Annotated in this window: 50 protein-coding genes and 1 tRNA gene (1 of these 51 running past the window's edge); 40 read left to right on the forward strand and 11 right to left on the reverse strand. The window is 72.6% G+C overall.

What is annotated here, in order from left to right; all coding sequences use genetic code 11:
• The coding region (locus G6R13_RS08525; RefSeq protein WP_205521349.1) for a transposase at window positions 1-328 on the reverse strand (328 nt) is incomplete at its 3' end.
• Window positions 329-437: 109 nt separating this feature from the next.
• Between G6R13_RS08525 and G6R13_RS08530 the strand changes: the two genes are divergently transcribed.
• Both G6R13_RS08530 and G6R13_RS08535 read left to right on the forward strand, forming a co-directional pair.
• On the forward strand, window positions 438-2,057 hold the full coding sequence (locus G6R13_RS08530; protein ID WP_135019428.1) for a hypothetical protein: 1,620 nt from the start codon (window positions 438-440) through the stop codon (window positions 2,055-2,057).
• Window positions 2,057-3,058 carry a glycosyltransferase gene (locus tag G6R13_RS08535; RefSeq protein ID WP_159832863.1) on the forward strand — a complete coding sequence of 334 codons (1,002 nt, stop codon included), beginning with the start codon at window positions 2,057-2,059 and terminating at the stop codon, window positions 3,056-3,058. Before G6R13_RS08530 ends, G6R13_RS08535 begins: the two co-directional genes overlap by 1 nt.
• 483 nt (window positions 3,059-3,541) lie before the next feature.
• Here the strand turns inward: G6R13_RS08535 and G6R13_RS08540 are convergent, their stop codons facing one another.
• A complete protein-coding gene (locus G6R13_RS08540) occupies window positions 3,542-4,381 on the reverse strand; it encodes an ATP-grasp fold amidoligase family protein (RefSeq protein WP_163721431.1) in 840 nt (279 codons plus the stop codon).
• Window positions 4,382-4,493: 112 nt separating this feature from the next.
• On the opposite strand from G6R13_RS08540, the gene G6R13_RS08545 reads away from it, so the two are divergent.
• The 5 genes from G6R13_RS08545 to ugpC all read left to right on the forward strand — a co-directional run bounded on the left by G6R13_RS08545 (window position 4,494) and on the right by ugpC (window position 11,752).
• A complete protein-coding gene (locus G6R13_RS08545) occupies window positions 4,494-7,181 on the forward strand; it encodes an ATP-dependent helicase C-terminal domain-containing protein (RefSeq protein WP_159832865.1) in 2,688 nt (895 codons plus the stop codon).
• Between the two features lie 86 nt (window positions 7,182-7,267).
• Window positions 7,268-8,572, forward strand: coding sequence for an extracellular solute-binding protein (locus tag G6R13_RS08550; RefSeq protein WP_060974376.1), 1,305 nt, complete (start codon window positions 7,268-7,270; stop codon window positions 8,570-8,572).
• Window positions 8,569-9,540: a sugar ABC transporter permease gene (locus tag G6R13_RS08555; protein ID WP_041102962.1), complete on the forward strand. Its 972-nt coding sequence runs from the start codon at window positions 8,569-8,571 to the stop codon at window positions 9,538-9,540. Before G6R13_RS08550 ends, G6R13_RS08555 begins: the two co-directional genes overlap by 4 nt.
• Window positions 9,537-10,424: a carbohydrate ABC transporter permease gene (locus G6R13_RS08560; RefSeq protein WP_041102960.1), complete on the forward strand. Its 888-nt coding sequence runs from the start codon at window positions 9,537-9,539 to the stop codon at window positions 10,422-10,424. Before G6R13_RS08555 ends, G6R13_RS08560 begins: the two co-directional genes overlap by 4 nt.
• A 35-nt stretch (window positions 10,425-10,459) precedes the next feature.
• Window positions 10,460-11,752 (forward strand): sn-glycerol-3-phosphate ABC transporter ATP-binding protein UgpC, encoded by a 1,293-nt coding sequence (gene ugpC, locus G6R13_RS08565; protein WP_041102958.1) that lies wholly within the window; start codon window positions 10,460-10,462, stop codon window positions 11,750-11,752.
• A 28-nt stretch (window positions 11,753-11,780) separates the two neighbouring features.
• Here ugpC and G6R13_RS08570 read toward each other — a convergent pair whose 3' ends face one another.
• Genes G6R13_RS08570 through purU form a run of 3 tightly spaced genes read right to left on the reverse strand, consistent with a single transcriptional unit; the run spans window position 11,781 to window position 14,292 of the window.
• Window positions 11,781-12,785, reverse strand: a complete 1,005-nt coding sequence (locus tag G6R13_RS08570; RefSeq protein WP_060974377.1) for a D-isomer specific 2-hydroxyacid dehydrogenase family protein — start codon at window positions 12,783-12,785, stop codon at window positions 11,781-11,783.
• 24 nt (window positions 12,786-12,809) lie between these two features.
• Window positions 12,810-13,331: a gamma carbonic anhydrase family protein gene (locus tag G6R13_RS08575; RefSeq protein ID WP_036314590.1), complete on the reverse strand. Its 522-nt coding sequence runs from the start codon at window positions 13,329-13,331 to the stop codon at window positions 12,810-12,812.
• Between the two features lie 55 nt (window positions 13,332-13,386).
• Complete coding sequence (gene purU, locus G6R13_RS08580) at window positions 13,387-14,292, reverse strand: formyltetrahydrofolate deformylase (protein WP_036314586.1); 906 nt, start codon at window positions 14,290-14,292, stop codon at window positions 13,387-13,389.
• 179 nt (window positions 14,293-14,471) lie between these two features.
• Between purU and G6R13_RS08585 the strand changes: the two genes are divergently transcribed.
• A complete protein-coding gene (locus G6R13_RS08585; RefSeq protein WP_163721433.1) occupies window positions 14,472-16,022 on the forward strand; it encodes a hypothetical protein in 1,551 nt (516 codons plus the stop codon).
• 105 nt (window positions 16,023-16,127) lie between these two features.
• Here G6R13_RS08585 and G6R13_RS08590 read toward each other — a convergent pair whose 3' ends face one another.
• Window positions 16,128-17,642, reverse strand: a complete 1,515-nt coding sequence (locus tag G6R13_RS08590; protein ID WP_144825416.1) for a catalase — start codon at window positions 17,640-17,642, stop codon at window positions 16,128-16,130.
• Between the two features lie 227 nt (window positions 17,643-17,869).
• Between G6R13_RS08590 and glyA the strand changes: the two genes are divergently transcribed.
• The 4 genes from glyA (at window position 17,870) to G6R13_RS12485 (ending at window position 23,078) form a co-directional block, all read left to right on the forward strand.
• Window positions 17,870-19,150, forward strand: coding sequence for a serine hydroxymethyltransferase (glyA, locus tag G6R13_RS08595; protein ID WP_010079361.1), 1,281 nt, complete (start codon window positions 17,870-17,872; stop codon window positions 19,148-19,150).
• A 7-nt stretch (window positions 19,151-19,157) separates the two neighbouring features.
• Window positions 19,158-20,069 (forward strand): bifunctional methylenetetrahydrofolate dehydrogenase/methenyltetrahydrofolate cyclohydrolase, encoded by a 912-nt coding sequence (locus G6R13_RS08600; protein ID WP_036338210.1) that lies wholly within the window; start codon window positions 19,158-19,160, stop codon window positions 20,067-20,069.
• A gap of 129 nt (window positions 20,070-20,198) precedes the next feature.
• Entirely contained in the window at window positions 20,199-21,185 is a 987-nt protein-coding gene (locus G6R13_RS08605; protein ID WP_095353399.1) for an ABC transporter ATP-binding protein, read from the forward strand.
• Between the two features lie 3 nt (window positions 21,186-21,188).
• Entirely contained in the window at window positions 21,189-23,078 is a 1,890-nt protein-coding gene (locus G6R13_RS12485; protein WP_163721435.1) for an ABC transporter permease, read from the forward strand.
• A 16-nt stretch (window positions 23,079-23,094) separates the two neighbouring features.
• On the opposite strand, the gene G6R13_RS08615 is transcribed toward G6R13_RS12485, so the two are convergent.
• Complete coding sequence (locus G6R13_RS08615) at window positions 23,095-24,597, reverse strand: MFS transporter (protein ID WP_240335725.1); 1,503 nt, start codon at window positions 24,595-24,597, stop codon at window positions 23,095-23,097.
• Between the two features lie 102 nt (window positions 24,598-24,699).
• Here G6R13_RS08615 and G6R13_RS08620 point away from each other — a divergent pair, with 102 nt between their 5' ends.
• The 8 genes from G6R13_RS08620 to G6R13_RS08655 all read left to right on the forward strand — a co-directional run bounded on the left by G6R13_RS08620 (window position 24,700) and on the right by G6R13_RS08655 (window position 31,399).
• Complete coding sequence (locus tag G6R13_RS08620) at window positions 24,700-25,263, forward strand: hypothetical protein (protein ID WP_163721437.1); 564 nt, start codon at window positions 24,700-24,702, stop codon at window positions 25,261-25,263.
• A complete protein-coding gene (locus G6R13_RS08625) occupies window positions 25,263-26,189 on the forward strand; it encodes an exodeoxyribonuclease III (RefSeq protein ID WP_163721439.1) in 927 nt (308 codons plus the stop codon). The genes G6R13_RS08620 and G6R13_RS08625 overlap by 1 nt, the downstream gene beginning before the upstream one ends.
• Before the next feature lie 26 nt (window positions 26,190-26,215).
• Window positions 26,216-27,298, forward strand: coding sequence for a tryptophan--tRNA ligase (trpS, locus tag G6R13_RS08630; RefSeq protein ID WP_002856591.1), 1,083 nt, complete (start codon window positions 26,216-26,218; stop codon window positions 27,296-27,298).
• 182 nt (window positions 27,299-27,480) lie between these two features.
• The gene (locus tag G6R13_RS08635; protein WP_163721441.1) at window positions 27,481-28,242 is read left to right on the forward strand and encodes an ABC transporter ATP-binding protein; all 762 of its coding nucleotides are present in this window, start codon (window positions 27,481-27,483) and stop codon (window positions 28,240-28,242) included.
• Window positions 28,239-29,522 carry an ABC transporter permease gene (locus G6R13_RS08640; protein ID WP_163721443.1) on the forward strand — a complete coding sequence of 428 codons (1,284 nt, stop codon included), beginning with the start codon at window positions 28,239-28,241 and terminating at the stop codon, window positions 29,520-29,522. The genes G6R13_RS08635 and G6R13_RS08640 overlap by 4 nt, the downstream gene beginning before the upstream one ends.
• Before the next feature lie 58 nt (window positions 29,523-29,580).
• The gene (locus tag G6R13_RS08645) at window positions 29,581-30,177 is read left to right on the forward strand and encodes a hypothetical protein (protein WP_144919085.1); all 597 of its coding nucleotides are present in this window, start codon (window positions 29,581-29,583) and stop codon (window positions 30,175-30,177) included.
• A 78-nt stretch (window positions 30,178-30,255) separates the two neighbouring features.
• Window positions 30,256-30,870 (forward strand): hypothetical protein, encoded by a 615-nt coding sequence (locus G6R13_RS08650; RefSeq protein ID WP_180951241.1) that lies wholly within the window; start codon window positions 30,256-30,258, stop codon window positions 30,868-30,870.
• A 7-nt stretch (window positions 30,871-30,877) separates the two neighbouring features.
• The gene (locus G6R13_RS08655; protein WP_101965726.1) at window positions 30,878-31,399 is read left to right on the forward strand and encodes a hypothetical protein; all 522 of its coding nucleotides are present in this window, start codon (window positions 30,878-30,880) and stop codon (window positions 31,397-31,399) included.
• Window positions 31,400-31,582: 183 nt separating this feature from the next.
• Here G6R13_RS08655 and G6R13_RS08660 read toward each other — a convergent pair whose 3' ends face one another.
• The 4 genes from G6R13_RS08660 to sdhC all read right to left on the reverse strand — a co-directional run bounded on the left by G6R13_RS08660 (window position 31,583) and on the right by sdhC (window position 35,126).
• Entirely contained in the window at window positions 31,583-32,374 is a 792-nt protein-coding gene (locus G6R13_RS08660; RefSeq protein WP_036381948.1) for a succinate dehydrogenase iron-sulfur subunit, read from the reverse strand.
• A complete protein-coding gene (sdhA, locus tag G6R13_RS08665) occupies window positions 32,374-34,161 on the reverse strand; it encodes a succinate dehydrogenase flavoprotein subunit (RefSeq protein WP_036314558.1) in 1,788 nt (595 codons plus the stop codon). The genes G6R13_RS08660 and sdhA overlap by 1 nt, the downstream gene beginning before the upstream one ends.
• 77 nt (window positions 34,162-34,238) lie before the next feature.
• The gene (locus tag G6R13_RS08670) at window positions 34,239-34,718 is read right to left on the reverse strand and encodes a succinate dehydrogenase hydrophobic membrane anchor subunit (RefSeq protein WP_036314556.1); all 480 of its coding nucleotides are present in this window, start codon (window positions 34,716-34,718) and stop codon (window positions 34,239-34,241) included.
• A gap of 3 nt (window positions 34,719-34,721) precedes the next feature.
• A complete protein-coding gene (sdhC, locus tag G6R13_RS08675; RefSeq protein WP_078025777.1) occupies window positions 34,722-35,126 on the reverse strand; it encodes a succinate dehydrogenase, cytochrome b556 subunit in 405 nt (134 codons plus the stop codon).
• Between the two features lie 246 nt (window positions 35,127-35,372).
• Here sdhC and G6R13_RS08680 point away from each other — a divergent pair, with 246 nt between their 5' ends.
• From G6R13_RS08680 to ilvA, 20 genes are all read left to right on the forward strand, one after another.
• Window positions 35,373-36,524, forward strand: a complete 1,152-nt coding sequence (locus tag G6R13_RS08680; RefSeq protein ID WP_044659646.1) for a mannose-1-phosphate guanylyltransferase — start codon at window positions 35,373-35,375, stop codon at window positions 36,522-36,524.
• 61 nt (window positions 36,525-36,585) lie between these two features.
• Complete coding sequence (locus G6R13_RS08685; protein ID WP_061866929.1) at window positions 36,586-37,842, forward strand: amidohydrolase; 1,257 nt, start codon at window positions 36,586-36,588, stop codon at window positions 37,840-37,842.
• Between the two features lie 144 nt (window positions 37,843-37,986).
• Window positions 37,987-39,144: a BMP family ABC transporter substrate-binding protein gene (locus G6R13_RS08690; protein ID WP_159227963.1), complete on the forward strand. Its 1,158-nt coding sequence runs from the start codon at window positions 37,987-37,989 to the stop codon at window positions 39,142-39,144.
• Window positions 39,145-39,270: 126 nt separating this feature from the next.
• Entirely contained in the window at window positions 39,271-40,869 is a 1,599-nt protein-coding gene (locus G6R13_RS08695; protein ID WP_159227965.1) for an ABC transporter ATP-binding protein, read from the forward strand.
• Window positions 40,866-42,281, forward strand: a complete 1,416-nt coding sequence (locus tag G6R13_RS08700) for an ABC transporter permease (RefSeq protein ID WP_163721446.1) — start codon at window positions 40,866-40,868, stop codon at window positions 42,279-42,281. The genes G6R13_RS08695 and G6R13_RS08700 overlap by 4 nt, the downstream gene beginning before the upstream one ends.
• The gene (locus tag G6R13_RS08705; RefSeq protein WP_036317814.1) at window positions 42,278-43,585 is read left to right on the forward strand and encodes an ABC transporter permease; all 1,308 of its coding nucleotides are present in this window, start codon (window positions 42,278-42,280) and stop codon (window positions 43,583-43,585) included. Before G6R13_RS08700 ends, G6R13_RS08705 begins: the two co-directional genes overlap by 4 nt.
• 2 nt (window positions 43,586-43,587) lie before the next feature.
• Window positions 43,588-44,019: a cytidine deaminase gene (locus tag G6R13_RS08710; RefSeq protein ID WP_010079337.1), complete on the forward strand. Its 432-nt coding sequence runs from the start codon at window positions 43,588-43,590 to the stop codon at window positions 44,017-44,019.
• Between the two features lie 74 nt (window positions 44,020-44,093).
• Entirely contained in the window at window positions 44,094-45,428 is a 1,335-nt protein-coding gene (locus G6R13_RS08715) for a thymidine phosphorylase (RefSeq protein ID WP_134416300.1), read from the forward strand.
• Window positions 45,429-45,432: 4 nt separating this feature from the next.
• A complete protein-coding gene (locus G6R13_RS08720) occupies window positions 45,433-46,080 on the forward strand; it encodes a DedA family protein (protein ID WP_049145521.1) in 648 nt (215 codons plus the stop codon).
• Between the two features lie 24 nt (window positions 46,081-46,104).
• The gene (locus tag G6R13_RS08725) at window positions 46,105-47,316 is read left to right on the forward strand and encodes an adenosine deaminase (RefSeq protein WP_036336747.1); all 1,212 of its coding nucleotides are present in this window, start codon (window positions 46,105-46,107) and stop codon (window positions 47,314-47,316) included.
• 7 nt (window positions 47,317-47,323) lie between these two features.
• The gene (locus G6R13_RS08730) at window positions 47,324-48,130 is read left to right on the forward strand and encodes a MazG nucleotide pyrophosphohydrolase domain-containing protein (RefSeq protein ID WP_163721448.1); all 807 of its coding nucleotides are present in this window, start codon (window positions 47,324-47,326) and stop codon (window positions 48,128-48,130) included.
• A gap of 177 nt (window positions 48,131-48,307) precedes the next feature.
• The gene (gene eno, locus G6R13_RS08735; RefSeq protein WP_063189010.1) at window positions 48,308-49,585 is read left to right on the forward strand and encodes a phosphopyruvate hydratase; all 1,278 of its coding nucleotides are present in this window, start codon (window positions 48,308-48,310) and stop codon (window positions 49,583-49,585) included.
• A 137-nt stretch (window positions 49,586-49,722) separates the two neighbouring features.
• On the forward strand, window positions 49,723-50,535 hold the full coding sequence (locus G6R13_RS08740; protein ID WP_134416304.1) for a septum formation initiator family protein: 813 nt from the start codon (window positions 49,723-49,725) through the stop codon (window positions 50,533-50,535).
• 50 nt (window positions 50,536-50,585) lie between these two features.
• Window positions 50,586-52,184 (forward strand): DUF501 domain-containing protein, encoded by a 1,599-nt coding sequence (locus G6R13_RS12455; RefSeq protein WP_141843381.1) that lies wholly within the window; start codon window positions 50,586-50,588, stop codon window positions 52,182-52,184.
• 53 nt (window positions 52,185-52,237) lie between these two features.
• Entirely contained in the window at window positions 52,238-53,653 is a 1,416-nt protein-coding gene (locus tag G6R13_RS08750) for an FAD-dependent oxidoreductase (protein ID WP_060973857.1), read from the forward strand.
• A gap of 91 nt (window positions 53,654-53,744) precedes the next feature.
• Window positions 53,745-53,821: transfer RNA gene (locus G6R13_RS08755), tRNA-Leu, on the forward strand.
• Between the two features lie 184 nt (window positions 53,822-54,005).
• Window positions 54,006-54,881 (forward strand): Bax inhibitor-1/YccA family protein, encoded by an 876-nt coding sequence (locus G6R13_RS08760; RefSeq protein ID WP_036384970.1) that lies wholly within the window; start codon window positions 54,006-54,008, stop codon window positions 54,879-54,881.
• 121 nt (window positions 54,882-55,002) lie between these two features.
• On the forward strand, window positions 55,003-55,974 hold the full coding sequence (locus tag G6R13_RS08765) for an aldose 1-epimerase family protein (RefSeq protein ID WP_061866920.1): 972 nt from the start codon (window positions 55,003-55,005) through the stop codon (window positions 55,972-55,974).
• A complete protein-coding gene (locus G6R13_RS08770) occupies window positions 55,971-57,188 on the forward strand; it encodes an AI-2E family transporter (RefSeq protein WP_163721450.1) in 1,218 nt (405 codons plus the stop codon). Before G6R13_RS08765 ends, G6R13_RS08770 begins: the two co-directional genes overlap by 4 nt.
• On the forward strand, window positions 57,188-57,671 hold the beginning of the coding sequence (gene ilvA, locus G6R13_RS08775; protein ID WP_061866918.1) for a threonine ammonia-lyase. 848 nt of this gene lie beyond the right edge of the window; the window shows 484 of its 1,332 coding nt (coding positions 1-484); it begins with the start codon at window positions 57,188-57,190; the stop codon falls past the right edge of the window. Before G6R13_RS08770 ends, ilvA begins: the two co-directional genes overlap by 1 nt.

The raw sequence follows: 57,671 nt of genomic DNA on the forward strand, positions 1-57,671 counted from the left end.
AGTCGGCGACCACCGTGATCAGCGCGGATTCGGCCCTTTTGCGGCGCTCGAGCAGCCACTCCGGGAAGTACGTGCCCGACCTGAGTTTGGGGATCGCCACGTCCAGGGTCCCGACCCGGGTGTCCAGGTCCCGGTGCCGGTACCCGTTGCGCTGGGTAGCTCGGCCCGGGGTGGGTTTACCCCATTCGGCGCCGACCACCGCGTCGGCGTCAGCGGAGAGCAGGGAGTTGATCACGGTCTGCAGCAACGAACGCATCAAATCCGGGGGTGCTTCGGACAGGGCTTCGCCGAGCAGGCCGGCAGGGTCGACAATATGAGGAGCGGTCATCGTGATGACTCCGTTCGAGGATTCTGTGGAAGGTTGACTCGAAGGATCACACGGTGGCCGCGTCCACATCCGGAACGACGTGCCCAGTCACCGTGCGCTACACCACTCTATGGGGCACTACTACGGCGCGGCCCATCTTGTGCTGCAGGGGCACGCCTGGAAGCCCGAATTCCCCGTACGAGTGGACAGAGACGCGACGGTTCTTCACCACGTCCACCCGCTCGAGACGCCTTCCACCCCGTTCAGCCCGGATACGCGAGTGCGCGTATGGGACTTCGTCCAGCACTTTCCTCTCAGCCCTGACGCGGCCTCCGTCGAGGGGGTCATCCGCTCGGATCTGCCCACCGAGGCGAGCACGGCTCTCCTCACCGTCGGCTTCCTGGACGAGGCCGGCCATCTGCTCCCCGGGCCCTCCGCCCTGTCGCAGAACCCGACGTTCGGGCCCTTCGTCCAGCTGCGGGGGGACGCGGCGGGGACACTCGAGACGCCGTTCCACATCACGGTCCCGCCGCACGCGCGCTGGATCCGCCTCCAGGGCCGCCGCGACTGGGGGAATGCCGACGTCATGATGCATGCGCAGATCGACCTGGCGGAGGTGCGCTCCTCCACGGCTGAGATCGACGCTTTCCTGGCGGAGATCCCGGAGGATGACACCCTGCTCGTGATAGACACCACGGCGCCTCCGCTGGGGCACGAGACGCTGTCGCTGCGGCCCAACAACTTGGCCCGGGCCTTCGAACGGGCCGGGATGTGGGTCGTGTTCCTGCCCTTCTCGTCACTCCAGCAATTCCCGGCGCGAGTGTCAGAACGAGTCCTCCAGGTCGCCCGCAAGGACTTCGGCAGGTTGGTACGCGGCCTGACCACCCGACGGCGATCCATGGGCGACACCTACATCTGCAGCTCCTTCCCCTCGATCGCGGCCGTCGCCCTCGGTACCCAGCTCAAGACCCTCGGGTGGCAGGTCGTCTACGAGTGCCGTGACGACATGGAGGAGTTCAATCGCGTGGGCTACTCCAAGTGGTATTCGCCGGCCCTGGAGCGTCAGATGCTGATCGTGGCCGACAAGGTGGTCAGCGTCAGCACAGCCCTCGACGCCAAGCTCGTGTCGATGTGGCCGGCCCTCCGCGACCACACGGTCATCCCGAATGCGGTCAACCGGCACGTCATCGACCAGACGGAGAGCCTGCGGACAGAAGACAGCTTCGAACGCCGTGAACATCTGCGGGTGGCCGGGTACGTCGGGCACCTGACGCCCTCGTGGTTCGACTGGCCCCTGATCGCTGAGGCAGCCCGCCGCATGCCGGAGACCGTCTTCGAGATCATCGGGCACGGTGCGCCCCAGGGCATGTCGCTGCCCTCCAATGTCCATCTTCTGGGCCCCCGTTCCCATGAGCAGCTGGCAGACATCGTCACCGGCTGGAAGGTCGGGCTCATCCCCTTCCTCGACATCCCGCTCACTCGATCAGTTGATCCGAACAAGATCTACGAGTACTTCGCTTGGGGTCTGCGCTGTGTCACCGCGCCCATGGGGAGTGTGGAGACGTACCCGTCGACCTGGGTCCATCGGGGAGTGGACGAGTTCGTTGAGAAGCTCGACGACGCCTTGAGCACACCATGGGCGCCCGGCGAAAGGGAGGCCATGGTCTCGTTCGTCCAGACGAGCGACTGGGACGACCGGGCCGCACGCCTGTTGTCCTACTACGGGATCACGACGAAGGGACGCGACTGATGCGCAAGCTCATCTTCTACCCCAACCTGTCCAAGGGCGGCGTCTCCGCCGTGATCCGGGGTCGGGCTCAGGCTGAGCCTGACGTCCAGTTCGACACCGTGTTCCTCCACGACCGCGGGGGTTCGGACGCGTTCTCCGACCTGGCCAACGTCCAGGTGCGTCTGGTCCAAGAGAGCAGGTCCGCGCCTTATCTGACGTACTTGGCCCACCAGTTCGACTATGAGTCCGTGTCTGTCCTCAGTCACCCGGCCTCGGCCAACGTGCTGTCAGCTCTGGATCACCTCGCCGTGACGTATGAGTTCCATTCGTCCAGCATCCCCGTCATCGAGAAGGAGCTCGGAGCGTTGGAACTGGACAGGCTGGCCGCCGTCGTCGTGCCCTCCCAGATCATGGCTCGTGAGATCCAGCCGCTGCTTCCGCGTCGTCTCCGGTTCCGCCTGGCGGTGGAGCCCAACCTCGTGGATGTCGAGACCTTCGCGGCGCAGGGGGCGGCGCGGTTCCTCGCCGACTCCGGATTCGCCGATGGGCCGGCCACCATTCCGCTGCTGTGGATCGGGCGGTTCGACCAAGGGAAGGCGTACGCGCACTTTTTGAGGGTCGTGGCGGCGCTTCCTCAGGAGTACGTGGGGCATGTCGTGGTGAGTCTGGAAGACGACCCACATCGCGCGGAGCGATTCTTCGCGGAGGCGGCGGGCCTGGGCGTCCTGGAGCGTGTGCGTCTCTACCTGAACCTCACCCCGCAGGCGCTCGGGGAGTTCTACCGCTCGGTCAGGGACGCGGACGGCTGGCTGGTGTCCACGTCGCTCAAGGAGTCCTTCGGGTACGCCGTGGCAGAGGCGACGAACACCGGGCTGCGGGTGGCTGCCTCAGACCTTCCGGTCTGGGACCTCTTCGCTGGCACCGGTCTGGTGCACCGTGTCCCCAGCGGGTCTATCGCGGACCTGGTGCGAGTCATCCGGGAGGGAGCGCCGGTCTCCGTGGGCGCCACAACGGCCGGGTGAGTGCATCGAGCGCCGCACTCGGGGCGGCAGGCAGACTTTCGCGACGTGCGTGAGTCTGACATGCACATCGACCGCGGCGATGAGAGAATTCGCATTGACTGCAGGCAGCGCAACATGTCGCGTTCTCTTTGAAAGGGAATTCTACCCCCCGGGCCTTGGAATGGAGCAGGGCCATGCGTTGCCCGGAGAAGAACCCCACCCCGCCCGGTGTCGACGCAGGCGTGGTTCGCGTTCCGTGTCCGAAGGTGGCTCGAGCATGCGGAATGCGTGGGCGGCAGATACCGCATCTCGGTTCGACCATGTGCCCAGCCGTGGTCCTGCCCGCCGTCACGGCGCCAGCTGATCGCCTTTCCGCCCCGGAAATCGCGACTCCTGGCCACGGTACGAATTGCCCCGAGTCCGAATCCGAACCTATAGCCGGTCTGCTCTCCGCGTGCGGACAGACAGTCGGGGGCATGGCCGTCTTGGCTCGCCCCCGGCCGATCAATTGGGCTTAGGTGCGGGGGCGAGAAGCGAGCCAGCGAGTCGCTTCTCCGCCACGCCCCACATTGCTCCCAGCCGAACAGCTTCTTCGGGAGCCATGAGTTTCCTGTTCTTGTAGAAGAAGGTGCCCGGGTAGAACGTGATCTCACCGAGCACCGGCCCGGCGGGGGTGTCGTAGAGATCCACGCGGCAGAATGCCGAGGGCACGGCGGTGCTCACACGGCGAGCCACGGCCAGGAGCGCCTCGGCCCCCTCCGGGGGTTCCGCCTCGTCGACGATGGCCTCCAAGTGGGTCACGCCCGGATGCACACCGAATCGGTCATGGACGTCCGTCATCGGTGAGAAGTCACCGTTGAAGTACGATGCTGCAGCGGGGCCGGCGATGTGGTCTTCCACCAGCACGAAACCGCACTCGCCTTGGAACATGTAGCACCGGACATCGGCCGGCGGAGTCACTCCGCGACGGTCACTCAGCAGCTCCTCGACGAGGAACTCGCCGGCATCGGGGCTCAGATCGTACCTGCCCTCGATCTCGCGCAGCGTCTCGATGAGCCCCGGAACTGTCACAGGCTCGTCCTTCACGAGGTCCCACAGGTCGGCCCCGCGGCGTTCGAGCAGATGCACGCCGATGGACGTGGAGGCGAAGCCAGGCTTGACGATGCACCGCTCGGGGAAATCGAACCGCTCGAGATCGGACAGCGGCCCCTTGAAGAGCTGTTCGGGAGTCCTGATCCCGATCTGCGCAGCGAACTGCCGGGTCGCGGTCTTCGCGCCCAGCCATCCCGGGACGCTGACTTCCCGTCCGTCCAGGCGATTCTGCATCCTGTCGAAGTAATCCATGGCCTGCGGCTCGTTCGCGCTCTGTATCACGTCGACAGTCAAGCACAAGCGCCCGCGACCCCAGTCACGCGGCGGAGACACAGCCGGGCGTTCTTAGTGACAATGGGTCCCGATGCCCACCCCCGTCGCCGTCCCCTCCGCCCTCTCCGCCGCCCTCGGCCGCCTCAGCGCCGGCCTGACGTTCGCCGCCGCCCTGCCCGACCTCGAAGCGGCGCTGGACGCGCGCGGGGCGGCCGTCGTCGAGGCGCCCCCGGGCACGGGCAAGACCACCGTGGTCCCGCCCGCGCTCGCGGTCCGGTTCGCGGACCACGGCGGTGGGCGCGTCCTGGTCACGCAGCCGCGGCGGGTCGCGGTGCGCGCGGCCTGGCGGCGGCTGCGCACGGCGGTGCTGGCCGCCGCGGCCGACGTGCTGCCCGGCGCCGACCCCGACGCGCAGGCTCGGCTCGCGGACGCCGCCGTCGGGTACGCCGTGCGCGGCGACGCGGTGGGCGGCGGGGCCTCGGCCGTCGAGTTCGTGACCCCGGGCCTGCTGCTGCGCCGCCTCCTCGCCGACCCCGGGCTCGATGGCGTGGACGCGGTGGTCCTGGACGAGGTCCACGAGCGGGATCTGGACACGGACGTGCTCTTCGCCCTCCTCGCCGACCTGCGGCAGCTGCGCCCCGAACTCGTGCTCGTGGCCATGTCCGCGACCGTGGACGCGGCGGCCCTGGCCGCCCGCTGGGCCCGCGGCATGGGGGAGGAGGCGCCCCTGCCCGTGGTCTCCACCCCGGCCGTGCTGCACCCGCTGCGCGAGGAGCACGCCCCGTTCCGCGGCCACCGCCTCACCGCCGAGGGCCGCGTGGACCGGGCCTTCCTCGACCACGTCGCGGCCACGGCCGCGCGCGCCCACGCCGAGGCGCTCGACGCCGACCCGACCGTGGACGCCCTCGTCTTCCTGCCCGGCGTGGCCGAGGTCGAGGCCGTCGCGGGGCGCGTCGCCGCGCTCGCCCCGGACACCGAGGTCCGCGTCCTGCACGGCCGCCAGGAACCCGCCGACCAGGACGCCGCGCTCGCGGGCCGCGCCGACCCCGCCGTGCCGCGCGTCGTCGTCGCGACGGCGGTCGCCGAGTCCTCGCTGACCGTGCCGGGGGTGCGCCTCGTCGTCGACTCGGGCCTGGCCCGCGAGCCGCGCCGGGACCGGGGGCGGGGCATGGCCGGGCTCGTCACCGTCCAGGCCTCGCGCGCGGCCGCCGGCCAGCGCGCGGGCCGCGCCGCCCGCCTCGGCCCCGGCACCGTGGTCCGCTGCCACACCGCTGCAGCCCTGGGCACCGCGCCCGCAGCCCCGACGCCGGCCCTCGCCGTCGTCGACCTCGCGCCGGTGGCCCTGGCGTTCACGGCGTGGGGCGCCCCGGGCGGCCGCGGGCTGACCCTGCCCGAGGATCCGCCGGCCGACGCGATGGCCGCCGCCGAGCGCACGCTCGCCTCCCTCGACGCGGTGGACGCGGACGGGCGCATCACCCCGCACGGCGCCGTCCTGGCCGAGCTGCCCCTGGACCCGCCGCTCGGCCACGCCCTCCTGCGCGCGGCACTGTGGACGGGGCCCCGCCCCGCGGCCGAGGCGACGGCGGCCCTCGCCCTGGACCTGCGCGCCCCCGGGGCCGACCTCGAGGCGCTGGTCGCGGCCGTGCGGGACGGCCGGCACCCGGAGGCCGGGCGCTGGCGTCGGGAGGCGGACCGACTGGAACGACTCGCCCGTCGGCACGCGCACCACTCCCTGGAGACGAGAGCGCCGGGAGAGCCCGGGCCCGAGGCGACGGCGGCCGCGCGCCGGCACCCCGCCGGCCTCGTGTCCGCCCTGGCCTTCCCCGCGTGGATCGCCCGACGCGCGGGGGAGGCGGGCGCGTACCTGCTCGCCTCCGGCACCCGCGCGGCCCTGCCCCGCGACGCCGCCGGCGGCGGCCTGGCGGGGCAGGAGTGGCTGGCCGTGGCCGAGGTCGCCCGTGTGGCCGGGGACGCGGCCGGCACGGGTGCCGCGATCCGCGCGACCGCGCCGATCGACCGGACGCTCGCCGAGCTCGCCGGCGCGGGCCTGCGGCGCACCGAGGACACCGCCGACTGGCGCGGGGACCGGCTCACCGGCCGCCGCGTGGACCGGCTGGGCGCGCTCGTGCTGGCGGAGACGCCGGCCCCCGTCGCCCCCGACGCCGCCGCGCAGGCCGTGCGCGCCGCACTCGCCGCCGACGGCCTCGCCCGGTTCGACCCGAGCGGTCGGACCGAACGCCTGCGCCGCCGGGTGCACCTGCTCCACCGCGTCCTCGGCGCCCCGTGGCCGGACCTCTCGGACGCGGCGCTGCCCGGCCTGGACGCGCTGGTCGACGGGCTTGCGGCCGACCTGGCCGCGGGGCGGTCCCTCGCACGCCTGGACGCCGAGGCGCTGCTGCGCGGCGCCCTGCCCTGGCCGGAGGCGGGCCGGCTGGACGAGCTCGCCCCCGAGCGCCTGCCCGTGCCGAGCGGGCGCGCCGTCGTCGTGGACTATCCGGCCGTCCACGAGGACACCCCGCCCGTGGTCGCCGCCAAGCTGCAGGAGTTCTTCGGGGCGCGTGTCACCCCCGCTGTCGCGGACGGTCGTGAGCCGGTGGTCCTGCACCTGCTCTCCCCGGCAGGTCGCCCGCTCGCCGTGACCGCCGACCTGCCCTCCTTCTGGGCCGGCCCCTACGCGCAGGTCCGCGCTGAGAACCGGGGGCGCTACCCCAAGCACCCGTGGCCCGAGGATCCCGCCGCCGCGGAGCCGACCGCCCGGACGAACCGCCGCGCCCGCTGAGAAAGGGGTCCGCGAAACGTGCAGGAATCGCTGTGATGCGTGATGATGGCCGTCACATCCGACTCGCATCGATTGAGGTTCCACTTGTGAGACACGACACGCGGGCACGTCAACGGCGCCGGGCCACGCTGGCCGGCGCCGTCGCCGCGGGCGCGCTGATCCTGGCCGGGTGTGCTCCGGCCGAGCAGACGCCCACCCTGACCTGGTACACCAACCCCGACGACGGCGGGCAGGCGAAGATCGCCGCCCAGTGCACCGACGCCGCGAACGGCCGGTACAGAGTCGAGACGTCCATGCTTCCGACGGACGCCGCCTCCCAGCGCGAGCAGCTGACCCGCCGCCTCGCCGCGGGCGACACGTCGATGGACATCATGTCCCTCGACCCGCCGTTCGTCCCCGAGCTCGCCGAGCCCGGCTTCCTGGCCCCCGTGCCGGAGGAGATGCAGGCGTACGCGAAGGACAACGCCCTGGAGGGCGCGCTCGCGGCCGCCAGCTGGAAGGACGAGCTCGTCACGGTCCCGTTCTGGGCCAACACGCAGCTGCTCTGGTACCGCAAGTCGGTCGCCGAGGCAGCGGGGCTGGACATGTCCCAGCCCGTCACGTGGGACCAGCTGATCGAGGCCGCCCGCAGCCAGGACAAGGACCTGGCCGTCCAGGGCGCCCGTGCCGAGTCCATGACCGTGTGGCTCAACGCGCTCATCGAGGGCGGCGGGGAGCAGATCGTCCCCAACGCCGAGGCGCCCACGGACGAGGTCACCACGAACCTCGACTCCGAGGCCGGCCGCACCGCCGCCCGGATCATCTCCACGATCGGCAAGGAGGGCCTCGGCAGCGCCGGCCTGCCGACCCAGGACGAGAACGCCTCCATGCTGCTCTTCCAGGGCAAGAACGGCTCGTTCATGGTCAACTGGCCGTTCGTCTGGCCGGCCACCCTCGGTTCCGTGGAGGAGGGCTCGCTGCCGGAGGACCTGCCCGAGGACATCGGCTGGGCCGTCTACCCCCGCACCGTCGAGGGCAAGGACGCCGCGCCGCCCGTGGGCGGCATCAACCTGGGGGTGGGCGCGAAGTCCGAGCACCAGGACCTCGCCTGGGACGCGATCTCCTGCATCACCACCACCGAGCACCAGAGCCAGTACTTCGTCGAGAACGGCAACCCGCCCGCCGACCCGGCGGCCTACGACGCCCCCGAGGTCGCCGAGAAGTACCCCATGGCGGACACCATCCGGGAGTCCCTCGAACTCGGCGCCCCGCGGCCGCAGACCCCGTACTACAACGAGGTCTCCACCGCGATCCAGCAGCGCTACGCGCCGCCGTCGGGCGTCTCCGAGTCCACCCCGGCCGAGACCGACGACTTCATCCAGGAAGTCCTGAGAGGGGAGCGTCTGCTGTGAGCCACGTCGACACCGCACCCGCCGCATCCACCCCGCGCGCCGCCGAGGGTCGTCGCCCCCGCCGGGTGAAGTCCCAGCGCGCGAAGTCCGAGGCGCGTCTCGGCTGGCTCCTGGCCGGCCCCGCGTTCTTCGTGATGCTGTTCGTGGTCCTGTACCCGATCCTGCAGGCCCTCTACGACTCGCTGTTCAAGTACCGGCTCACCGCGCCGGGCGACCGCGAGTTCGTGGGCCTGGGCAACTACGGCGTGATCCTCACGGACCCCGTGTTCTGGAAGGGCCTCGGGGTGACCCTGCTGATCACCGTGGTGACCGTGGTGGTCGAGCTCATCCTCGGCTTCCTGCTGGCCCTGGCCATGCACCACGCCATCAAGCAGACCCGCGGCCTGATCCGCACGATCATCCTGGTGCCGTACGGCATCATCACCGTGGTCTCCGCGTTCGCGTGGTTCTACATGTTCTCGATCGACTCGGGCTACATCAACGCCTGGTTCGAGTGGCTGCCGGGCGTCGACGCGGACCTGAACTGGTTCGCGCAGGGCAGCACCGCGCTGTTCGTGATCATGCTCTCCGAGATCTGGAAGACCACCCCGTTCATCTCCCTGCTCCTGCTGGCCGGCCTGGCCCAGGTGCCGGGCGACCTCACCGAGGCCGCCTCCGTCGACGGCGCCTCGTGGTGGCAGCGGATGAAGCTGGTCATCCTGCCGAACATGAAGGCCTCGATCATGGTGGCCGTCCTGTTCCGCGCGATGGACGCGTTCCGCATCTTCGACTCCATCTACATCATGACCAACGGCGCCTACGGCACCGAGGTCCTCTCGCTGCTGGCCTACCGCACGTCCATCGGCCGGCTCGAGATCGGCATGGGTTCGGCGGTCTCCGTGATCCTGTTCCTGTGCGTGGCCCTCATGGCGGTCATCGCCGTCAAGGGCTTCAAGGTGGACCTGGCCGACCGAGGAGGTTCCAAGTGAGCACCGCCGCATCCGCTCCCGCCCCCGAGGGCCGCGCGCCCCACCGTCGCGGCACCGGGAAGGCCACCGCACTGTGGTGGATCCTCACCGTCGTGATCGGCGTGTGGTGCCTCTTCCCGCTGTTCTCGATCTTCGCGACCAGCTTCAAGACGCCCGCCGACCTCGCCAACGGCAAGCTGCTGCCCACCCAGTGGTCCACGGTGAACTACGAGGAGATCTTCGTGGGCGGCTCGCGCGAGCTGTTCCTCACGGCGCTGCGCAACTCGATCGGCATCACCGTGATCGCCACGATCATCGCCGTCATCCTGGCCACGCTGTGCGCCTACGCGATCGCCCGCCTGGACTTCCCGGGCAAGCGGATCGTGCTCACGGTGTCCCTGATGGTCTCGATGTTCCCCGTCATCTCCCTGGTGACGCCGCTGTTCAACATGTGGCGCACCCTCGGGCTGTACGACACGTGGGTCGGCCTGATCATCCCCTACCTGTCCCTGACCCTGCCGATCTCCATCTGGACCCTGGCCGCGTTCTTCCGCCAGATCCCGTGGGAGCTCGACCAGGCCGCGCAGGTGGACGGCGCCACCCCGCTCGAGGCGTTCCGCAAGGTGATCGTCCCGCTGGCCGCCCCCGGCGTCTTCACGACGGCGATCATCGCCTTCTTCATCGCCTGGAACGACTTCGTGTTCGGCATCTCCCTGACCTCCACCGAGACCGCGCGCACCGTGCCCGCCGCCCTGGCCTTCTTCACCGGCGCCTCGCAGTTCGAGTCGCCGACCGGGGCCATCTCGGCGGCCGCGATCATCGTGACCATCCCGATCGTGATCCTGGTGCTGGCGTTCCAGCGTCAGATCGTGGCCGGCCTGACCAACGGCGCGGTGAAGGGCTGAGGCCCGCACACGAGACCTCCTGAAAGGACCCCCCGATGGCCTCCATCACCCTGAACCACATCGACAAGACCTACGACGACGGCTTCCACGCCATCAAGGACGTGAACCTGGAGATCGAGGACGGCGAGTTCGTCATCCTCGTGGGCCCCTCCGGCTCCGGCAAGTCCACGCTGCTGCGCATGATCGTGGGCCTCGAGGACATCACCGACGGCGAGATGCTGATCGACGGCCGCCGCGTGAACGAGGCGGCCCCCAAGGACCGCAACCTCGCGATGGTGTTCCAGAACTACGCGCTGTACCCGCACCTGACGGTGTACGAGAACATCGCCTTCCCGCTGCGGCTGATCAAGGACAACAAGCCCTCCGAGGAGGAGATCGACCGCAAGGTGCGCGACGCCGCCCGCGTGCTCGAGCTCGAGGACCACCTCGAGCGCAAGCCCGGCAACCTCTCCGGCGGCCAGCGTCAGCGTGTGGCCATGGGCCGGGCGATCGTGCGCGAGGCGGACGCGTTCCTCTTCGACGAGCCGCTGTCCAACCTGGACGCCAAGCTGCGCGGGCAGATGCGCGCGGAGATCTCGCAGCTGCAGCGCCGCCTGGCCACGACCTCCGTCTACGTGACGCACGACCAGACCGAGGCCATGACCCTGGGCGACCGGGTGGCCGTGCTCAAGAAGGGCGAGCTGCAGCAGGTGGCCAGCCCGCGCGAGCTCTACGAGCAGCCGCTCAACCTGTTCGTGGCCGGCTTCATCGGCTCGCCGTCGATGAACTTCCTGCCCGCCTCGCTGAAGCAGAAGGAGGGCGGCCACGTGCTGTCCTCGCCGATCGGTGACATCCCGGTGCCGCCCGAGAAGGCCCGCGCCGCCGAGGGGCGGGACATCGTGTTCCTCGGCCTGCGGCCGGAGTTCTTCGAGGACGCCGAGCTGGTGGAGGACAGCCGCCGCGACCGGGGCTCCACCTTCGACGCGACGCTCACGCACCTGGAGTGGCTGGGCCACGAGCAGTACGGCTACATCGAGTTCGAGCCGGACCCGGCCGTGGCCGAGATGCTCTCCGCGCTGGCCAAGGACCTGGATGCGGATGAGCTGCGCCCCGTCGTCGTGGCCACCCTCTCCGGCGAGTCCCGCGCCCGGCCGGGCACGCCGACCCGCCTGTGGGTGGACACCACGCGGGTGCACCTGTTCGACCCGACGACCGGTGAGAACCTCACCCGCGACCCGGAGGTCGGCGCCGAGCTGACCCGCCGGGCCGGCGAGGAGCGCCGCCGCCAGATCGAGATGGCGGCCGAGCGTGACGCCGCCGAGCACGAGGCGGACGCGCCGCGCCGCTGAGCCGGCGCCGCGGGACGCCGGGGGCGGGTCAGTATCCGCCCTCGGCGTCCACCAGGCCCTCCAGCTCCGTCCCGGCCGCGCGGGCCCGCAGGTTCCGCTCGACCCGCGCGTGGAGCAGCGGGACGCACATCTCCGGGGTGTCCGCCGTGTGCGGCGTGATGAGGGCGCGCTCCTCGGTCCAGAGCGGGTGGCCGTCCGGGAGGGGCTCGGGGTCGGTGACGTCCGTGCCGTAGCCGTGCAGCCGGCCCGCCGCGAGGGTCTGGACGACGGCGTCCGTGTCCACCAGCGCCCCGCGGGCGACGTTCACGAGCACGGCGTCCTCGTCCAGGAGGGCGAGGCGGTCGGCGTCGAACATGCCGCGGGTCTCCTCGGTGGCCGCCGCGGCGATCATCACGACCTGCGCGCCGGGCAGGACCTCGTCGAGGCGGTCGGTCGTGACGGTGCGGTCCGCGCCGGGCACGTCGCCCGCGCGTCGGCGGACCGCGGTGACGTGCACGTCCCAGGTCTTGAGCAGGCGGATGTACTCCTGTGCGATCCCGCCGCCGCCCACGACCACGGCGGTCAGGCCGTTCAGGGTGCGACCGGAGGAGGGGCCCCATGTGGTGGCGCGGACGCGCGCGGGCAGGTCCCGCAGCAGGGCCAGGGTGAGCAGCAGCGCGTGTTCGGCCACCGGCGGCGCGTACGTGCCCTTGGCGGACGTCCACACGATGTCCGGGCGGCTGCGCACGAGGGGGACGAACGGCTCGATCCCGGCGAACGGGAGCTGCACCCAGCTCACGTGGGGGTGGGCGGCCAGGGCCGCGGCGAGCGCATCGACCGGGATCGGGCGGACCATCAGCAGGGCCGTGGCGGAGGTGTCGCCCTCGGCCACGGCGGTGCCGCCGACGTCGGCCACGGCCTGCTCGGCCAGCCGCCGGGCGTGGGCGTAGGGGGTGTCGGCGACGTCCTGCGCCGCGGGGAGGATGAGCAGGCGCTCGGGGACGTCGTCGGGTCGGGTGCGGGGGAGAGTGGAAGTGGTGGGCATGGTGCCCACCGTCCCACATCCTCCGGGCCTGGTTCAGCCGGCGACGGCGTCCCGGTGCGCGGCGGACAGCCGCAGGTAGGTGGCCGCGTTCTTCTTGAGGCCCTCCCGCTCCTCGTCCGTGAGGGGGCGGCGGACCTTCGCGGGGACGCCCGCCACGAGCGAGCCGGCCGGGACCTGCGTCCCCTCGAGCACCAGGGCGCCGGCGGCCACGAGCGAACCGGCGCCGATGACCGCGCCGTTCATCACCGTGGCGGACATGCCGATCAGGCAGTCGTCCTCCACGGTGGCCCCGTGCACCACGGCGGAGTGGCCCACGGAGACACCGGCGCCCAGGGTGCACGGGAAGCCCTCGTCCGCGTGCAGCACCACGTTGTCCTGCAGGTTGGTGCCCGCCCCGACGCGGATGGGGGCGGAGTCACCGCGGGCGGAGACGCCGTAGAAGGCCGAGGAGCGCTCGGCCATCTCGACGTCGCCGGTGATCGCGGCGGTCGGGGCGAGGAAGACGGACTCGTGGATGCGCGGGGTGGCACCCGCGACGGTGATGATGTGGGCCATGCCACCAGCCTAGGCGGGCAGGACGACGGCGCCGCGTGGCGCCGTCGTCCCGGGCTCAGCTGAAGACGACGGTCCGCCGGCCGTCCGCGAGGACGCGGTGCTGGGCGTGCCAGCGCACGGCCTGCGCGAGCGTGGAGCCCTCGACGTCGCGGCCGCGGGCCACGAAGTCGGCGGCGGTCTGGGCGTGGGTCACCGGCTGCACGGACTGCGCGATGATCGGGCCCTCGTCCAGGTCGGCGGTCACGTAGTGGGCGGTGGCGCCGATGAGCTTCACGCCGCGTTCGTGCGCCTGGTGGTAGGGGCGGGCGCCCTTGAAGGAGGGCAGGAACGAGTGGTGGATGTTGATGGCCATCCCGGCCAGGTCCCGGCACAGCTCGTCCGAGAGGATCTGCATGTAGCGGGCCAGGACCACCAGCTCGATGTCGAACTGGGCGATCAGATCGCGCAGCCGGTCCTCCGCGGCCTCCTTGGAGTCCCGGCTCGAGGGGTCCTTCGAGACGGGCACGTGGATGAAGGGCACGCCGTAGAAGGAGGCGAGCGGCTGCAGGTCCAGGTGGTTCGAGACCACCACGGGGATCTCGATGGGCAGGGTGCCGGCGCGCTGCTGGAAGAGCAGGTCGTTGAGGGTGTGCCCGTCCTTGGAGCACATCACGAGGGTGCGCATGCGCTGCGCCGCGTCCCACAGGCCCATGCGCATGCCGAACTCCTCGCGCACCGGCGCGAGCGCCTGCTCGATGTCCTCCCGCGTGGCCGGGGTCACGAACTCCACGCGCATGAAGAAGTCGCCGGTGTCCGGGGAGTCGTACTGCTGCGACTCGGTGATGTCCGCCTCCACGCCCAGCAGGGCGCCCGTCACGGCGTGCACGATGCCCTTGCGGTTCGTGCAGGCCAGCGTGAGCACGCGGGCGTGCTCCGCGCCGGAGGCGGGGGAGGGGCTGGGGGAGAGGGCTGCCGTGTCCATGGCGTCGATGGTAGGCGGTGCCGGCCGCGCGGAACCGCGGGATGACGGGGCTGATCCCTGGTCGGGGGGCCGGGCCCCGTGTCATCCTCAAGACCAGGTTCCCCGCCGCGCGGCGGCGCGGGAAGCACGACGCGGCGCCCGGCCCGGCCGGTCGCCCCAGACGACCGAGGAGCACCCCCATGCCACAGTCCACCCTCTACTGGATCATCGCGGCGATCATCGTCGTGCTGCTGATCCTGATCATCCTCTCGGTGATCGCCTCCCGCCGTCGTCGTGAGGCCGAGGCCGAGGCGGCCGAGACCCGGCTCGAGCGCCGGGGCGTCAGCGCGGACACCGCGGGTGAGCAGGCGGCCGCCGCCGCGGCCGCCCCCGCGGCCCCGACCCGCCTCTCCCGCCTGGACGAGGTGGCGGCCGAGAAGGACGCTCGCCCCGCGGCCGCGGTGAAGCCCGCCGGGGGTCCGGCTGCGTCCGACACCGCCGCGGCGGACCGCGAGACCGACGAGTCCGTGGCCGGCGTGGCCGGCGGTGCGGGGGTGACCGTGGACCAGCACGACGCCCCGAGCGCCGACGCCGCCGCTCAGACCCACCGCCGCGACGCCGCGGCTCCGGCCACCCGGGGCACTCTGCGCCCCGCTCCGGCGGCGCCGAGCACGGCGCGCGAGGCGGACACCGTGGGCCTGGGCGCGGCCGGTGTGGCCGGCGGCTCCGGCGTCACCCTGGACGAGCAGACGCCCGCGGCGGACGTCCCGGCGACCCCGGCCTCCCCGTCTCCGGTGACCGAGACCCCCGCCCCGGCGGCACCGGCCGCCGAGGCTCCGCAGCACAGGAGCCACCTCACCCCGGCTCCCGAGCACGTGCACGGGACCGTCCCCGCCGACGAGGTCGCCGCCGAGCACACCCCCACCAAGGAGCTCGCCACGGAGGCGATCCCCGTCCCTCAGGGCGAGCACCTCGAGACGCACACGGTCGCCACCACCGCGCACGGCTCGGTCACCGTCGTGGCCACCGAGTCGGACCAGGCCCAGCAGAACGGCGCCGACGGGGCGGAGCGCTCGGCCGCCGGGTCCCTGCGCATCGACGGCACGCCCGGGGTGCCCGGTCGCGTGGCGGAGGCGGACCGCGGGCCGGCGCGCACCGATGACCACGGCGCGGACGTCGCGCAGCCGGCGGCGGTCGAGCCCGCGGCTGAGCGCCCGCCGCTCGAGGCCGCCCCGGCCACCCGCCGGGCCGAGGCCCCGGAGACCCACGCCGGCACCACGCCGGCCACGCCCCTGGGCGGCACCCCGGAGCTGGATCCGACCGCGGCCTCGTCCGGCCGTGCGGAGGACGCCACTCCGGCGACCCGCCGCGAGGCCCGCGCCGCCCAGTCGGCGGCAGCGGCCGGGACTGCCGGGACCGCCGCGCCGACGTCGTCGACGCCCACGACCGTGGCCCCAGACACCTCCACCTCCTCCGCCCCCACGGATGAGGAGCCCGCCGAGGACGACACCGAGGGCGCCGCCCTCCCGGACCTGCGGGCGGACCGCGACGAGACCCGAGCCTCGGACGCCGAGGGTGAGTCGAAGCTGGCCCAGGTCGGCGCCGTGGCGGCCTCCGCGTTCGAGACCGTGCGTGACAAGGTCGCCGTCCCGCTGCGGGACAACGTGGCCGTGCCCGCCAAGGACACGGTCGTGAAGGTGGTCAAGGACAAGCTGTCCCAGGCGCAGGAGCGCCGCTGGGGCAAGCGCTGACCGGAACAACCGCCCCACGACGACGGCGGCCGCCCCCTCGTGTGAGGGAGCGGCCGCCGCGCGTTCAGTGGAGCCCGCGCGGGCGCCCGCCGGGGGAAGGAGCCGTCAGATGCGGGCCTCGCCGCCGGCCTCGACGCCCGGGATGCCGTCGCCCTCGTGGCGCTTGACCTCGTCCTCGATGCGCTGGCCGATCGTGGCGTCCACGTTCTTCCAGTACTCGAAGGCGCGGGCCTGGACGTCCTGGCGGACGCCCTTCAGCGCGCCGGCCACGGTCTCCACGAAGTCCTCGCGCTCCTGGGCCGAGAAGACCTCGCGGACGAGGGTGCCGGCCTGACCGAAGTCGTCGTCGTCCGCGCGCAGGGCCTGGGCCTCGCGGGTCAGGGTGCCGTCGGCCTCCCAGCCGTCGTCCACCGGGCCGGTCTCGTCCGACCAGGAGTCGCCGTTGGAGTTCGGCGCGTAGGTGGAGCGGTCGCCGGTGTGGTCGTACCACATCTGGCCGTCGAAGGCGTAGTTGTGCACCGCGTTCTTGGGACGGTTCACCGGCAGCTGGTTCACGTGGGCGCCCACGCGGTACAGCTGGGCGTCGTGGTACGCGAAGGCGCGGCCCAGGAGCATGCGGTCCGGGGAGAGGCCGATGCCCGGCACGGTGTTGCTCGGGCTGAACGCGGCGGACTCGATCTGCGCGAAGTGGTTCTCCGGGTTGCGGTTCAGGGTCAGCGTGCCGACCTTGATGCGCGGGTAGTCCTTCTTGGAGATCGTCTTCGTCAGGTCGAAGGGGTTGAACCGGTAGGTCTTGCCCTCCTCGTAGGGGATCGCCTGGATGTAGAGGTCCCACTTGGGGTGGTCGCCCTTGGCGATGGACTCGAACAGGTCCTGGCGGTGGAAGTCGGCGTTCTCGCCGGCGATCTTGGTGGCCTCGTCGTTCGAGAGGTTGTGCACGCCCTGCTGGGAGATGAAGTGGTACTTCACCCAGTGCTTCTCGCCCTGGGCGTTGACCCACAGGTAGGTGTGGGAGCCGTAGCCGTTCATCTCACGCCAGGTGCGGGGCAGGCCGCGCGGGCCCATCAGGTAGGTCACCTGGTGCGCCGACTCGGGGTTGTTGGTCCAGAAGTCCCACTGCATGGTGGCATCGCGCAGGCCGGAGTCCGGCAGACGCTTCTGCGAGCGGATGAAGTGGGTGAACTTCATCGGGTCGCGCAGGAAGAAGATCGGGGTGTTGTTGCCGACGATGTCGTAGTTGCCCTCCTCGGTGTAGAAGCGCAGTGCGAAGCCGCGCACGTCGCGCCAGGTGTCCGGGGAGCCGAGCTCGCCGGCCACGGTGGAGAAGCGCAGGAGGGTCTCGGTCTTCGTGCCCGGCTGGAACACGAGGGCCTTGGTGTACTTCGACACGTCCTCGGTCACCTCGAACTCGCCGAAGGCGCCGGAGCCCTTGGCGTGCGGGCGGCGCTCCGGGATGTTCATGCGGTTGAAGTGCTGGTGGGTCTCCAGCAGGTGGGTGTCGTGCAGGACGATGGGCCCCTCGCTGCCCACGGTCAGGGACTGGCGGTCGCTGATGGCCGGGGCGCCGTTCTGGCGGGTGGAACCGGTCGCGTGCGGGGTCTTCTTCTGGTACTCCGTCATGGAACTCTCCTTCGTCGATCGACGTCGGCCGCGCACCGATCGGCGCGGTGGGCGGCGTCATCCCCGATCTTGGCATATTTCTGAATCAGTCAAAAGAACCGGGTGCCGGGGTCGGTCGCCGGGGCCGCGGGCCGCCGTCGCGCAGGCCCGACGACGGCGCCTGGTCACTAGGATGGAGGGCACCGGAGCCTTCCGGCCGCACAGACCCCCGTTCGAAGGGAACCCCCGTGACGCAGACGCCCGACATCAACACCCAGCCCCTCGCCGAGGTGGACCCGGAGATCGCCGCGGCGCTCGCGGACGAGCTCGGCCGCCAGCGGGGCACGCTCGAGATGATCGCCTCGGAGAACTTCGTGCCGCGCGCCATCCTCGAGACGCAGGGCTCGGTGCTGACCAACAAGTACGCGGAGGGCTACCCGGGCCGCCGCTACTACGGCGGCTGCGAGTTCGTGGACGTGGCCGAGAACCTGGCCATCCAGCGCGCCAAGGACCTGTTCGGCGCCGAGCACGCCAACGTCCAGCCGCACGCCGGCGCCCAGGCCAACGTGGCCGTGATGACCTCGCTGCTGGACCACGGGGACACGATGATGGGCCTGTCCCTGGCGCACGGCGGCCACCTGACGCACGGCATGAAGCTGAACTTCTCCGGCAAGAACTACAGCATCGCCGCGTACGAGGTGGAGCCGGACACCCACCGCATCGACATGGACAAGGTGCGCGAGAAGGCCCTCGAGGCCCGGCCGAAGGTGATCGTGGCCGGCTGGTCCGCCTACCCCCGTCAGCTCGACTTCGCCGCCTTCCGCTCGATCGCGGACGAGGTCGGCGCCCGGCTCTGGGTGGACATGGCCCACTTCGCCGGCCTCGTGGCCGCCGGCCTGCACCCGAACCCGGTGCCGCACGCCGACGTCGTCTCCTCCACCGTGCACAAGACCCTCGCCGGCCCCCGTTCGGGCTTCATCCTCTCCACCGAGGAGCTGAAGAAGAAGATCGACTCCGCCGTGTTCCCGGGCCAGCAGGGCGGCCCGCTGATGCACGCGATCGCGGGCAAGGCCGTGGCCTTCAAGATCGCCGGCTCCGCGGACTTCAAGGAGAAGCAGGAGCGCACCCTGGCCGGCGCGCAGATCCTGGCCGAGCGCCTGACCGCCCCGGACATGGCCGAGCACGGCATCTCGGTGCTCACCGGCGGCACGGACGTGCACCTGGTCCTGGTGGACCTGCGCGAGTCCCAGCTGGACGGCAGGCAGGGCGAGGACATCCTGCACGAGGTCGGCATCACGGTGAACCGCAACTCGGTGCCGTGGGACCCGCGTCCGCCGATGACCACCTCCGGCCTGCGCATCGGCACCCCCGCGCTGGCCTCCCGCGGCTTCGGCGAGGCCGAGTTCCGCGAGGTGTCCGACGTCATCGCCGAGGCGCTGAAGCCGAGCCCGGACGTGGAGGCGCTGCGCGCCCGCGTCGTGAAGCTCACCGAGGACTTCCCGCTGTACGACGGCCTCGAGGGCTGGTGAGCCGCCGATGACCGCGAAGGTCCTGGACGGCAAGGCCACCGCCGCCGCGATCAAGGAGGAGCTGCGCGGCCGCGTGGCCGCCCTCGCCGAGCGCGGGCACACCCCCGGCCTCGGCACCCTGCTCGTCGGTGAGGACGCCGGCTCGCAGAAGTACGTGGCGGGCAAGCACCGCGACTGCGCCGAGGTGGGCATCGAGTCCATCCAGCGTGAGCTGCCCGCGGACGCGACGGAGGAGCAGATCCTCGACGTCGTGCGCGAGCTGAACGAGGACCCGGCCTGCACGGGCTACATCGTCCAGCTGCCGCTGCCGAAGCACGTGGACACCCAGAAGGTGCTCGAGGCCATCGACCCGGACAAGGACGCGGACGGCCTGCACCCCATGAACCTGGGGCGGCTCGTGGCCTCGGTCGGCGGCGAGCTGGACTCGCCGCTGCCGTGCACCCCGGCCGGCTGCGTCGAGCTGCTGCGCCACCACGGTGTGGGGCTGGCCGGCAAGCACGTGCTCGTGATCGGCCGCGGCGTGACCATCGGCCGGCCCGCCGGCCTCGTGTTCACCCGCCGCGAGGTCAACGCCACCGTGACCCTGGCCCACACCGGCACCACGAACCTCGACGAGCTGCTGGCGAGCGCCGACGTCGTGATCGCCGCCGCCGGCTCCGCCCACATGGTGAAGCCGGAGCAGGTCAAGGAGGGCGTGATCGTCCTGGACGTGGGCGTCTCCCGCGTGACCGGGGAGGACGGGACGTCGCGCGTCCTGGGCGACGTGGACCCGGCCGTGAAGGAGAAGGCGGCCTGGATGGCGCCGAACCCGGGCGGCGTCGGGCCGATGACCCGCGTCATGCTGCTGGCGAACGTCGTCGAGGCCGCCGAGCGTGCCGCCGACGGCGAGGACTGGGCCGGGGAGCGGGCCGGAGCCTGACCTCTCCCACTCCCGCGACCAACCCTGCGATATGGCCCCCATCCACCCCGGATGGGGGCCATATCGCAGGGTTCGTCGCCGAGGGGGCGGCACGCGTCCGGGCGGGTGGTGCGCCTATGCTGTCGCCTTGTGAGTCACACCACTCTGCACGCGTCCCCCGGCGACGCCTCCGTCATCCGTGCCCGTGGGCTGCGCAAGCAGTACGGCGAGTTCCACGCCGTGAGGGGCATCGACCTGGACGTGCGCCCCGGTGAGTGCTTCGGCCTGCTCGGTCCCAACGGCGCGGGCAAGTCCACCACCATGCGCATGCTCGCGGGCACCTCGCAGCGCACCGCGGGCGAGCTGACCATCCTGGGCATCGACCCGGAGGAGGACGGGCCGGCCGTCCGTGCGCGCCTGGGCGTGGTGCCCCAGCAGGACAACCTGGACGAGGAGCTCACCGCCCGGGAGAACATCCTGATCTACGGCCGCTACTTCGGTCTGCCCTACTCGTACCTGCGGCCCAAGGCCGAGGAGCTGCTGGCCTTCGCCCAGCTCACCGAGAAGGCGGACGCCAAGGTCACCGACCTCTCCGGCGGCATGAAGCGGCGGCTCGTGATCGCCCGCGCCCTGGTCAACGAGCCGGCCCTCTTCCTCCTCGACGAGCCCACCACGGGCCTGGACCCGCAGGCCCGCCACATCCTGTGGGACCGCCTCTACCGGCTCAAGGAACGCGGCACCACGCTGCTGCTGACCACGCACCACATGGACGAGGCGGAGCAGCTGTGCGATCGGCTCGTCGTGGTCGACGGCGGCGAGATCATGGCCGCCGGCACCCCCGCCGAGCTCATCCGCGAGCACGCCTCCCGCGAGGTCCTCGAGGCGCGCTTCGGCGCGGACCGCAACGAGGCCGCGGCCCGCACCGTCCAGGCCCACGCGGGTGACGGCGTCGTGCACCGCGTCGAGGTCCTCCCGGACCGCGTCCTCGTCTACGCCCGACGCGCGGACGACCTGCACGACGTCGTGCAGCGCCTCGTCGACGAGGGCGCCCTGCCCGCCCCCGTCACCACGCTGACCCGCCGCGCGAGCCTCGAGGACGTGTTCCTCATCCTCACCGGCCGCACCCTGGTGGACTGACCCGTGCCGTCCCCCACCACGACGACGGCCCCCGGCCCCGCCTCGCCCGCCGAGCCGCTGCGCCCGCCGGTCACCGCGGCGGCGTCCGCGGAGCGCGTGAAGCGCCGCGGCGTCCTGCTCTACGCCGAGCACCAGCTGCGGAACATGCGCCGCTACGGCGCGGTGCTGCTCGTCGGGGCGCTCGGCGAGCCCGTGCTCTACCTGCTGGCCATGGGCCTGGGTCTGGCCCAGCTCATGGGCGGCGGGATGCCGCAGGACGCCCTGGGCGGGGTCTCCTACGTCGCGTTCATCGCCCCGGCGCTGCTGGCCTCGGGCGCGCTGATGACCGCGTCCGTCGAGTTCTCCTACCCGGTGATGGGCGGGTTCCAATGGCAGCGCACGTACTACGCGGCGCAGGCCACTCCGCTGTCTCCGGCGCAGATCGCCCTGGGCCACCTCGCGGCCGTGAGCCTGCGGTTCGTGTTCCAGGCCGCCGTGTTCCTGCTGGTGATGCTGGCGTTCGGCGTGGTCTCGAGCCCGTGGGCGTGGGTGCAGGTCCTCACCGCCACGCTCGGCGGGCTCGCCGTCGGCGCGCCGATCATGGCGTTCGCGGCCTCCCTGAAGGAGGACAAGGGCCAGTTCGCCACCCTGCAGCGGCTCGTGGTCATGCCCCTGTTCCTGTTCTCCGCCACCTTCTACCCGCTCGAGGCGCTGCCGGTGTGGCTGCGCTGGATCGGCTGGCTCTCCCCGCAGTGGCATGCCGCCCAGCTCGGCCGCGTGCTCTCCTACGGGATGGCCGAGCCGGCCTGGCTCACCGTGGCACACGTGGCGTTCCTGCTGGCCCTCGCGCTGGGCGGGGCCTGGCTCGCGGTGCGGATCTACACGCGCCGCCTCGGCTGGGTCCGCGGCACCCCGGACCGCGACGCCGTCACGGCCGCCCGTCGGGACCGTGCCCCGCGCCTGGGCCGCCGTGCCCCGCGCCTGGGCCGCCGTGCCGCGCGCACCGGGGCCGCCCGCGCCGACGTCGCACCCGCCGCCGCGCAGGCGGAGCCTGCCGCGCCGTCGTCGTCGGTGGTGCGGGAACACGCCGTCGCCGTGCCGCCCATGCCCGAGATCCCCGTGCGCCGCGGCCCGCTGGCCGGCGCATACTCGGGCAACGTGCGCGCGGTGATGGAGCGGGCGTTCCTCTCCCTCAAGTCCAACAACTGGGTGGTGTTCTTCTCCGGGTTCTTCGAGCCCGTGCTCTACCTGGCCTCCATGGGGCTCGGGCTCGGTGCGCTGGTCGGCGACGTGGCCGGCCCGGATGGCACCCCCGTCCCGTACGGCATGTACCTCGCCCCCGCGCTGCTGGCGGTCTCGGCGATGAACGGCGCCATCTACGACTCCACGTGGAACGTGTTCTTCAAGCTGCGCTACGCGAAGACGTACCAGACCATGCTCTCCACGCGGCTGGGCCCGCTGGACGTGGCACTCGGGGAGATCGCGATGGCGCTGCTGCGCGGGCTGATCTACGCGGTCGGCTTCCTGATCGTCATGACCGTGGCCGGGCTCGTCACCTCGTGGACGGCGCTGCTCATGATCCCCGGCGCCCTGCTCGTGGCGCTGGGCTTCGCCTCCCTCGGCATGGCGGTGACGAGCTGGATGAAGACGTTCCAGCACATGGACTGGGTCCAGATCGTGCTGATGCCCATGTTCCTGTTCTCGGCCACGTTCTTCCCGCTCGCGGTCTACCCCGAGCCGATCCAGTGGGTGATCCGCGTGTTCCCGCTGTGGCATGCGGTGGAGATGATGCGCGCGCTCGCGGTGGGCGCGCTGAGCTGGGCGACCGCCGGCCACGTCCTCTACTTCGTGGTGATGGCCGGCGTCGGGGTGTGGCTCGCCGCCCGCCGGCTCGGCGCGCTGTTCCTGCGCTGAGGCCCCCGCGGGCCGGTCAGGCCGCGCGCACGGCGCGGCGCCGCCGGACCACGTCCAGGGCCGCGACCGCGGCGGTGAGCGCCCAGCACACGGCCACCATGCCCATGGCGGTCGAGGCCGCGTGCGCGTACGCCGCGGCCGACGGCGGACCGGCGCTCTCGGCTGCGGCGCCGGCCAGGGCCGCGAAGAACGCGCCCGTCACCACGGACAGGCCCAGGGCGGTGCCGAGGCGCTGCGCCGTCTGGGCGACGCCGCCGGCCGCCCCCGCCTCGTGGCCGGCGACGTCGTCCATCATCAGCACCTGCGTGCTGGTGAGCAGCAGCGCCTGCGAGGCCGACTGCACGATCAGCCCCACCCCCACGATCCACGGCGACCACGCGCCGGCCGCGCTGCGCTCGAACGCGAGCGCGAGCACCCCCAGCGACACGAGGCCCACCAGAGCGCCGAGCAGCACGAGCACGGGCCCCCGCCGCTGCACCATCGAACCCACCCACGGGGACAGGGAGGCCACGACGACGGCGCCGGGCAGACCCACGAGGCCGGCCTCGAGCGGCGTGAACCCCATGCCGCGCTGCAGGAAGATCGCCACGATCGCGAACACCGCCGGCATGGTGGCCAGGTAGATGGTGGACTCGAGCGCGCCGATCGTGAAGGACGGCCGCCGGAACAGGGCCGGGTCCACCATGGGCTGCACGCCGGTGGCCGACGCCCGGGCCTTCACGCGCTTCTCCCACAGCCACCACGCCGTCACGAGCGCGGCGGCGAGGACCAGCAGCCAGGCGGTGCCCGGGACGATGAACGGCACCATGAGGCTCACCCCGCCGGCGCCGAGCAGCAGGGCGCCCACCGGATCGAGCGCGGCGATCCCGCGTGGTCCGGGGGCGGGGGGCAGGCCGTGCACGCGGGTGGGCGGCGGCAGCCAGAGGGCGCCCATCGCGACGGCGGCCAGGCCCACGGGCACGTTCATGAGGAACGTGGAGCGCCAGCCCCACTCGGGGCCGAACGCGCCGAGGAACAGCCCGCCGAGCAGGGGCCCCACGGCCACGCCGAGGCCCACCACGGTGCCGAACAGCCCGTAGGCCCGCCCGCGGGCGCGGCCGTGGAAGTTCGACTGGATGAACCCGATGACCTGGGGGTTGAACACGCCCGCGCCCAGGCCCGTGAGCAGGCGCCCGGCATTGAGCAGCAGGGTGTCCCCGGCCAGGCCGGAGAGCAGGGAGCCGAGCATGTACAGCGTGATGCCCGCCAGGAACAGGTTCTTGCGCCCCCACAGGTCGCCGGCGCGGCCCGCGGCCACGAGCACGGTGCCGAACGTCAGCGTGTACCCCGCCAGCACCCACTGCAGATCCGCGCTCGTGGCGTCCAGGCCCGACTCGATGGCCGGCAGCGCCACGTTCACCACGGACACGCTCATCAGCGCGAGGAAGAGCGGCATGAGCAGTGCGGTGAGGATGCGGCGCTGGTCAGGGGTGAAGGCCCCGGACGCGGGGTCGGCGGGGTGCGGGGGGCGGGGGGTCATCGCCTCAGGATAGGCACCGACGCGGGCCGCCCGATTCGGACCCCACCCCACGATGCGGGATGATGGAGGGCAGACCCCACGAGCCCCTCCGGAGGAGCACCCATGTCCCAGTCCCTGACCCCCGGTCCCGACGGCGCGCGCCGCGGCCCCCGCGCCGGCCTGCGCGTGGGATCGCTCGGCTTCGTCGCGATGATCGTCATCCTGATCGTGGCGATCATCTTCGCCGCGAACCAGAACGACGTGATCGGGTGGCTCGTGGTCGCCGTCGCCGCCGGCTGGCTCGTGTTCGCGGTGGTCGTGTACCTGCAGATGCGCCGCGGCGTCCAGGCCGCGGGCCGCAAGGTGGACACCGCCATGCAGAACGCCCGCGCCGACGTCGCCGCCCTGCGCGGCCGCGACGCCGACGCCGCCGCCCCCGCGGTGGCCCCGCCGGCGCCGGCCGCGGACCCCCTGCGGGACACCAAGCTGGACCACTCGTTCAAGATCGCCCAGGTGCAGGTGCGCGTGGTGCGCGAGCAGCTCGCCGCGGGCGAGGGCATGGACCGCGAGATGGTGGACCGTGCCCTGGAGACCATCGACATCACGGCCTCCAACGCCCGCGACATGATCAAGGAGTCCCGGGCCGGTGGCGCCGAGGGCCCGGTGAGCGGGACGGTGATCGGCTGATGACGGCGCTGCCCGAGAAGGACCCCGTCACCGGGAAGTACCCCGAGCCCGCCGAGGGTGAGCCGGTGGTGCACGCCAACGCCGGGGCGCCCAAGGCCGACGGCGCCGTGCGCGTGGCCACCGTGAACGTCAACGGCATCCGCGCCTCGCACCGCAAGGGCATGCGGGAGTGGTTCGCCGGCCGCGGCGTGGACGTGCTCACCCTCCAGGAGGTGCGCGCCCCAGCGGACGTCACGGCGCAGCTGGTCCGCGAGATCGTGGGCGAGGACTGGGACGAGGTGCACCTGGCGGACGCCGTGGCCGCCGCCAAGGGGCGGGCCGGCGTCGCGATCGCCTCGCGGTTCCCGCTCGGCGAGGTCCGCACGGGCATCGCCGACGCCGACGGGTACTTCGACGACGCCGGCCGCTGGATCGAGGCCGACCTGCGCCTGCCGGACGGCTCGCCGCTGACCGTGGTCTCCGCGTACGTGCACTCGGGCGAGGTCGACACCCCGAAGCAGGCGGACAAGTACCGGTTCCTCGACGAGATGGTCCGCCGCCTCTCCGAGCTGGCCGCGGGGGAGGGGCATGCCCTCGTCACGGGCGACCTCAACGTGGGCCACACCGAGCTGGACATCAAGAACTGGAAGGGCAACGTGAAGAAGGCCGGCTTCCTGCCCGAGGAGCGCGCCTACTTCGACCGGTTCTTCGGTGAGCTCGGCTTCACGGACGTGCACCGCGCCCTCGCCGGGCCGGTGCCGGGCCCGTACACGTGGTGGTCCATGCGCGGCAAGGCCTTCGACAACGACGCCGGGTGGCGCATCGACTACCACATGGCGACCGCGGGCCTGGCCGAGCGGGCGACGACCGCCGTCGTGGACCGCGCCCCCAGCTGGGGCACCCGCTTCTCCGACCACGCCCCGCTCGTGGTCGACTACCAGTTCTGACCGTGCAGGAGAGACCCGAGGCTGAGATGACCATGAAGAAGAACTCCGTGCAGGACGTGCTGGCCCAGGACGCCGCCGCCACCGCCCACCTGGCCGGCGCGTCCGCCCGGCACCGCGTGCTCTCCGGCATGCAGCCCTCGGCGGACTCCCTCCACCTGGGCAACTACCTCGGCGCCCTCGTGAACTGGGAGCGCACCCAGGCCGACTTCGAGGCGTTCTTCTTCATCCCCGACCTGCACGCCATCACCGTGCCGCAGGACCCGGCCGCGCTCGCGGAGCGCACGCGGGTGGCCGCCGCGCAGTTCATCGCCGGCGGCATCGACCCCGAGCGCTCCACGCTGTTCGTCCAGTCCCAGGTGCCCGAGCACGCGCAGCTGGCGTGGGTGCTGACCTGCATGACCGGCATGGGCGAGGCCATGCGCATGACCCAGTTCAAGGACAAGTCCGCCAAGCAGGGCGCGGACGCGGCCGGCGTCGGCCTGCTCGCGTACCCCATGCTCATGGCCGCGGACATCCTGCTCTACCAGCCGCACGGCGTGCCCGTGGGCGACGACCAGCGCCAGCACGTGGAGCTCACCCGCGACCTGGCCCAGCGCTTCAACCACCGCTACGGCGAGACGTTCGTGGTGCCCACCGGCTTCTACCCGGAGACCGGCGCGCGCATCTACGACCTGCAGGACCCCACGTCGAAGATGTCCAAGTCCGCGGCGTCCCCGAACGGGCTCATCAACATCCTCGAGGAGCCGAAGAAGACCGCCAAGAAGATCAAGTCCGCGGTCACCGACGACGGCACCGAGGTGCGCTTCGACCGCGAGGCCAAGCCCGGCGTCTCCAACCTGCTGACCATCCTCTCCGCGGTGTCCGGCACGCCGATCCCGCAGCTCGAGGAGGAGTTCGTCGGCAAGATGTACGGGCACCTCAAGGTCGCGGTGGCGGACGCCGTCGTCGAGCGCCTGGCCCCCGTGCGCGAGCGCGCCCTCGCGCTGCTGGACGACCCCGCCGAGCTCGACCGCATCCTCGCCGCCGGCGCCGAGAAGGCCCGCGCCGTGGCCACGCCCGTGCTCGAGGACGTCTACGCCAAGGTCGGCTTCCTGCCGCCGCTGCGCTGAGCCGGGCCGCACCGGCCCCCCCGACGACGGCCCGCGCCCCCGACCTGCGGGGGACGCGGGCCGTGGTGTTTCTCCGACTCGAGTCGGAGGCGGCGGCGCGTGCGTGGCTGTCAGGATGGAGGCACTGCCTCCGCTCCTGCCGCAGCGGGGGCGAGCCCCACCGACAGAGGAGTGCCGGAGCCATGTCCACCGCGGTCCCCATCCCCGCCGTCGCCGAGGTCCCGCCCGGCGCCGAACCCGTCCTGGAGACGGAGAACCTCGTCAAGGTCTACGGCCGCGGGGCGTCCCGCTTCGACGCGCTGAAGGGCATCACCCTGCAGATTCAGCGCGGCGAGTCCCTGGCCGTCGTCGGCAAGTCCGGCTCCGGCAAGTCCACCCTGATGCATCTGCTGGCGCTGCTGGACCAGCCCTCCGCCGGCGTGGTGGCGATGGACGGCCGTCCCGTCTCCCAGCTCAAGGCCGCGGAGATCTCCCAGCTGCGCAACGAGCGGTTCGGCTTCGTGTTCCAGCAGTTCTTCCTGAACCCGAACCAGACGGTCCTGGAGAACACCGTGCTGCCGCTGAAGATCGCCGGCGTGGGCCGGGCCGAGCGCGCCCGCCGCGGCATGGCGGTGCTCGAGCGGCTCGAGCTCGCGGACAAGGCGAAGAACAAGGCCACGGACCTCTCCGGCGGCCAGAAGCAGCGCGTGTGCATCGCCCGCGCGCTCGTGAACAACCCGACGGTGCTGTTCGCGGACGAGCCCACGGGCAACCTGGACTCCGCCACCTCGGCGGCCGTGGAGGACATCCTCTTCGGCCTGCACCGCGACGAGGGCATCACCCTCGTGGTGGTCACCCACGACGACGACCTGGCCGCCCAGTGCGACCGTCGCGTCGAGCTGCAGGACGGCGTGGTCATCGCCGACGAGCGCGTCGGCACCGAGCGGGACGGAGCACGGGCATGAAGGCCACCGACGTCGCGGGCACGGCGCTCGCCAACACGATGCGCTCCAAGCTGCGCACCTTCCTCACCGTCGTCGCGATCGTGATCGGCGCGTTCACGCTGACCCTCACCACGGGGCTCGGCGCGGGCATCAACAAGTACGTGGACAACGTGGTCGAGGGCTTCGGCAAGCCCGGTGAGCTGACCGTGATGAAGCAGCAGGACATGTCCTCGGCCGGCGCGGCGAGCGGTTCGCCCCAGGAGTACACGGAGCAGGACGCCGCCGGCGGCGAGATGTTCGGCATGCCACTGCTCACCCAGGAGGACCTCGCCGCGATCGAGGACACCGAGCACGTCACCGAGGTGAAGACCTATCGGGTGGCCGAGCCGGAGTACATCCAGGGCCCGGACGACCGCAAGTGGCAGACCGGCTTCATGGGCAGCTCCGGTGAGATCGACATGCTCACCTTCTCCGCCGGCCGTGCCCCCGAGGCCGGCGCCGCGGAGATCGTCATGCCCGAGTCGTGGGTGGAGGACCTGGGCGCCAGCGACGCCGAGGACCTGGTCGGCACGGAGCTGACCGTCGTGGCGGCGACCCCGCTGCAGGAGCAGAAGTCCGTGAAGGCCACCGTGGTCGGTGTGACGAAGGCGGCCGCGTCCGGTGCGGGCACCGCCCCGACGCCGTCGGAGTCGCTCGAGCAGGAGATCTACGACATCACGACGGAGGGCCTGCCGGAGTCCCAGCGGGACACCTACTTCCAGGCCACGGCGATCGTGGAGGACCCGGAGGCGAACGAGGACGCCGTGAAGCAGGCGCTGGCCGACCAGGGCCTGCTGGCGCAGACCCTCGAGGAGCAGCTCGGCGTGATCCGCGGCATCATCGACGCCGTCACGTGGGTGCTCACCGGCTTCGCGCTCATCGCGCTGCTCGCCGCCAGCTTCGGCATCATCAACACCCTGCTCATGGCGGTGCAGGAGCGCACCCGGGAGATCGGCCTCATGAAGGCCCTCGGCATGACCGGCGGGAAGATCTTCGGCCTGTTCACCATGGAGGCCGTCGTGATCGGCCTGCTCGGCTCGCTGATCGGCATCGGCCTGGGCGTCGCCGTCGGACTCATCGCGAACCAGGTGCTGACCACCGGCCCCCTCAGCGGCGTCACCGGCCTGGTCCTGTTCGCGGTCAACCCCCTCGCCCTGCTGCTGATCCTGCTGCTGATCGTGGCCATCGCGTTCATCGCCGGCACCTTGCCCGCCCTGCGTGCGGCCCGGAAGGATCCCATCGAGGCACTGCGGCACGAGTGATCCTGCCACCGCGCCCGTCACCGCCACCACCGTCACCCACGACACCGAGGAGCACACCATGACCACCGATCGACCGAACCCGAACCCGGAGCAGCCCGCCGTGGGCTCCCGCTACGGCACGCAGCCCTACGCGGCCCCGGGCTACGGCGCCCAGCCGGGCAGCCCGTACGGCATCGTCCCGGAGCCGGCCGCGTTCCCCGCGCTCCTGACGCTGACGCTCACGTCGCTCGCGCTGTACGTGCTGTCCTCCCTGCCGGCCCTGTTCGGCGGCGAGGAGAGCATCGAACGCATGCGGGACTCCCTTCGCCAGAGCGGCCTGACCCCCGAGCAGGTGGAGGAGATCGCGCCTGTCGTGGGCGCCTCCGTGACGGTGGGCACGATCATCGTCCTGCTCATCGGCGTGGCCCTGTACGCCCTGGTGTACTTCAACCTCCGCGGGGCCAAGAACTGGGCCCGCATCCTCGGCATCGTCGTCGGGATCCTGGGCACCCTCAGCGCCGTCGGCGGCATCTTCTCCTTCGTGACCTACCCCGGCATCGGCGGCGTGCTGGCCTCCGTGCTCAGCCTGGCGCTGGTGATCGTGAACATCCTGTGGCTGGTCAAGGCCTTCAACCCGCAGGTCGCGGCCTACACCCGTCAGGGCCGCCGCGCCTGACCCCGACGCCGTTCGCCGGCGGCGAGTCCTGGGTCGCCAGCCCTCGCCCCGGCGTCGGCCAGCGGAGACCATGGCGACATGGCCTCCGATCATCGACCCCCGCATCCCGTGTCCCCCCACCCCGACGACCTGGACGGCGGCGGGCGGCCCGTGGTGGGTCCGGACGAAGCGCGGCGGCGCATCGCCGGGCACTCCGGCCCGGACGCCCGCCCGCTCATCCGCCCCGATGCCCGCACCCCCGGCGTGTTCCGGGCGCTGCTCGGGCTCACGGTCGCGTCCGCGGTCCTCTACGCCGCGTCGATCCTGCGGAACCTCCTCCCGGGCGCGGCCCAGGACATCGCGGACTCGCTGCCCGAGGGCGGCGCGCAGTCGCCCGCGATGACCGCCGAGGCCATCGAGGGCGCCCTCACCGGCAGTGTCTGGTTCGCGACCCTGCTGGGTCTGGCGGTCTACGCGATCGTCCTCGTCGGCCTGACCCGGCACAGCAACACGGCGCGCATCATGGGTGCCCTGTTCGCCTCGATCGCCATCTTCGTGACGCTGCTGGGGGCCATCCGCCTGTTCGTCTTCCCCGCCGGGGACGTGGTGCTGCCCCTGGTCCTGGGCGGGCTGTTCGCGCTCGTGAACGCGGCCTGGCTCGTGTGCGCCTTCAACCCGGGCCTCGCAACGACCTTCCTGCGCCGCCGGGCATGATGGGGGCATGCACCCCCTCGACGACGATCCCCACGAGACCACGGACCCCGCCCCCGATCTCGCGTCGCTGCGTCCCCTGCGCCTGTTCCAGACCGTCACGGCCGTCACGGGCGCACTGAGCGCGGCCGGCGTGGGGGGCGTGCTCGCGCTGCAGTCGACGCCCGGCTACGCCCGCGCCGTGCTGGAGGCGCGCTCCTGGGGCGCGAGCGAGGTCACCGACGCCGACGTCGCCGCGTTCCTCACCCCGGCGGGGGCGTGGCCGGTGGCCGCCGCGGCGGTGGTCGTCCTGACCCTGGTGCTCCTGGCCGGCATCACCCGCCGCATCCGGGCCGTGCGCCCCGTGGGGAGCGTGCTCGTGGTGCTGGGGATGCTCACGGCGGCCTTCTGGATGGTCGACGGCGGGCGGATGGTGCAGGCCGGGGGAGGGGGTCCGGTCGTGCTGGGCGCCGTCGTCGGGATGCTCGTGTCCAGCGCGGTGTGGCTGCGTGTGGCGCACCGGCGGGAGACGCGCGCCGCCTTCGACGTCTGAGCTCGGACCGCCCCCGCCTCCGCCTCCGGTCCCGCCCGTCCCCACGCTGAGGCCCGCAGACACACCGCTACGCCGGGCCGGTGACGGCGCGTCTGCGGGCCTCGGCGGGAGGGGGCTCCGCCCACGACGACGGCGGCCCGCCTCCTCGTGCGAGGAGACGGGCCGCCGTCGTGGTGCGGGGGATCAGAACTGGCGGGCCAGGATGGCCTGCTTCACCTCGGCGATCGCCTTGGTCACCTGGATGCCGCGGGGGCACGCGTCGGTGCAGTTGAAGGTCGTGCGGCAGCGCCACACGCCCTCCTTGTCGTTCAGGATCTCCAGGCGCATGTCGCCGGCCTCGTCACGCGAGTCGAAGATGAACCGGTGTGCGTTCACGATGGCGGCCGGGCCGAAGTACTGGCCGTCCGTCCAGAACACCGGGCAGGACGAGGTGCACGCGGCGCACAGGATGCACTTCGTGGTGTCGTCGTAGATCGCCCGGTCGGCCTGGGACTGGTAGCGCTCCTTGGTGGGCGCGTGGCCCTCGGCGACCAGGAACGGCATGATCTCGCGGTAGGACTGGAAGAACGGGTCCATGTCCACGATCAGGTCCTTCTCCACCGGCAGGCCCTTGATGGGCTCCACCAGGATGGGCTTGGACAGGTCGAGGTCCTTCAGGAGCGTCTTGCAGGCCAGGCGGTTGCGGCCGTTGATGCGCATGGCGTCGGAGCCGCACACGCCGTGGGCGCAGGAGCGGCGGAACGACAGGGTGCCGTCGTGGTCCCACTTGACCTTGTGCAGGGCGTCCAGCACGCGGTCGGTGCCGTACATGGTCAGGCGCCACTCGTCCCAGTAGGACTCCTCGGAGGACTCCGGGAGGTAGCGGCGGACCTTGAGCACGATGTCGAAGCTCTCGACCTCGCCTGCGCCGCCACCGGCGGACTGGGTCTGCGCCTGGGCCACGGGGGCCTCGGTCTCGGTTGCTGAGTGGCTCATCAGTACTTACGCTCCATCGGCTGGTAACGGGTCACGACGACGGGCTTGGTCTCGAAGCGGATGCCCTTGACGCCCTCCATCTCCGCGGTCTCGTCACGGTAGATCATGGTGTGCGCCATGAAGTTCTCGTCGTCGCGGTCGGGGTAGTCCTCGCGGTAGTGCCCGCCGCGGGACTCCTTGCGGCCCAGGGCCGCGAGGGTCATCGCCTCGGCGATGTCCAGGAGGTAGCCCAGCTCCATGCCCTCGAGCAGGTCGAGGTTGAAGCGGCGGCCCTTGTCCTGGACGGACACGTTCTCGTAGCGCCCGCGCAGCTCCTCGATCTTGGCCAGTGCGCGGCGGATCGAGTCCTCGTCGCGGAAGACCTGCATGTCCGCGTCCATCGACTCCTGGAGCTCGGCGCGGATGTCCGCGACGCGCTCGGAGCCGGTGGCGGAGCGCAGGTTCTCGATGTGCTCCACGGTCGGCAGCTCGCCGCCCTCGGGCAGCTCCACCCAGTCCGCCTGCGCGGCGTACTCGGCGGCGTAGATGCCGGCGCGGCGGCCGAACACGTTGATGTCCAGCAGCGAGTTGGTGCCCAGGCGGTTGGACCCGTGCACGGACACGCAGGCCACCTCGCCGGCGGCGTACAGGCCCGGCACGACGGTGTCGTTGTCCTGGAGGACCTCGGCCTGGATGTTCGTGGGGATGCCGCCCATGAAGTAGTGGCAGGTGGGGAACACCGGCACCGGCTCCGTGTAGGGCTCGACGCCCAGGTACGTGCGGGCGAACTCGGTGATGTCCGGGAGCTTCTCGTCGATGTGCGAGGGCTCCAGGTGCGTCAGGTCGAGCAGCACGTAGTCCTTGTTGGGGCCGGCGCCGCGGCCCTGACGGACCTCCTCGGCCATGGACCGGGCCACGATGTCGCGCGGGGCGAGGTCCTTGATGGTGGGGGCGTAGCGCTCCATGAAGCGCTCGCCGTCCGCGTTGCGGAGGATGCCGCCCTCGCCGCGTGCGGCCTCGGAGAGCAGGATGCCCAGGCCGGCCAGGCCGGTCGGGTGGAACTGCACGAACTCCATGTCCTCGAGCGGCAGGCCCGCGCGGTAGGCGATGGCCATGCCGTCGCCGGTGAGGGTGTGGGCGTTCGAGGTGGTCTTGTACACCTTGCCGGCGCCGCCGGTGGCGAAGATGACCGACTTGGCCTGGAAGACGTGGATCTCGCCGGTGGCCAGCTCGTAGGAGACGACGCCGGCGGTGCGCTTCTGCTTGTAGGCGGTGCCGTCCTCGCGCACGGCGTCCTCCTCCACCAGCAGCAGGTCGAGCACGTAGAACTCGTTGAAGAACTCCACGTTGTGCTTGACGCAGTTCTGGTACAGCGTCTGGAGGATCATGTGGCCGGTGCGGTCCGCGGCGTAGCAGGCGCGGCGCACGGGCGCCTTGCCGTGGTCACGGGTGTGGCCGCCGAAGCGGCGCTGGTCGATCTTGCCCTCGGGGGTGCGGTTGAAGGGCAGGCCCATCTTCTCGAGGTCCAGCACCGCGTCGATGGCCTCCTTAGCCATGACCTCCGCGGCGTCCTGGTCCACCAGGTAGTCGCCGCCCTTGACGGTGTCGAACGTGTGCCACTCCCAGTTGTCCTCCTCGACGTTGGCGAGGGCCGCGCACATGCCGCCCTGGGCCGCGCCGGTGTGGGAACGCGTGGGGTAGATCTTGGTGAGGACGGCGGTGTGCGCGCGCTGACCGGCCTCGATGGCCGCGCGCATGCCCGCGCCGCCGGCGCCGACGATCACCACGTCGTACTTGTGCACCTGCATTCAGGTCTCTCTTTCTGGGTGTCTGTGACGCGGCGGCCGCTCGGGCCGGCCGCACCGCAGGGTGAGCGTTTCCGAGGTCAGCCGCAGAAGGCCGGGGAGCCCTCGAGCAGGGCGCCGGAGGCGTCCACCATGCAGGGATCGAAGGTGAAGATCACCAGGGTGCCGAGGATGATGATCACGGCCGTGGCGATGTACAGGATCATCGTCAGCCAGAAGCGGGCGCTGCCGCGACGGGTGTAGTCGTTGATGATCGTGCGCACGCCGTTGGCGCCGTGCAGCATGGCCAGCCACAGGAGGGCCAGGTCCCAGAACTGCCACAGCGGGTGCGCCCACTTGCCGGCCACGAAGCCGAAGTCGATGGCGTGGATGCCGTCGCCCACCAGCAGGTTGGTGGTCAGGTGCACGGCGATCAGCACGACGAGGAAGACGCCCGAGATGCGCATGAACAGCCAGGCGAGCATCTCGAAGTTGCCGCGGCCGCCGCCGTCGCGCGTGTACTTGGGGTCCAGACGGCGGCTGCGGGGCGCCGCGATGGTGGTCTCAGCGGTGGTGCTCATGGCTCAGTGACCTCCGAGTGCGAGGCTGAAGTGACGGATGGCGAAGCCCAGGGTCAGGACGACCCACAGCCCCAGCACGATCCACAGCAGGGTCTTGTGGTGCTGGGTGCCGCCCTTCCAGAAGTCGACCAGGATGATGCGCAGGCCGTTCAGGGCGTGGAAGATGATCGCCGCGACGAGGCCGGCCTCGCCGAGCGCGAAGTACCACGTCTTGTACGAGCCGATCACGGCGTTGTAGGCCTCGGGGGAGACCCGGACCAGGGCCGTGTCCAGCACGTGGACGAGCAGGTAGAAGAAGATGACGACGCCGGTGACGCGGTGGCCCACCCAGGACCACATGCCGCCGTGGCCCCGGTACAGGGTTCCGCGGCCGTTCTTGGCCGGGGCCTGCGCAGTGGCGCTAGACACGGTTGATACCTCCAGGGGGAATGCACGATCCCGGTCCTCCGCCGTGGGACGACGACGGGCAGGGGCGTGTGCGAGTGGATTCCTCCACCTAGGGTAGACCCTTCCCGCGCCTCCGTGCCCGACCGGGACCCGGGCGACCACTGTGACGCGTGCGGCGCCCCGCCGCCGTCCTGTTCGGTCTGGGCTGTGCCCCGCCTGGGACGCGTCGAGTGGTCCCCCGTCCGGACGGTTCCGTAGTCTGGCCCGGTGAGCACCGATCCGAACCTGACCGATGCCCCGCGCGAGGCCGCGCCGGGCACGGCCCTGTCCCGCTTCCACGCCGTGATCCCCGCCGGGGGCGTGGGCACCCGCCTGTGGCCCCTCTCGCGGGCCGCCGCGCCGAAGTTCCTCCACGACCTCACCGGCTCGGGCCAGACCCTGATCCGTGCCACGTGGGACCGTCTGGCGCCCCTGGCCGCGGGCATGCTCGTGGTGACCGGGGAGGCCCACCGGGAGGCGGTGTGCACGCAGCTGCCGGCCCTGGCGGAGACGGATCTGGTGCTCGAGCCCTCGCCCAAGGACTCCGCGGCCGCCATCGGCCTGGCCGCGGCGATCCTCTCCCTGCGCGACCCGGACACGATCATGGGCTCGTTCGCGGCGGATCAGGTGATCTCCCCGGTGGAGGTCTTCCAGGACGCGGTGCGGCAGGCCGTCGAGACGGCGGCCACGGGCCGGATCGTGACCATCGGCATCGAGCCCACGCACGCGGCCACGGGCTTCGGCTACATCCGCCGGGGCCGCCGTCTCCGCGTGGCCGGCGCCCCGGACGCGCACGACGTCGCCGCGTTCGTGGAGAAGCCGGACCTGAAGGTCGCCCAGCAGTACGTGAAGTCCGGCCGCTACCTCTGGAACGCGGGCATGTTCGTGGCGCCCGTGGGCCTCATGCTGGCCCACCTCGAGGAGAACGAGCCCGCGCTGCACGCCGGCCTGATGGAGATCGCCCGCGCGTGGGAGACGCCGGAGCGGGACGAGGTCATGGCCCGGGTGTGGCCCGAGCTGACGAAGACCGCCATCGACTACGCCGTGGCCGAGCCCGCCGCCGCCGTCGGCGACGTGGCCGTGATCCCCGGCTCCTTCACGTGGGACGACGTGGGGGACTTCGCGGCGATCGCCCGCCTGAACCCGGTCAGGGACGCCTCCGGCATCACGGTGATCGGCGACACTCCGCGCGTGTACTCGGACGACGCGTCCGGCGTCGTGGTGACGGACACGAAGCGCGTCATCGCGCTGATCGGCATCGAGGACGTCGTCGTCGTGGACACCGAGGACGCGCTGCTGGTCACCACCACGGAGCACGCCCAGGAGGTCAAGAAGGCCGTCGAGGCGCTCAAGGCGGAGGGCGTGGACGAGGTCCTCTGACCGCGCCCTGGGCCGGGTCCGGCCCGCACCGACCGGCACCCCCGGAGTAGGGTGCTGGGCCATGACCACCTCCGACTCCGTGCTGACCGGGCCCCGTCCGACCTCCGTCCCCTCGGTGGGCCCCGTGGTGGCCGAGCTCGAGGACGAGATCGTGTCCTTCCGCCGGGACCTGCACCGGCATCCCGAGCTCTCCTATGAGGAGTACCGCACCACCGACCGCATCGTGGAGCTGCTCTCCGGCTACGGGCTCTCGCCCGTGCGGATGGAGTCCACGGGCGCCTACGTGGACGTCGGGGAGGGGCCGGTGGTGCTGGCCCTGCGCGCGGACATCGACGCGCTGCCGGTCGAGGAGGAGACCGGCCTGCCCTACGTGTCCGTCAATGACGGCGTCGCGCACGCGTGCGGCCACGACATGCACACCGCCGTCATGGCGGGTGTGGCCGTCGCCCTCGGCCGCATCCTCCGCGGGGCCACCGCCGACGCCGACCTGCGCGCGGCCGGCGAGCGGGTCCACGGCACGGTCCGCGTCATCTTCCAGCCCGCGGAGGAGCGGCTGCCCGGCGGCTCCCTGGCCGTGCTGCGCCAGGGGATCCTCGACGACGTGCCCCGCATCCTGGCGGCGCACTGCGACCCCCAGGTCGACGTCGGCTCGATCGGCACCCGCATCGGCGCCATCACCTCGGCGGCGGACACGATCCGGATCACCCTCACCGGACGCGGTGGGCACACCTCGCGGCCCCACCTCACCGAGGACATGGTCTTCGCCCTGTCCCAGATCGCCGTGAACGTGCCCGCCGTGCTCTCCCGGCGGATCGACGTGCGCTCGGCCGTCTCGGTGGTGTGGGGGCAGATCGCCGCCGGCAGCGCGCCCAACGCGATCGACAACACCGGCTACCTGGCCGGGACCATGCGCTGCCTCGACGCGGACGTGTGGGAGGAGGCCGGTGCGCTGCTCGACGAGGTGGTCCGGCAGGTGGCCGCGCCGTACGGCGTGCACGTGCAGCTCGAGCACGTGCGCGGCGTCCCGCCGGTGCACAACACCGAGGGCGAGACGGCGCTGATCGAGACCGCGGCGCGGCGGGAGCTCGGCTCGCGGGCGATCGTCCTGACCCCGCAGTCGATGGGCGGCGAGGACTTCGCCTGGATGACCCAGAAGGTGCCCGGCTCCATGCTGCGCCTCGGCACCCGGTCCCCGGGTGGCCCCATCTACGATCTGCACCGCGGGGACTACGCGCCGGACGAGCGGGCCATCGGCGTGGGCATGCGGGTCTTCACCGCCGCCGCGCTGCAGGTGCTCACGGGCGAGGACCACCACTGACCCCGCCGCCCGCACCCGCCGGAGGGGACGGGCCCACCGTTCGGTAGACTCGCGCTCATCCGGACGGGGCCGCCCGCACGGGCCCCGTCTTTCCGCGGCCACCGGCCGCGGGCCTCGCACCGTGCCTTCCGAAATGAGGACCCCATGGGCATCGCCACCCCGTCGGCCGCGCGCCGTCGTCGTCTCCTGCTCCCCGTCGCCGCGCTCGGCGTCTCCGGCCTGTTGCTGACCGCGTGCGGCGCCCCGCCGGAGCAGTCCGAGGCCTCGGGCTCCGGCGCCGCCGAGAGCGAGGCCATCGCCACCGTGGACGGCGTCGGCTCGGACAACAACGACTACAAGGCCTGCATCGTCTCGGACGAGGGCGGCTTCGACGACCGCTCCTTCAACCAGTCCTCCTACGAGGGCCTCAAGGCCGCCGAGAAGGCCTACGGCATCACCACCAGCGAGGCCGAGTCGAACGAGCCCAGCGAGTTCACCCCGAACGTGACCGCCATGGTCAACGCCGACTGCGACGCCGTCATCGGCGTGGGCTTCCTCCTCGGCGACGCCATGAAGCCGATCGCCGCGCAGCACTCGGACACCCACTTCTTCGGCGTGGACGTCACCGCGGAGGGCTTCTCCGACAACTTCCAGAAGCTCACCTACGACACGGCGCAGGCGGCGTTCCTGGCCGGGTACCTGGCGGCGGGCACCACCGAGACCGGCACCGTGGCCACCTATGGCGGCATGGAGATCCCCACCGTCACCATCTTCATGGACGGCTTCGCCCGCGGCGTGGAGCACTACAACGAGGTCAAGGACAAGGACGTCAAGGTCCTGGGCTGGGACAAGGACGCGAAGACCGGCTCCTTCACGGGCGACTTCAAGAACGTGGCCAACGGCAAGACGAACACCGCCAACTTCATCAACGAGGGCGCCGACATCGTGATGCCGGTGGCCGGCCCCGTGGGCCTGGGCACCCTGGACGCCGTCCGCGAGGCGAACCAGGGCGGCAAGGACGTCAAGGTCATCTGGCCGGACTCGGACGGCTACGAGTCCACCAAGGACGGCAACCTGATCCTCACCTCGGTGAAGAAGAACATGGGCCAGTCCGTCGCCGACGTGATCGCCGCGGACCTGAAGGACGAGTTCTCGGCCGAGCCCTACGTGGGCACGTTGGAGAACAAGGGCGTCGAGCTGGCCCCGTTCCACGACTTCGAGGACACGGTGCCGCAGGAGCTCAAGGACGAGCTCAAGGATCTCGAGGCCAAGATCGTCTCGGGCGAGCTGAAGGTCGGCTCGGAGTACTCCCCGGAGGCCTGACCCGCCTCGCCACCGCCGCAGGGCCGGCCCGGACCCCTCCGGACCGGCCCCGCGGCGCGCGGGCGCCCGGCCCGCCCCCGCCGCCGAGCGCGGCACCACGAGCATCGACCAGACGGAAGGCCCTCGATGAGGCTCGAACTGCGCGGGATCACCAAGCGCTTCGGCTCGTTCGCCGCGAACGAGGACGTGAACCTGACCGTGGAGTCGGGGCGGGTGCACACCCTCCTCGGCGAGAACGGCGCCGGCAAGTCCACCCTGATGAACGTCCTCTTCGGGCTCTACGAGCCCACCGAGGGGGAGATCCTGCTCGACGGCGAGCCCGTCCGGTTCTCCGGCCCCGGCGAGGCCATGCGCGCGGGCATCGGCATGGTGCACCAGCACTTCATGCTCGTGCCCGTCTTCACGGTGGCCGAGAACGTGGCCCTCGGCGACGAGCACACCCGCGCCCTGGGCGTGCTCGACCTCGAGGCCACCCGCCGGCGGATCCGGGAGATCTCCGCGCAGTACGGCTTCGACGTGGACCCGGACGCCGTCGTCGAGGACCTGCCCGTGGGCGTGCAGCAGCGCGTCGAGATCATCAAGGCCCTCGTCCGCGACGCGCGCATCCTCATCCTGGACGAGCCGACCGCCGTGCTCACCCCCCAGGAGACCGACGAGCTGCTCGGCATCATCCGGCAGCTGCGGGCGGACGGCACGGCGATCGTGTTCATCTCCCACAAGCTGCGCGAGGTCAAGGCCGTCTCGGACGACATCACCGTGCTGCGCCGCGGCCGCGTGGTCGGCACGGCGGAGCCCTCCGCCGAGGCCGCCGAGCTGGCCGCCCTCATGGTGGGCCGGAACGTCGTCCTCGAGCGGCGCAAGACGGCCCCGACCCTGGGGGAGGAGACGTTCCGCGTCGAGGACCTCTCCGTCGTCTCGCCCACGGGCCAGGTGCTGCTGGACGCCGTGTCCTTCGCCGTCCGCCAGGGCGAGGTCCTCGCCGTGGCCGGTGTGCAGGGCAACGGGCAGACCGAGCTGACCGAGGCGATCATGGGCCTGGTCAAGGCCACCGGCTCCGTCACCCTGGACGGTCGGGAGCTGATCGGCCGGTCCACCCGCCAGATCATCCGCGCCGGCGTCGGCTTCGTGCCCGAGGACCGCTCCACGGACGGGCTCGTCGGCCCGTTCTCCGTGGAGGAGAACATGGTGCTCAACCGGTACGACGTCGCCCCGGCCGGCAACGCCGTGCAGATGCGCCCCGCCGCGGTGCGGGCGCTCGCCGAGCGCCGCGTGGCCGAGTTCGACGTCCGCACCCAGGGCGTGGACCTGCCGGTCTCCTCCCTCTCGGGAGGCAACCAGCAGAAGGTCGTCATGGCCCGCGAACTCGTGGACGGGCTGCGCCTGTTCATCGCCTCGCAGCCCACGCGCGGCGTGGACGTCGGCTCGATCGAGTTCCTGCACGACCGGATCATCGCCGAGCGCGACGCCGGCACCCCCGTGCTGATCGTCTCCACCGAGCTGGACGAGGTCCTCGAGCTGGCGGACCGGATCGCCGTGATGTACCACGGGCGGATCGTCGGCATCGTGCCGGGGGACACCTCGCGCGAGACGCTCGGCCTCATGATGGCCGGCCAGACCCCCGACGACGCGGCCCTCGCCTCCGGCGCAGACGTCGCCGCGGGCACGCCCGGCACCGCCGGTGAGGCGCCCGCCGCCCACCCCACCACGGAAGGAGAGCGCCCGTGAGCACCGCCGCCCCGCAGCGCCCGGCCCCCGCGTCCGACGCGGCCGCCCGGCCCGCCCCCGCCGACTCCGCCCTGCGCCGGATCCTCTCGGGCAACGGCACGGTCACCGCCCTGGCGATCCTGCTGTCCCTGCTGATCTCCGGTCTGCTGATCATCGCCGTGGACGAGGACGTCCGCGACGCCGCCGGCTACTTCTTCGCCCGCCCGGGCGACCTGCTCTCCGCCGCCTGGGCCGCGTTCGCCGGGGCCTTCGCGGCCCTGTTCCGCGGCGCCGTCTTCAACTACCGGGCCTCGGACGCGACGGGCATGCTCTACCCGCTCACCGAGACCCTCACCGTGGCGACCCCGCTGATCATCATCTCGCTGGGCATCGCCATCGCCTTCCGGGCGGGCCTGTTCAACATCGGCGGCCAGGGCCAGTTCATCTTCGGCGCCATGTTCGCCACGTGGTTCGGCGTGCACCTGCACCTGCCGGCCGGCGTGCACCTGCTGCTCGTCGTCGTGATGGGCGTGCTCGGCGGCGTGCTGTGGGGCTCCGTCGTCGGCGTGCTCAAGGCCTGGACGGGCGCGCACGAGGTGATCCTCACGATCATGCTCAACTACGTGGCGGTGAACCTGCTCGCGTACCTGTTGAACACCCCCGTCCTGCGGGCGCCCGGCACCACGAACCCGGTGTCCGCGCCGCTGGACCGCTCCGCCATGTTCCCGCGGCTGCTGGGGACCGACTTCCGGCTGCACTGGGGCTTCTTCGTCGCGCTGCTGGCCGTGCTCTTCACGTGGTGGCTGATGCAGCGCTCCACCCTCGGCTTCCGCCTGCGGGCCGTGGGCGCCAACCCGGACGCCGCCCGCACGGCCGGCATCTCCGTCAAGGGCTCCTACCTGGCCGCCATGGCGATCTCCGGCGGCCTCGCCGGCCTGGCCGGCGCCACCCACGTGGCCGGCACGGAGAGCACGCTGAACACCTCCGTGGCCGGGTCCTTCGGCTTCGACGCGATCACGGTGGCGCTGCTCGGCCGGTCCCACCCGGTGGGCGTGCTGTTCGCGGGCCTGCTCTTCGGCGCCCTGCGCGCCGGCGGCGTGACCATGCAGACCGAGACCGGGGTGCCGGTCGACATCGTCCTCGTGGTGCAGTCCGTGATCGTGCTGCTCATCGCGGCCCCGCCGCTGGTGCGTGCGATCTTCCGGCTGCCCGCCCCGGGCGCCGCGCGCGCCCGCCGCGCGGCCGACCCCGTGACCCAGCCCGCCGTGGCCGGCGCCGCGCTGACCGGTGCCGCCGGCCACGCCGCCGCCCCGTCCACGGGCGTCCAGGAGGCCGCGGCCGCCGCCGTCGCGGACCCGCAGGCTCCGACCACTGCACCCACGGACACGGCCCCGACCCACCGCCCGCACGAGCAGAAGGGGGACGCCCGATGAGCGCGACCGCCGCCCGGCCCCACGCCGACGTCGTCCGCCCCGAGGCCGCCGAGCCCGCCCGGGTCGTGGTCCGGCACTGGACCACCCCGATCGCCCTGACGATCCTGACCCTGCTGGCCCTGGCCGTCTTCGCCCTCGGCGCCCCCGAGGCGGCGGCGACCTTCCGACTCTCGAACGCGTCCGACGCCGTCGTGCTCCCGGACCTGACCGCCGACCCCGTGCTGGGGGGCTGGCTGCTCGTCGGGCTCATGGCGCTGCTGACCGCGGTGGCCTGGCTGGCGACCCTGCGCTCGGGGCGCACCCCCGGCTGGGCCGCGGCCCTGTTCGCCGTCGCCTTCGTGGCCGCGTTCCTCATCTGGGTGATCGGCTCGGCGGACAACACCACCGTGTTCCTCACCGGCCTGATCGCCGGCTCGTTCGCGCTGGCCGTCCCGCTGATCTTCGGCTCGATGGCCGGCATCCTGGCCGAGCGCTCGGGCGTGGTGAACATCGCGATCGAGGGTCAGCTGCTGGCGGGCGCGTTCACGGCCGCCGTCGTCGGCACCGCCACCGGCTCGCCCTGGGCGGGCCTGGCCGCCGCGATCGTGGCCGGCGTCCTCGTGTCCTGGCTGCTCGCCGTGTTCTCGATCAAGTACCTGGTCAACCAGGTGATCGTCGGCGTCGTGCTCAACGTGCTCGTGGCCGGCCTGACGAGCTTCCTGTACTCCACCGTCCTCACGGGCGGGGACACCGAGCTCAACGCGCCGCCGCACTTCCCGAACCTGCGGATCCCGGGCCTGGCGGACATCCCCGTGCTCGGGCCCATCCTGTTCGACCAGACGATCCTGGGCTACGCGATGTACCTGCTCGTCATCGCGCTGTGGTTCGCCCTGTTCCGCACCCGCTGGGGCCTGCGCGTGCGCGCCGTGGGCGAGCACCCCAAGGCCGCGGACACCGTGGGCATCGACGTGAACCGCACGCGGTACGCCGCCGTCCTGCTGGGCGGCGCGGTGGCCGGCATGGGCGGGGCGTTCTTCACGCTCGTCTCCGCGTCGTCCTTCACCAAGGAGATGACGGCGGGCCAGGGCTTCATCGCGCTCGCGGCCGTGATCTTCGGCCGCTGGAACCCGATCGGCGCGTTCTTCGCGGCGCTGCTGTTCGGCTTCGCCACCAACATGCAGTACGTCCTGGCGATCCTCGGCACCCCGGTGCCGAGCCAGTTCATGGCGATGCTCCCGTACCTCGTCACGGTGTTCGCCGTGGCCGGCCTCGTGGGCCGCTCGCGCGGCCCGGCCGCCTCGGGCGTGCCGTACGTGAAGGAGTAGCCGTGGCGGACGGGCAGCACACGACGACGGCGCCGCGCGTGGACTGGGACCGGCTGCGGGCCGCGGCCCTGGCCGCCACGGAGCACGCCTACGTGCCCTACTCGGGGTTCCGGGTGGGCGCCGCCGCGCTCACCGACGACGGCCGCCTCGTCTCGGGCTGCAACATCGAGAACGCGTCCTACGGGCTGACCCTGTGCGCCGAGTGCGCGCTGCTGGCCGACCTGCGCATGGGCGGGGGCGGCCGACTGGCCGCGTTCGTGTGCGTGGACGGCGAGGGCGTGCTGACCATGCCCTGCGGGCGGTGCCGCCAGCTGCTGTACGAGTTCCGCGCCCCCGGGCTCGTGCTGCTCACCCCGGCGGGGGAGCGGGGGATCGACGCGGTGCTGCCGGACGCCTTCGGCCCGGCCGACCTGGAGCGGGCGGACCGTCCCTGACCTGCGGCGCGCTCCCGGGCCTGCTCGCTAGAGTCGGAGGCTGACCGTCGCAGCCGTCCTCCGAGGAGAACCCCATGACCGCGCAGCCGCAGGCCGAGCCCTTCGACGCCGTCGAGGTGATCCGCACCAAGCGGGACCGGGGGACGCTGTCCCCCGAGCAGATCGACTGGGTGGTGGACGCGTACACCCGCGGCGTGGTGGCGGACGAGCAGATGTCCGCCCTGGCCATGGCGATCCTGCTCAACGGCATGGACCGCGCCGAGATCGCCCGCTGGACGGACGCGATGATCGCCTCGGGTGAGCGCATGGACTTCGGCGGGCTCACCACCCCGGACGGCCGCCCCCTGGCCACCGCGGACAAGCACTCCACCGGCGGCGTGGGGGACAAGATCACCCTGCCGCTGGCCCCGCTCGTGGCCTCCTTCGGGGTGGCGGTGCCGCAGCTGTCCGGCCGCGGCCTCGGGCACACCGGCGGCACCCTGGACAAGCTCGAGGCGATCCCCGGGTGGCGGGCCGACCTCAGCAACGAGGCGATGCTGCGCCAGCTCTCCGAGGTGGGCGCCGTGATCTGCGCGGCCGGCTCGGGCCTGGCCCCGGCGGACAAGCGCCTGTACGCCCTGCGTGACGTCACCGGCACGGTGGAGGCCATCCCGCTGATCGCCTCCTCGATCATGTCCAAGAAGATCGCCGAGGGCACCGGCGCCCTGGTGCTGGACGTCAAGTGCGGCTCGGGCGCGTTCATGAAGGACGAGGCGTCCGCCCGCGAGCTGGCCCGGACCATGGTGGATCTCGGCCGGGACGCCGGGGTGGACACCTCGGCGCTGCTCACGGACATGTCCGTGCCCCTGGGCCGGACGGCCGGCAACGCCCTCGAGGTCCGCGAGTCGGTGGAGGTGCTCGCCGGCGGCGGCCCGGCCGACGTCGTGGAGCTCACCGTGGCGCTCGCCGCCGCGATGCTCGCCGGCGCCGGGGTCACGGACGTGGACCCGGCCGAGCACCTGGCCAACGGCCGGGCGATGGACGTGTGGAACCGGATGATCGAGGCCCAGGGTGGCGACCCGCGCGCGGACCTCCCGACGGCGGCCCACACCGAGGACGTCGTCGCGGAGACGGACGGCGTCCTCACCGAGCTGGACGCGATGGCCGTGGGCCTGGCCGCGTGGCGCCTCGGCGCCGGGCGGGAGCGGCAGGGCCAGGCCGTCCAGGCCGCGGCCGGCGTCGAGGTGCACGTGCGCCCCGGCGAGCGCGTGGGCCGGGGTCAGAAGGTGCTGACCCTGCACACGGACACGCCGGAGCGCTTCGAGCGGGCGAAGGCCGCGCTCGCCGGCGGCTGGGCCGTCGGCGAGCTCGACGACGCCGCCGCCCGGACCCTGCGCGAGCGCTCCGTGATCCTGGACCGGATCGGCTGACCGGATGCTCGCGTGGCTCGAGGAGGCGATCCTCCACGCCTCCGCGCAGTGGTGGGTCCTGCCACTGACGCTGCTGCTGTGCCTGCTCGACGGCATCGTGCCGATCTTCCCGTCGGAGTCGGTGCTGGTGGCCCTCGGCGCGATCGTCCGCGACGGGCACCCGTTCTCCCTGTGGGCGCTGTGGGGGGTCGGCTTCGCGGGCGCGTTCCTGGGGGACGTGGCCGCGTACGCGATCGGCCGTGCCGTGGGCGTGGAGCGGTTCCGGTGGATGCGGCTGCGGCGGGTGCGGGCCACGGTCGAGGTCGCCCGCCACCACCTGCACAGCCACGGCGCGCTGCTGCTGTTCACCGCCCGGTTCATCCCCGGCGGCCGCGTGGCCCTGAACCTCACCGCCGGCGCCACCCGCTACCCGCCGGTGCGGTTCGTGGCGCTGGACCTGCTCTCCACGGCCAGCTGGGCCGCGTACTCGATCATGATCGCGCGTCTGACCGCGGGCTGGCTGGAGAACCCGGTGCTGCAGATCGCCGTCTCCGTGACGGGTGCGGCGCTCGTGGGCCTGCTGCTGGACCGCCTGCTCAAGGCCCTGCTGCGCCGCCGGCTGGGCACCGGGGTGAAGGGCCTCACCCTGGCCGAGCAGGAGGCCCTGCGCTGAGCGCCCTGCCGTAGAGTGACGCCCGTGACGACGACGCAGCTTCCGGACACCGCATCCCCCTCCCCGCTCGAGGTCGACCTGGCCGTCCTGCCCAAGGTCTCCCTCCACGACCACCTCGACGGCGGCCTGCGCGTGGGCACCGTCCTCGACCTGGCCCGCGAGGCCGGCGTCGAGGTCCCCGCGGACACCGTCGAGGGCCTGGCCGAGTGGATCGCCGAGCACGCCAACGGCGAGTCCCTCGAGAAGTACCTGCAGGTCTTCGCCCTGACCACCGCCGTGATGCAGACCCGCGAGCAGCTGCGCCGCGTGGCCCGCGAGTTCGTCGAGGACCTGGTCGCCGACGGCGTCGTCTACGGCGAGATCCGCTGGGCCCCCGAGCAGCACCTGGCCGGCGGGCTGAGCCTGGACGAGGCGGTCGAGGCCGTGCAGGCCGGCCTGGACGAGGCGGTCGAGGCCGCCGACGCCGCGGGCCACGTGATCCGCGTGGGCCAGCTGGTCACCGCGATGCGGCACGCCGACCGGGCCCAGGAGATCGCCGAGCTGGCCGTGCGCCACCGCGAGGCCGGCGTCGTGGGCTTCGACATCGCGGGCGCCGAGGCCGGGTTCCCGCCCTCCCGCTTCGCCGACACCTTCACGTGGCTGGCCGCCCACCACCTGCCCGTCACCGTGCACGCAGGCGAGGGCGACGGGCTCGACTCCGTCCGCTCGGCCCTCGTGGACGGCCGCGCGCTGCGCCTGGGCCACGGCGTGCGCCTGGCCGAGGACATCTCGGTGGAGTACGGCGGCGTGGACGAGGACGGCGAGCAGCTGGACGAGCTGACCGGCCTCGTGGACCTGGGCGAGACCGCCGCGTGGGTGCGGGACCGGCAGATCGCCCTGGAGGTCTGCCCGTCCTCGAACCTGCAGACCGGCGCGGTGGACGCCGCGGCGGGCATCGCGGGCCATCCCATCGACCTGCTCGTGCAGCTCGGCTTCCGCGTCACCGTGAACACGGACAACCGGCTCGTCTCGGACGTGTCCCTGACCGACGAGCTCTACCTGCTCGCCGAGACCTTCGGCTACTCGCTCTCCGAGCTGCTGGACCTGCAGCTCAACGCTGCCGAGGCCGCCTTCCTGTCCGTGGACGAGCGCGAGGACCTCGCCGAGATCCTCGTGGCCGGCTGGGGCGAGGTCATCTCCGGCGACGCCGTCGGCCCGGTCCTCGAGGAGCTGGACGACGAGGACGAGGACGACTGATCCGTCCGTGAGCGCGAGTGTGGACCGTCTGGTGGCGGTGGTCGAGGCCCTGCGCGACCACTGCCCGTGGACGGCCGCGCTCACGCACGCCGACCTCGCCGAGTACCTCGTGGAGGAGGCGTACGAGGCGGTGGCGGAGGTCGAGTCCCGCGACGCCGCCGCGTGGGCCGACGTGCCCGCGCGTCGGGCCGACGGCGCGTACCCCGCCCTGGCCGCCGAGCTCGGGGACGTCCTGTTCCAGGTGGTGCTGCACGCCGCCGTCTCCCGGGAGCCGGGCGCCCCGGCGGAGACGGCCGGGTTCCGCCTGGACGACGCCGCCGACGCCCTCACCGCCAAGATGATCCGGCGCAACCCGCTCGTGCTCACTCCCGAGGGCGGCCTGCGCCCGGCCGAGGAGCTCGCCGCCGTCACGCCCGAGGCCGTCGAGCTGGCCTGGGAGCGGGTCAAGGCGCAGGAGCGGGCCGCCGCGGGGCTCTCGTCCGCCGCCCCGGCCCACGGCGACGGCGGCACCGGCCCGGGCCTCGACGTCGGCGACATCCCGGCCCGGCTGCCGGCGCTGGCCGCCGCCGCGAAGGTGGTCGACCGCGCGGCCCGGCAGGAGCCGGACCCGCTCGCGGCGCACGTCCCGGTGCCGGCCGCGGAGGCGGGGGAGCGTCCGGTGGCGGTGTGGCCGGACGAGACCGCGCTCGGGGCGGAGCTGTTCGCGCTGGTGTTCCGGGCCCGGGCGGCGGGGCTGGACCCCGAACGGGCCCTGCGCACCACGGTGGCGCGAGTGCGTGCGGGGGACTGGTCGGCGCTGCGTCCGTCCGGCTGACGCGACGCCGCGCCGGCCCGGCCGCCGCCCCGACCGCGCCCCAGCGACATCGCAGCCGGGGGGAACGGCGGTCTTGTCGCCGGCGCGCGGCCGACTGGAACCGGAGGTCCCCGCTAGGCTGAGGCCGTGTCCACGCCGCGGGCACGACTTCCGACTTCGATTGAAGGAGACCCGTCCATGGCCCTGATCGACGCCATCCACGCTCGCGAGATCCTCGACTCGCGCGGCAACCCCACCGTCGAGGTGGAGGTCCTGCTCACCGACGGCTCCCTGGGCCGCGCGGCCGTGCCCTCGGGCGCGTCCACCGGCGAGTTCGAGGCGGTCGAGCGCCGTGACGGGGACAAGAAGCGCTACGGCGGGAAGGGCGTGCTGGACGCCGTCGCCGCGGTCGAGGGCATCGCGGAGGAGCTCGAGGGCGAGTTCGCCGCGGACCAGCGCGCCGTGGACCGCGCGATGCGGGACCTGGACGGCACCCCCAACAAGGGCACGCTGGGCGCGAACGCGATCCTGGGCGTGTCGATGGCCGTCGCCGTGGCCGCCGCGCAGGCCTCCGACCTCATGCTCTACAAGTACCTGGGCGGCCCGAACGCCCACGTGCTGCCCGTGCCGATGATGAACATCCTCAACGGCGGCGCCCACGCGGACTCCAACGTGGACATCCAGGAGTTCATGATCGCCCCGATCGGCGCCCCGTCCTTCCGCGAGGCCCTGCGCTGGGGCACCGAGGTCTACCACGCCCTGAAGACCGTGCTGCAGGAGAAGGGCCTGTCCACCGGCCTGGGCGACGAGGGCGGGTTCGCCCCGTCCCTGGAGTCCAACCGCGCCGCCCTGGACCTCATCGCCGAGGCCGTGACGAAGGCCGGCTACCGCCTGGGCGAGGACATCGCGCTGGCGCTGGACGTCGCCTCCTCCGAGTTCTTCGACAAGGGCTCCTACACCTTCGAGGGCCAGCAGCGCTCCGCCGAGGAGATGGCCGCCTACTACACCGAGCTGGTGGACAACTACCCGATCGTCTCCATCGAGGACCCGCTCGACGAGGACGACTGGGACGGCTGGCAGCACCTGACCGCGCAGCTGGGCGATCGCGTCCAGCTGGTGGGCGACGACCTGTTCGTCACCAACGTGGAGCGGCTGCAGCGCGGCATCGACGAGAAGGCCGGCAACGCCCTGCTCGTGAAGGTCAACCAGATCGGCTCCCTGACCGAGACCTTCGACGCGATCGCCCTGGCCCAGCGCCACATGTTCCACTGCATGATCTCGCACCGCTCGGGCGAGACCGAGGACACGTTCATCGCGGACCTCGCGGTGGCCACCAACGCCGGCCAGATCAAGACCGGCGCCCCGGCCCGCTCGGACCGCGTGGCCAAGTACAACCAGCTGCTGCGCATCGAGGAGGACCTGGCCGACGCCGCCGTCTACGCGGGCCGCTCCGCCTTCCCGCGCTTCCGCGGCTGACCGTCCCCGACGACGACGCGCGGGCCCGCCCGGATCCCTCCGGGCGGGCCCGCGTCCGTCCCGGGGGCGGCCAGGAGCCTGCCAGGGGCGGGCAGTAGGCTGGGAGGGTCCCCGCCACGCGTCCGAAGGAGTCCGCGATGAGTCCGCGCCGCCCCCGCGTGCCCCGTGTCGACCCGACGACGGGCGCCCCGCGCCGGACCGCCGTCGCGGCCCCGGCGGCCCCGACGACGGCCTCCCCGAAGGCGGACACGCCCACGCCGACCCCCGCGGCCCCCACGCCGGCGCCCGCGGCGACGGACGCAGAGGTCATCGACCTGCAGAGCGTCCAGGAGCGCCGCCAGGCCGGTCACCCCGGACACCTGGACGGGCACCCGGACGCGGACCGGGCCGACACGGCCCCCGCCGGGGACACCGCCGCCCCCGCATCCCCGTCGGCACCCCCGCGCCGCACGGCTCCGGCCCGCCCGGCCGGGCGTCGGCCCCGGCCCGCCCCCCGCCGCGCCGCATCCGCCGCCGCCACGGCCGCCCGCCGTCGGGCCCCGCTGCCGGAGCCGGTGCCGGCCCGGCAGATCACGGGCCGCTCGCTCATCGTCGTCGCCGTGCTGCTGGTGGCCGCCGTCCTGGTGGCGCCCACGCTGCGCGCGTTCCTGAACCAGCAGCTGGAGATCTCGGCCGCGCGCGAGGAGATCGCCACCATGCAGGCCCAGCGCGAGGACTACGAACGGCGGATCCAGCTGTGGGACGATCCCGCCTACGTGACCCAGCAGGCGCGTGAGCGTCTCGAGCTGGTCATGCCGGGGGAGACCCTGTACTCCGTGACGGGGCGGCCCTCCGAGACCGACACCGAGGCCGAGGACACGCCCGCCGCCGGCGCGGACGAGGTCGTCAACACCCGCCTGCCGTGGGCCGAGGGCCTGTGGGACTCGGCCGTCCGCGCCGGGCTCGAGTGAACCCCGCGTCCCGCCCCCGCCCGCACCACCCCCGCACCCCCGAGGACACCATGACCGTCAGCCCCCGCCCCGCCCAGGACCGCACCGTCACCGAGCAGGACCTGGACACCCTGTCCCGCCAGCTCGGCCGCCCGGTCCGGGACGTCGTGGAGATCGGTGCCCGCTGCGTGTGCGGCAACCCCCTCGTGGCCACCACCGCGCCGCGGCTCTCCAACGGCATCCCGTTCCCCACGACCTTCTACCTGACGCACCCCGTGCTGACGGCGGCGGTCTCGCGCGTGGAGGCGGACGGGGAGATGGCGCGCATGAACGACCGCCTCGCCCAGGACCCCGCGCTCGCGGCCGCGCACCGCGCGGCGCACGAGGCCTACATCGCCGAGCGGGACCGGGTCGGGGCCGAGGCCGGCACGGGGCCCGTCCCGGAGATCGCCGGGGTCTCGGCCGGCGGCATGCCCGAGCGCGTGAAGTGCCTGCACGCCCTCGTGGGCCACGCGCTCGCGGCCGGGCCGGGGGTGAACCCGCTCGGTGACGAGGCGATCGCCCTGGTGGCCCCGTGGTGGACGCCCGAGGTCTGCGCGTGCGAGGGCGCGTGGGACGAGGCCGCGGCGGTGCCCACGAAGGACCTGTCCCGGCACGTGAGGCACCTCGAACGCGTCGCCGCGCTCAAGGAGGTCACGGTGGCCGGCGTGGACTGCGGCACGAACTCCATCCGCCTGCTGATCTCCCGGCCGGCCGGGACGGATGAGACCACCGGCGCCGTGGCCGACCCGACGGCGCCGCTGGCCGACGTCGTGCGCGAGATGCGCGTGGTGCGCCTGGGCGAGGGCGTGGACGCCACCGGCGCGTTCTCCGACGCCGCGCTGGAGCGCACCTTCGCGGCGGTGGACGAGTACGCCCGCCTGGTCCAGCGCCACCACGCCGGCCGGGTCCGGTTCGTGGCCACCTCCGCCAGCCGGGACGTCTCCAACCGGGCCGCGTTCGTCGACGGCGTCCGGGAGCGGCTCGGCGTCGAGCCGGAGGTCGTCTCGGGCGCCGAGGAGGCCGGCCTGTCCTTCGCGGGCGCCGTCTCCGCCGTCGAGACCGCGGACCTGGGCCCGGAGGACCTCGTGCTCGTCGTGGACCTCGGCGGCGGCTCCACCGAGCTGGTCGTCGGCACGCCCGCGGGCGAGGTCGTGGGCGCGGTCAGCCTGGACATGGGCTGCGTGCGGTTCACCGAGCGTCATCTGCGCTCCGACCCCCCGACGTCGGACGAGGTCGCCGCGGCCCGCGCGGACGCCCGCCGCCTCCTCGACGACGCCGCCGCCCGCCTGCCGCTGGAACGCGTGGCGCGCGTGGTCGGCGTGGCCGGCTCGGTGACCACCGTGACCGCCGAGGCCCTCGGGCTCAGCACGTACGAGCCCGAGGCCATCCACGGTGCGCGCCTGCCGATCGCCGAGTTCCGCGCGGCGGCGGAGGGCCTCGTGGCGGCGACCCGGGCCGAACGCGCCGAGCGGGGGTTCATGCACCCGGGACGGGTGGACGTGATCGGCGCGGGCGCGCTGCTGTGGAGCACCGTCCTGGAGCGGGTGGCCGAGGTCGCGGGCGTCACCGAGGCCTGGGCGAGCGAGCACGACATCCTGGACGGGATCGTGCTCTCGCTGCGGTCCTGACCACGACGGCGGAGAGTGGAGGGGCCGGGCCCGTGCGTGCGTAGACTGGCGGTATGTCTCTCACTCCTGAACTGTCTCCCAAGCCGCGCCTGCTGATCGTCGGCGGCGGCTACGCCGGGTTCCATGTCGCCCGCGAGCTGCAGAAGAAGGTCGCCGAGCGCGGCGGCGTCGTGACCGTCGTCGACCCCCGCCCGTACATGACGTACTACCCGTTCCTGCCCGAGGTCGTGGGCGGCCACATCGAGGGCCGCCACGTGAACGTGGACCTGCAGACGCACCTCAAGGACGCCGAGGTCGTCCGCGGCGCCGTCGTGTCCGTGGACCACGCCGGCCGCACCGCCGTGGTGCGCGGCGAGGGCGGCGACGAGTTCGAGATCCCGTACCAGGACATCGTGATGACCGCGGGCGCCGTGACCCGCGTGTTCCCCATCCCGGGTCTGGGCGAGCAGGGCATCGGTCTGCGCTCGGTCGAGGAGGCCGTCCAGCTGCGCAACCAGATCCTGGAGCGCCTGGACGCCGGTTCCCTGATGACGGACGCCGAGGAGCGCAAGCGTGCCCTGACCTTCGTGGTGGTGGGCGGCGGCTTCGCCGGGATCGAGGCCATCGCGGAGATGGAGAACCTCATCCGCAACGCCGTGGAGCGCAACGAGCGCCTCTCCCAGTCGGAGATCCGGATCGTCCTCGTCGAGGCCATGGGCCGCATCATGCCCGAGGTCTCCGAGGAGCAGGCCCAGGGCGTGGTGGAGCACCTGAAGGACCGCGGCATCGAGGTCCTGCTCAACACCTCGCTGGGCGACGCCACGGACGGCGTCATGAAGCTCGTGGCCATGCCCTCCAAGGAGGAGGCGGAGACCTTCGCGGCGGACACCCTCGTGTGGTGCGCCGGCGTGGTGGCCAACTCCGTGGTCAGGAGCACCGACTTCCCGGTGGACGACCGCGGCCGCGTGGAGGCCACCCCCACCCTGCAGATCAAGGACGGCGAGGCCGGCGCGCTCGAGGGTGCGTGGGCCTGCGGCGACGTCTCCGCCGTGCCGGACCTGACCGGGGCCGGCCCGGGCGGCTTCTGCGTCCCGAACGCCCAGCACGCCATCCGTCAGGCCAAGCGTCTGGCCGCCAACTACATGGCCGTGCGCCACGGCGAGGGCGAGGTGCAGGAGTACGTGCACAAGTCCCTGGGCACCGTGGCGGGGCTGGGCTTCGGCCGCGGCGTGGGCAACCCGCTGGGCACCAAGATCGCCGGCATCCCGGCGTTCCTGGCCCACCGCGGCTACCACGGCTACGCGATGCCCACCCTGGAGCGGAAGTTCCGCATCCTGTCCGGCTGGGTCGCCGAGACCCTGTTCGGCCGTGACTCCACCTCGGTGGCGGGCCTGGACACCCCGTTCAACCCGTTCCGCCGCGCCGCGGGCGTCGAGCTCGAGCCCGGCCGCTTCGAGCGGCAGCGGGCCCTCGAGTCCTCGAAGGGCTGATCCCGCAGCCAGCGGGCCGCCGGCCCCGTCCGAGCGCATCGGGCGGGGCCGGCGTCGTCCGCACCCGGGCCCGCGTCCACGGGCCCGCCACGCCCCCGTGGCCCAACTGGCAGAGGCGGCCGACTTAAAATCGGCGTGTTGCGGGTTCGAGTCCCGCCGGGGGCACCACGCGTCTCCCCGCGCGCCTCGCTTCTGCGCCCACCGTGAACAGCCGGTGAACCGGCGCGGATCCACGCTCCGACCCCGCGCGCGGACACAGACCTCCCGATAGGATCGTGCTGAACCCCGGGGCACGAACGCGGCTCACTGCGGCGGCGTGCGACCGGGCCGACTCGACCCGAAGGAGTGAGCCGTGGCGAATCCGGTCATGAACTCTCAGAACTTCCAGCAGCAGATGCAGGGCGGCGGACAGGCGCAGCCCGGTTGGTACCAGGGCGGGCAGCAGTCCGCGCAGTCCCCGTACGGCCAGCAGCAGAGCCCGTACGGCCAGGCCCAGGCGTTCGGCGCCGGCCAGGCGGCCCAGCAGTACGCGCACCAGCAGTCCATGGAGGACGCCTTCCGCGCGCCCTCCGCCGGCCCGGAGCAGACCGGCCGGATGACCTTCAACGACGTCGTCGGCAAGACCGGCCTGATGCTCGTGCTCGTCGTGGTGGCGGGCGCCGTGGGCTGGTTCTCGCCGGGCCTGATGATCATCGGCGCGATCGCCGGCCTCGTGCTGGGCCTGGTCAACGCGTTCAAGCGCGAGCCCTCGCCCGTGCTGATCATGGCCTACGCCGTGGCGCAGGGCCTGTTCCTGGGCGGCATCTCGGCGTTCTTCGAGGGCGCCTACCCGGGCATCGTGGTGCAGGCCGTGCTCGGCACCTTCTCCGTGTTCGCGGTGATGCTGGCGCTCTACACCTCGGGCAAGTTCCGCCCGACCCCGCGCATGACGAAGATCGTCATGGGCGCCATGATCGGCTACCTCGTCTTCATGCTCGTCAACCTGGTCCTCACCTGGACCGGCATCGGCAACATGCGTGAGGGCGGCCTGGGCCTGATCATCGGCGCGATCGCCGTGCTGCTCGCCGCGTACTCGCTGACGATGGACTTCGAGATGGCCGCCGTGGGCGTGAAGAACGGCGCCCCGCAGAAGTACTCCTGGTCCGTGGCCTTCGGCCTGACCGTGACCCTGATCTGGCTGTACATCGAGATCCTGCGCATCGTCGCCATCCTGCGCGGCAACGACTGACCGGCGCCCCGTCCCCGCACGGAGACCCGCACCGCCGCCCCGGTCCTGCACAGGGCCGGGGCGGTCTGCGTCCGCGAGGGCGTAGATTGAGGGGGTCCCTCGCCGCCACTCAGGAGGTTTCGTGACCGAGACCAGCGACCTGCCCGCCTTCGGGGCTCCGGACGCCACCGGCACCCAGCACCGCCTGCACCGCGGGTCCGCGGAGGCCGTCGTCGTCGGCCTGGCCGGTGCCCTGCGCAGGTACCGCGTGGGCGGCGTGGACCTGACCGAGCCGTACGGCCAGGACGTGGTCCCGCCCGCCGCCAACGGCATCCAGATGAGCCCGTGGCCGAACCGCGTCGCCGGCGCCCGCTGGATCCTGGACGGCGTCGAGCAGCGCCTGGACGTCACCGAACCCGCGCGCGGCCACGCCAGCCACGGCCTGCTGCGCAACACCCACTTCGTCACCGAGACGTTCTCCGCCCACGCGGTGACCCTGCGCGGTGAGATCCACCCCCAGCACGGCTGGCCGTTCCGGCTCACCCACCGCGTCACGTACGAGCTCGAGGCGGACGGCGGCCTCACCGTCACCGCCGAGGTGCAGAACCACACGGACGCCACCGTGCCCGTGGCGGTCGGCTCCCACCCGTTCCTGCGGATCGGGGACGTCCCGACGGCGGAGCTGAGCCTGCGCGTGCCCGCGGACGCCTGGATCCGCACGGGGGAGGACCTCATCCCCGTGGAGACCCTGCCGGTGGACGGCACCGACCTGGACTTCCGCCGCGGCCGGGCCGTGGGCGAGGCCGCCCTGGACGTGTGCCTCACCGGCCTGACCCCGGACGCCGACGGCCGGCACCGCCAGACCCTGCTCGCCGCGGACGGCCGCGCCGTGACCCTGTGGACCGACCACGCGTTCGCCTACACCCACGTCTTCGTCACGGACCGGCTGCCCGGCCGTGACACGGCACTAGCGGTGGAGCCGCTCACCGCTCCCGCGGACGCCCTGAACTCGGGGGAGGGCCTGCACCGGCTCGCCCCGCACGCCCGCTGGAGCGTCCAGTGGGGTCTGACCCCCCATGTCCCCGACCACCCACACGAGGAGGATCGCGCGTGAGCTCGACCCTGGCGGCCCAGACCAAGATCGACAAGGACGTGCCCTACGGGCTGACGGTGGCCGCGGCCTGGTCCTGGCGGCTGGTGGCCGTCGTCATCGGCATCGGCGTCGTGGTGTACCTGCTGGGCTTCGTGAGCCTCGTGGTGATCCCGATCCTCGTGGCCGCGCTGCTGGCCACCCTGCTGGCCCCGGTGTTCCAGGCGATGCGGCGCATCAAGGTGCCGGGCGTCGCGGCCGCCCTGCTGTGCGTGCTGCTGCTGGTCGTCGTCGTGGTGGGCCTCATGGGGCTCGCCGGTCAGCAGATCGTCCAGGGCTTCGCCCAACTGGGCGGCCAACTGGGCCAGGCCGTCGACGACGCGATCGCCTGGCTGGCCGGCGTGGGCGTGGAGATCCCCCGTTCCGGTGCCGGGCTGGAGGGCCTGTGGCAGACGCTGCGGGACAACTCCGCCACGGTCATGAACAGCGCCGTCTCGTTCGGCTCCACGGCCGTCAACATCGGTGCGGGCCTGTTCATCGCCCTGTTCTCCCTGATCTTCTTCCTCTACGACGGCGACCGCATCTGGCGCTTCCTGCTGATCTTCGTGCCGAAGGCGCACCGGGCCACCGTGGGCCGCGCGGGCCGCTCCGGCTGGCAGTCCCTCGGCTCCTACGTGCGGGTCCAGATCTTCGTGGCGTTCATCGACGCCGTCGGCATCGGCATCGGCGCCCTGATCCTCGGGGTGCCGCTGGCCATCCCGCTGGCCGTGCTCGTGTTCCTGGCCTCGTTCATCCCGATGATCGGCGCCACCCTGACCGGCGCGATGGCGGTGCTCCTGGCCTTGATGTCCAACGGCCTGGTCAACGCGCTGCTCATGCTGGGCGTGGTGCTGGTCGTGCAGCAGATCGAGTCGAACGTCCTGCAGCCGCTCGTGATGGGCAAGGCCGTCGCGCTGCACCCGCTGGCCGTGTTCCTGGCCGTCGCCGCCGGCTCCACCGTCCTCGGCCTGGCGGGCGCCGTGTTCGCCGTGCCGGTGCTGGCCTTCGTGAACAGCTTCGTCCGCGCCCTCACCGCCGACACCCCCGAGGAGCTCACGGAGCGGACGGACCACGCCCTCGAACCGGGCGGCGCGGAGGACGAGGCGGCCGGCTCCCACCGGTACCGCCCCTCGACGCACGAGGACGCCGCCCTCGCCTCCGAGGCCGACGCGGGCACCCGGCACGGGGACGGCGCCTGATGGGCGCGGCGCAGGCCACGGACACCCCGGACCGGACCGTCCCGACGCCGTCGCCCCGGTGGGTGCGGCCCGCCGGCGGCCCGCCGGCCCCGACGGCGCTGCCCGTCACCCTCGAGGAGATCGAGCGGGCGCGCGAGACGCTGCGCGGGATCGCCGAGCTCTCCCCGCTGCAGCACTCCCGGGCGCTCTCCCGGGCCGTGGGCACGGACGTGCACCTGAAGTGCGAGAATTTGCAGCGGGCCGGCTCGTTCAAGGTCCGCGGCGCCTACGTGCGGATGGCGCAGCTGAGCGAGGAGGAGCGCGGCCGCGGCGTCGTGGCCGCCTCGGCCGGCAACCACGCCCAGGGCGTCGCCCTCGCGGCCGCCAAGCTCGGCATCCGCGCCCGCATCTTCATGCCGCACGGCGTCGCCCTGCCCAAGCTGCAGGCCACCCGGGACCACGGCGCCGAGGTCGTCCTGCACGGCTCCACCGTGGACGAGTCCC

It is taken from the genome of Micrococcus sp. Alg238-R198 (assembly GCF_900537135.1).
GTDB lineage: Bacteria > Actinomycetota > Actinomycetes > Actinomycetales > Micrococcaceae > Micrococcus > Micrococcus luteus.

What these genes read in the sequence shown, in the direction of transcription:
- G6R13_RS08695 (WP_159227965.1), top strand. Translation starts at nt 39,271, where the DNA reads ATGAGGCTCGAACTGCGCGGGATCACCAAGCGCTTCGGCTCGTTCGCC.
- G6R13_RS08715 (WP_134416300.1), top strand. Translation starts at nt 44,094, where the DNA reads ATGACCGCGCAGCCGCAGGCCGAGCCCTTCGACGCCGTCGAGGTGATC.
- G6R13_RS08535 (WP_159832863.1), top strand. Translation starts at nt 2,057, where the DNA reads ATGCGCAAGCTCATCTTCTACCCCAACCTGTCCAAGGGCGGCGTCTCC.
- G6R13_RS08650 (WP_180951241.1), top strand. Translation starts at nt 30,256, where the DNA reads ATGGCCTCCGATCATCGACCCCCGCATCCCGTGTCCCCCCACCCCGAC.
- G6R13_RS08575 (WP_036314590.1), bottom strand. Translation starts at nt 13,331, where the DNA reads ATGGCCCACATCATCACCGTCGCGGGTGCCACCCCGCGCATCCACGAG.
- G6R13_RS08600 (WP_036338210.1), top strand. Translation starts at nt 19,158, where the DNA reads ATGACCGCGAAGGTCCTGGACGGCAAGGCCACCGCCGCCGCGATCAAG.
- G6R13_RS08635 (WP_163721441.1), top strand. Translation starts at nt 27,481, where the DNA reads ATGTCCACCGCGGTCCCCATCCCCGCCGTCGCCGAGGTCCCGCCCGGC.
- G6R13_RS08750 (WP_060973857.1), top strand. Translation starts at nt 52,238, where the DNA reads ATGTCTCTCACTCCTGAACTGTCTCCCAAGCCGCGCCTGCTGATCGTC.
- G6R13_RS08690 (WP_159227963.1), top strand. Translation starts at nt 37,987, where the DNA reads ATGGGCATCGCCACCCCGTCGGCCGCGCGCCGTCGTCGTCTCCTGCTC.
- G6R13_RS08670 (WP_036314556.1), bottom strand. Translation starts at nt 34,718, where the DNA reads ATGAGCACCACCGCTGAGACCACCATCGCGGCGCCCCGCAGCCGCCGT.
- G6R13_RS08615 (WP_240335725.1), bottom strand. Translation starts at nt 24,597, where the DNA reads ATGACCCCCCGCCCCCCGCACCCCGCCGACCCCGCGTCCGGGGCCTTC.
- G6R13_RS08655 (WP_101965726.1), top strand. Translation starts at nt 30,878, where the DNA reads ATGCACCCCCTCGACGACGATCCCCACGAGACCACGGACCCCGCCCCC.
- G6R13_RS08660 (WP_036381948.1), bottom strand. Translation starts at nt 32,374, where the DNA reads ATGAGCCACTCAGCAACCGAGACCGAGGCCCCCGTGGCCCAGGCGCAG.
- G6R13_RS08540 (WP_163721431.1), bottom strand. Translation starts at nt 4,381, where the DNA reads ATGGATTACTTCGACAGGATGCAGAATCGCCTGGACGGACGGGAAGTC.
- G6R13_RS08705 (WP_036317814.1), top strand. Translation starts at nt 42,278, where the DNA reads ATGAGCGCGACCGCCGCCCGGCCCCACGCCGACGTCGTCCGCCCCGAG.
- purU (WP_036314586.1), bottom strand. Translation starts at nt 14,292, where the DNA reads ATGGACACGGCAGCCCTCTCCCCCAGCCCCTCCCCCGCCTCCGGCGCG.
- G6R13_RS08585 (WP_163721433.1), top strand. Translation starts at nt 14,472, where the DNA reads ATGCCACAGTCCACCCTCTACTGGATCATCGCGGCGATCATCGTCGTG.
- G6R13_RS08620 (WP_163721437.1), top strand. Translation starts at nt 24,700, where the DNA reads ATGTCCCAGTCCCTGACCCCCGGTCCCGACGGCGCGCGCCGCGGCCCC.
- G6R13_RS08740 (WP_134416304.1), top strand. Translation starts at nt 49,723, where the DNA reads ATGAGTCCGCGCCGCCCCCGCGTGCCCCGTGTCGACCCGACGACGGGC.
- eno (WP_063189010.1), top strand. Translation starts at nt 48,308, where the DNA reads ATGGCCCTGATCGACGCCATCCACGCTCGCGAGATCCTCGACTCGCGC.
- G6R13_RS08545 (WP_159832865.1), top strand. Translation starts at nt 4,494, where the DNA reads ATGCCCACCCCCGTCGCCGTCCCCTCCGCCCTCTCCGCCGCCCTCGGC.
- G6R13_RS12455 (WP_141843381.1), top strand. Translation starts at nt 50,586, where the DNA reads ATGACCGTCAGCCCCCGCCCCGCCCAGGACCGCACCGTCACCGAGCAG.
- G6R13_RS08645 (WP_144919085.1), top strand. Translation starts at nt 29,581, where the DNA reads ATGACCACCGATCGACCGAACCCGAACCCGGAGCAGCCCGCCGTGGGC.
- G6R13_RS08720 (WP_049145521.1), top strand. Translation starts at nt 45,433, where the DNA reads ATGCTCGCGTGGCTCGAGGAGGCGATCCTCCACGCCTCCGCGCAGTGG.
- ugpC (WP_041102958.1), top strand. Translation starts at nt 10,460, where the DNA reads ATGGCCTCCATCACCCTGAACCACATCGACAAGACCTACGACGACGGC.
- G6R13_RS08590 (WP_144825416.1), bottom strand. Translation starts at nt 17,642, where the DNA reads ATGACGGAGTACCAGAAGAAGACCCCGCACGCGACCGGTTCCACCCGC.
- G6R13_RS08530 (WP_135019428.1), top strand. Translation starts at nt 438, where the DNA reads ATGGGGCACTACTACGGCGCGGCCCATCTTGTGCTGCAGGGGCACGCC.
- sdhA (WP_036314558.1), bottom strand. Translation starts at nt 34,161, where the DNA reads ATGCAGGTGCACAAGTACGACGTGGTGATCGTCGGCGCCGGCGGCGCG.
- G6R13_RS08625 (WP_163721439.1), top strand. Translation starts at nt 25,263, where the DNA reads ATGACGGCGCTGCCCGAGAAGGACCCCGTCACCGGGAAGTACCCCGAG.
- trpS (WP_002856591.1), top strand. Translation starts at nt 26,216, where the DNA reads ATGACCATGAAGAAGAACTCCGTGCAGGACGTGCTGGCCCAGGACGCC.
- G6R13_RS08685 (WP_061866929.1), top strand. Translation starts at nt 36,586, where the DNA reads ATGACCACCTCCGACTCCGTGCTGACCGGGCCCCGTCCGACCTCCGTC.
- G6R13_RS08640 (WP_163721443.1), top strand. Translation starts at nt 28,239, where the DNA reads ATGAAGGCCACCGACGTCGCGGGCACGGCGCTCGCCAACACGATGCGC.